The following is a 57,671-nucleotide window of genomic DNA, read 5'->3' as shown; positions in this document are numbered from 1 at the left end:
ACTCGAACGATTTCTTTGGCTCCAGCCTCCTCCAGCATTTCTCTGAGCTGGGCCTCGGAGTAGGACTGGCCACGCTCGGTGTTGAGCAACATGTTCAGTGAGAAGATCGCCGGGAACATGGGCGCATCCAAAGTGTCGTCCAGGATAAACTCATGGATGAAAACGAGGCCGTTGGCTTTTAGGGAGGATACCGCCTTTCTGACGACCTGCCGGCACTCGTCCATTCCCATGCCGTGCAAAATATGCGACATCCAGACCACGTCGTAAGTCCCCGGAATCGAGTCGGTGGTAAAGTCTCCCCCCACAAATTTGATTCGATGGGCGAGGTCGAATCGCTCAATGGTCTCTTCCGCGAAAGGACGGGTCGAGGGCAGGTCGTACACCGTACCTTCGAGGTTGGGATTCTTCGAGCAGAAATGAATGGCATAGGTTCCGGGGCCCCCGCCCAGATCCAACAAACTGCGCCGACCGGAAAGATCGATCTGGGACGCGACCCCGGGAGCGATGCTCATGGCGTTATTGAACATCCCCATGAGAAAGCTCTCCCGTTCCTGGTCCTCTCCATGGGAAGTCCTCTCCGCCGGTCCACCGGAGACAACGGAGGTGGAGAGCCGAGCCCATGCGTCCACCAGATGATGGTGATGCATGATCATGTAACCTAAATAACCGGGAGAATCTTTGACCAGACGTTTACGACTCGACGCCGTGTTGCGGTATCGGTCACCGTCCAGCACAAGGAACCCCATGGATGCCAGGGCGTTGAGCAACATGGCCGTGGCTCTGGGATCGGCTTTGATGCGATCGGAGACCTCATCAGCGGTGAGCGGGCGGTCGCCAATGACGCTGAATACGCCCAGGTGCACGCCGGCGTGCAGGGTGCATGATTGCCAATAACTACCGGATATTTGAAGTATCTCGCTTGGGTGGAATGTTTTCTCCATGGCTTCTCCTTTGGGCATGGCGGGGGCAGGCATAAGACGTCATGAATATCTTCCCGTTGATGAAACATAGCACTTTTTGTTCAGGCTTGTCGACCGGGGATGGCAACTTTCCCAGACCGTCGACCGAACGCCTGCGTATCAGGTCGGCCTTCATGACCGGAGCGGAACAGGCCCGATCGTCAGCGGAGGAATAGAGGGGCTGCGGAAGGACCGGCGGATCGTGTTTCTTCGGTTCTCCATTCGAGACGAATAAGCCCCGCCGGAATACCGGACGGGGCTGTATATAGCGACAAAAACCGGAATGGTTCGGAGCTGGACTAGAATCCTTCCCTCTTCTCGCTCCCCGAAGCCATGGGTATGCCCATAGCTTCAGACGTGATCAGGGTGATGCTGCGCATGTCTTCGGGTTCGAGGTTGTGCACGTTGGTCTTTCCGGTACAGCGTGCGATGATGGCCGTTTCCTGGGCCGTTCCTTTGATCCAGTTCTCAACCGCCAATTGGCGTTCTTCGATGGTCCTGCTGCTGTCGAAATCCAGGCGGCCCCCGTTGATGGTTCCGCCCAGGGCGATTCCCATCGCCACGGAGAAAATGCCCGCATTGCAATTGATGGCGAGTGCCTTGGCCACGTCCGTACCGGATCGTAATCCGCCAAAATAGGCCAGGGCAATGTCCTCTTCCCGATTGAGTCTCCGGAGGACGCGGATGGCGTCCCGCATGACGCTCAAGTCCGGAGCCCCCGTAAGCTCCACCCAGGGCTTTTCGATGCCGGCCGTGCCGTCGAGAACCAGGAGGTCATACTGCTGTTCCAAGGCGAAGGGCACGGCTTCCTCGATGATGGGCCCTGCGACGCATAAACCCAGGAGCTGCCCTTCCCGAAGAGGTTTCAGCTTCACAGGTTGGAAACGGCCGCCCAATACGTAGACGATTCCGTTCGCCTCGGCATGGGGTTTATCATCGGCCGAGAGAAGGAGTTGGATCCACATTGGCGGTCGATTCCCCCCGTCCCCGCCGTTACCGGTGTAAAGCGGCTTCCTGCCTATGTATGCGCAGCCCGTCGAACGGAGCCCCGACGCCAGGGCCTGCTGAATGTCTTGCGAGACGTCATCAAACCCGGCGAACAGATACGGCTGCTGTAACTCGAACGAAGCCCCGAGTTTTGTTTGCGTTGCGCACTTCTCGCGGTAAGGATCGATGACCAGTCTTGTGAGGGCCGCGGAAAGGAAGACCAGATCTTCGATGTGCGCGGGGCGGCTCGGTGGAAACGGGTTTTCGCGGGGTTTCAGGCGCTCGAGAGTCAGCCGCCTGAGCGTATCGGTATCACCGGGCTTGAGTCTAGCCATGGCGTGGATGGTTTCCCGAGCCTGCCGCGTGTAGTCGGAGTGACCGGTTTCTGCGTCACATCGCAAGCATCGGGCGGCCTGCCGTTTGGCCGCATCCCAACTGTAGGTGGATTCGTTTTCGAAAGAGGAATCCTGATCCGGTTGGAAGGGACGAAATTCCTGTTCTTCTCTGGGAAGCTTCTCCCACATAGGATCCTGGGCAACGGGAACCATGCGTGTGCGGTAGGGCGTGGTATAGGGCAGGGGATTCTCGCGCCCTTCCAGGAACGCGCGAATGTAATAAGCGGCTTTGTGCCCGTGATGCATGGCGTGCACGACCGCCGAGGGTCCAAAGGCGCAGTCTCCGCCTGCGAAGACTTTCGGATCGGAAGTTCGCATCGTGTCGAAATCCGCTCTCACCAGACCGCGGCTCATCATTCCGAGACCTTGGAGTTCATCGTTAATGCTTTGGAGTCCAATAGCCAGAAGTACCGCTCCGGCTTCGACCGTCATGGTGACGCTGTCATCGTAAGTAGGGTTGAAGCGACCTTCTCTGTCGAAAACAGAAGTGCAGCGCTTGAGTTCGACACCGGTCACCTTGTTGTCGCGGACCAGGATCTGTTTAACTCCCCAGGAGGGGTTGATCGCGATTCCCTCCGCCTCCGCCTGTTCGATTTCATGTTTCCAGGCCGGCATTTCTTTCCGGGACTCGAGACAATAGAGCTTAAGGTCTCTGGCGCCCGCCCTCAAAGCGGTTCGAGCCACGTCCATGGCGACGTTTCCTCCGCCAATGACCACCGCTTTCTGAGGCAGAGAGATATCGACGCCGGCGCTGTAATCGTTCAGGAAATCGATGCCGTACAGGCCTTGAACGCCCTCTTTCTCTCCGGGCACGCCAAGACGCCTGTCGCTCCAGAGTCCGATGCATAGGAGAACGGCGTCATGGCGCTTCTTGAGTTCTTCCATACTGACTTCCGTTCCCAATCCGGTATTCAAATGCACCTTGATGCCCGGACAGTGGCCGAGAACGCGCTGTATATCGCTCTCCACTTCTTTGCGCGGCAAACGGAATTCAGGGATGGTGTATAGCATGCCGCCCAATCGGTCGGATTTCTCGTATACGTGTACCTCAAATCCGAGTTCAGCCAGATCCTGTGCCGCCGTCAGGCCGGTTGGACCGCCGCCGACGATGCCAATGGTTTGAGACCGCGTGACCTGGACCTCCGGAAGGCGATAATCCTTGCCGACCTTGTCCATGACGAATCGCTTTAGACTTCGGATGGCAACCGGGGCGTCACTCTCGCCTCTCCGACACTCAGTTTCGCACGGCTTCGCACAAATCCGTCCACAGACAGAACTGAACGGATTGGTGGCTGTAATAGCCTCAATCGCCTCCCCAAATCTCTCCTCCCAGATCAGGCCGACGTAGGAAGGAACATCCGTCCCCACCGGACAGGTCTTTTGACACGGAGCCGGAATCCAGATGAGGTCCTGATACTCGTCAATAAGTTCTTTGGGTTCTGTTTGTTGATGAATCGCTTCGGTCATGGCTTGGAAGCTCCTTATTGTACGGTTTTCGTGCGAAACCGATCGCGGTAGCTTGGTTCATAGGGGAGACGCGTAAGAGTCGCCGCCTCCGGAGTCACGGCTACGAGGTCGTCTCGGGATAGTTGGCGGATATCGCTGTATCCCATCGCGTCGACAATGGCGGCCATCTGCCAGCGAAAGCTTTCCAGATAGCGATGCATCATCAACGCTCTTTTCTCGGTCTCGTAGCGTTTCACGTGATCCGGCGCTTGAGTTGCGGCGCCGACTACGCAGTTTCCGACGCTGCACTGCATACAGGCGATGCAGCCTCCGGAAATCAGCATGGAGGTGCCCAGGCCCACGGCTGTGGCGCCCAGTGCGATGGCTTTAGCTGCGTCCACTCCGTCTTTGATTCCTCCCATGAGTACGACGGGCAGTTTGCCCCTTGCTTCGATCTCTTCCAGACCGTCCAGGGCCTCCTGAAGGGCGGCTATGGTCGGAATGCCGACGTATTCCAGGACTTCGTTTCCTGCAGCACCCGTGCCGCCCTGCAAGCCGTCCAGCTCGATAAAGTCCAACCCGTCTTTCAGAGCGATCTTGATGTCGTCACGGATGCGTCCCGCGCCGAGCTTGATGCTTACCGGAACTCTCCAGCCCACGGCTTCGCGGAATTCCTGCACTTTCATGATCAGGTCGTCACCACCCAGGATATCAGGGTGTCGGGAAGGAGAACGCAGGTCCATTCCGGCCGGAATTCCACGAACGGCTGCGATCTCTTTGGTCAGCTTTTCGGCCATGAGCTGTCCGCCCAATCCGGGTTTAGCTCCTTGGGAGATGTATATTTCCAGGCCGTCGGAACGTTTCATGTCGTGAACGTTCCACCCGAGTCGGCCCGGAAGACATTGGGCGATCAGCTGCCGGGCTTCCGCGCGCTCCGCGGAAAGCATGCCTCCTTCGCCCGAGTTCTCCGAAATACCGGAGAGGCGAGAAGCAATTCCCAACGCCGTTTTCATCTGGGGACTGAGCGCCCCAAAACTCATCGGAGCGATCATGACCGGCATGCTGAGATCCAGCGGTTTCCCTCCGTGTTTTTCTCCGATAAAGGTGCGAAGGTTCACCCTGGAGGCCACGTCCGGGTCCGAAGTCAAACCGGCGAGGTCTTTCTTGAATACGATGTCCTGGTAATGAGGCACGTGACGGGCGGCGCCGTACCCGCGAATCCGGTAACGTCCGATGATCGATTTGACCTGGATGTCTTCCTGGACCTTGGGATTCCAGTAATCCGCATGGCCGCCTGAAAAGGAGAAGAAAGGCATGTTTCGGATGCGGGGTTCCGGAGTCTTGAACTTCAATAACTTGCCGGCGCAAATGACTTTCTTGAAGGCGCCTTTGAACGACAGATCGTGTCCGTCGAGGAACTCCATCACACTGTCTATGTCCTGAGACGAAGGGTCTACGAGCATGGCGTCGTTGCCCAGCGAATGGACGTCGCCGCCTACGTAGATTTCACCTCCCATCATGTCCTCGCCGACACGTTCGCCTGAATCACCCAAAATAATCAGGCGCCCGCCGTACATCATATATCCCGCCATGAAATTTGAATTACCGGCGCAGCAGAGCGTTCCTTTTTTCATGACCTGGCCGGCGCGCGAACCGATGTTGCCCTTGACTATGATGTCCCCGCCGCGAAGGCCCTCTCCGGCGATGGCGCCGGCATTGCCTCCGACAACAATGGTTCCCTGGAACATGTTGTCGCCTACGCCCCAACTCACGTTCTTTTCGATTTCAATATGGGGCCCGTCGCTGAGTCCGCCGCAATAGTAGCCCGCGGAGCCACGGATCTTGACTTTAATGGGATTTATGAGGCCGACTCCGATGTAGTGACGGGCGTCCGGATTGACGATCTCCACGTTTTGATGCGTGGAACCGTACCCCCTCAGTATCTCGTTGGCCTTGCGGATGGACATAGTGGATAAATCTATTGTGACCATAGATTAAACGTCCCTTCTGTATTTACAAACTCTTGCCAAAGTCGCTGAAGATGCCCTTTGGACATAGGACCTGCCGTTAGCCGTTAGGAGCGCGACCAGAGCCCGTACGTGAACGGAGCCGGCTCAGAGGTGTCGAGGGCCCGCCCGGGATACAAACGGTTGAGACCCACTTCTTCGGAAGAAAGGGCGATGAGATCGTCGTTCTCGTATTTGACCATGGGTTTCGCCGCCAGTTTGTCTTTAGCGTAGCCGATGGAGTCCCTTGTGGCCACCAGGTAAGAGAACGTTCCGTCGAGGTCATCGAGGGAGGTCCGAAGCGCGTCTTCCAGCGTGGCGCCCTGACTCATCTGATAGGCCAGATAGACGGCGATCAATTCGGTATCGTTCTCCGTCTGGAAGGCCATGCCCCGTTTTTCGAGTCTTCGGCGCATGATCCAATAGTTCGTCAACTGGCCGTTATGAACGGTCGCTACATCGGCGAACCCACAAGCCCAAAACGGATGCGAAGTGTTCGGATGAACTCCGGACTCCGTGGCCAGCCTTAAGTGAGCGAGGCCGTGATCACCGTCGAAGCTCGCTATGTCGTAGCGGGGAGCGACATCGAAAGGCTTGCCCACGTCTTTGATGATGTCAAGACGGGCGCCGACCGAGACAAGCTCGGCCGCCTGGCCGACAGCGTAGGAAAAGGACTGGATGTCCCCATCGAATTTCACTCTTGCAGAGAAGGTGCATCCCACCGCAGCGGATTCCACGATCTTTGCGTTCTGTTCGATGAGAGCCGCGTCGATCCGCTCGATATCCTTCCGGCCGGCCTCGCCCGTCGAAATGAAAAATCGTAGCCGGAGCTCACCTTCCTTTGGTTCCTTGTACAGGGCCCAGCCACAAGAGTCCGGCCCGCGGTGAAGGGTGGCGTCCAACATTTCCGTTAACGCCTCGCCGGTACTCATGCCTAATTCGGGATGTTTATCCCGCTTGAATAAAATTCCTGCAATTGCGCACATGGAAACCTCCTGGGATATGCAACCTCCCGGGGTACGGCAGAGTCATTTATTGAGTAGAGTTTAAGGTTAACCTCTGTAACGGGCAAGATATCCCGCATTGTCCGTTCTTTCGGCAGGGTTATCCATAAAATTGCCCAAATTAAGCATTACTGTCAAGAGTAAAAAAGAAAAAAGTTTTCCTGCCAGGAAAAAAACAGCGTTCAAAAAAGGCGCGGCCTTTTCGGCCATTCACGGATCGGCAGAGTTGTCGTTGCCAAAGGGACGGTGGAATAGGGTGGCTTCATTCACTCCGGATTAGCAGCCGCAGCCGCCTCTTCCGGCTAAACGATCACGGTTCCGGACGATCACTCTTCATCATAGCGAGCATAAACTATAATACAAAGAAACCGTATGGGCAACTCCTCGAGTTCCTCGGGTCCATGAGTCGTTTCCCCGTCGAAAAAGAGCGAGTCCCCGGGCCCAAGCGGGTATGTTTTGTTTCCGTGTCTGTAGACCACCCTTCCATCGAGCATGTAGATGAACTCCATGCCGGTGTGCTGAAAGAGCGGAAACACTTCCGACTGTTCCGTCAGAGTGACAATGTACGGTTCGAAGGCAAAACTCTTGCCCACGCTGTGGCCCAGAAGTTGATACTGGTGTCCCGCCCGGGTGCCCCGCCTTTCGATGATCAGTCCTTCGCCGGAGCGAACAAAGCTGGCGTCTCTTCCTTCCTCATATCTGCGGAAAAAAGCCGTGACGGGGATGTGAAGGGCCGTAGACAGAGCCTGGAGCGTGGCTAATGATGGGGAGGCGATTCCGTTTTCGATTTTGGAAAGCATGCCCGTGGAGAGTCCGGCGAGTTTGGCGAGTTCCGCGACGGTCAGATCGATCTTCTTTCGGAAGGTCCGGACTTCACGGCCAATGGCAATTTCGAGCTTGCTATCATGGGAAGGGCCGTTGCTGTTGTCGTTTCGGTCTTGCATTGGAGTCTTTTTCACTTTCACAAATGGGTTTCCGCCATGACGAGTCGCTTTGGGATGCGGCTTGATATTCACTTACCGATTGACGATAGGGTCTTAGCAAAGATTGTTGTGCCGCGTCAATGGATTTGGACGCAGGAAGAACGGCGCCCCGGAAGCCGAAAACGGAGCAAACAGGCCGGGATCGGATTCCTTGCCAGAATTCCATAAATATGCACTTCCGATAACCATGTTTTGCCCTGTAATATCATCATTGCCTTGCTTTTCATCGAACGGCCTTTAGAATCGAGACGCGTATGGTTCCATCATTGGATTCGGGAAGGAATTCGGAGCGGTCGTCCGAGTGCTGCAATACCCCTCGACGTCTTTCCGGGAAACGGAACCTTTCAAAACGCGCAGGGCTGGGACCCGGCTTTATTCCGTTGACTCCCGCGGTTGCGTTCCGGCTCTGCTTTTCCCTTGCATCTTCCCTAGGCTTAATATATCAGGATCAACTATTAAGCGATCGGGATCCTGAATCAAGGTCGTTCACGAATCGCTCTCAACTCGAATCGAATCCTTTTTCATCCGGGGTGCGGTTCGGAAAGAAGCTCCGGAGAATTTCAATTTTTCCTACCGGAGTCTGAGTGGAAGTTTCGAAGAGATAAGGCTGGAAGACGATTTCATACATCTTATCGGAGGTCGGAAAATGAAGGTTACAGTAATTGGGGCGGGCCACGGCGGACTTGCCACGGCCGGGCACATCAGCTTGAAAGGACATGCCGTCCGGTTATTCAGTTTCTTTAAACGAGAGCTTGATCCCGTGTTGCAGAATGGGGGTATCAAATTAGAAGGTGATGTTGAAGGCTTTGCGCGAATTGAATTGACGACATCTCATATTGATGAGGCCGTTGAAGACGCCGATTTGATCATGGTGATCATGCCTGCGCTGGCGCAAAGGAATGTCGCTTCCCTGCTCACGGGGTGCCTTCGAGACGGGCAGATGGTTCTTTTGAGTCCCGCCAGGACGGGTGGAGCGCTTGAAGTATACCAGACGTTCAAGAGGTACCATCTCAAGAAGCAGGTGGTGCTGGGCGAATGCCAGACATTTCTGTACGCCACCGAGTCGCGGGGACCGGCGCACGTGGAAATCATGAAAATAAAGAACCGGGTTCGGGCGGCCGCGCTGCCGGCGACGGACAATGGGCTTCTTCTCGAAACCATGGGCCGGATCTATCCGGAGTATAGCGGCGCATCGAACGTACTGGAAACCAGTATCAACAATACGGGGGCGGTGGTGCACCCGGCGCCCATGTTACTGAACTCCGGCCTGTTGGAGCGTGCGGCTAAGGGGGAAGATCTACGTTATTACAAAGACATCATCACGCAGTTCGTCTGCGACAATGTAATGATGAAGATCGACAGGGAGAAAAGCGAGGTTGCCCGCGCGTTCGATGTTCCGGTCCTGGATATCCTTGATTGGTACAAAGAGTGTTACGCAGTGGAGGGAGAAACCCTCTACCAGGTATTGCAGGACAACCCGTATTATATGGGTTTCTCGGCCCCCAAGCACGTCTTGGGATATCACCACGTGCTGGATGAGGTTCCGAACAGCCTTGTCCCGCTGGTGGAACTTGGCGACCTGGTGGGCGTGGACATGCCCATGTGCACGGCCATCATCGATCTGGCCAGCGCGGCTTTAGGGTGTGACTTTTGGGCCGAGGGCCGGACGTTGAGACGGCTGGGCATTGAGGAAATGACGTCGGAAGGTCTCTTGCATTTTGTTAACGAAGGGAAACGCTACTGGGAAGATTGACGGATTCGATTACTTAGACTGATGGGATCCGATGGGCGGTATGGGCTGAACGAAAGGTCTCATCCGCAAGCCCGGACTGCGCTTTGGGAGGGGGTCATTCGTTCGGCCCGCTGACTCCGGGACCGTGCACTTTGTAGTACTCGTACCGATAGCGGGCCCATTTGTATGCGTCCAATATGGACATGGCATACACGAACCAGCCCCCCGCGTATCTGCCCAGAAAAGAATGCTCCGGCGTGGTGAGGTGAAAACAGATCCACACCAGAACCAGCATGAAGAGCAGCATGGTGAGGCCGCGTTTCGGCATATTGTTGAGTACCTGCCCCACTCCGGGCAATAGGATGGCCACGAGGAGGACGAGATGCGGGTTCATCGGGGGTTTGGCCTGCGCGGCCCCCTTACCGGGCCAGAGTTTCATGGTGTTCAGACCCCACGTTCGGACGTTTCGATGTTAGGTCCCTGTGAATGGCAATGGCGCGCTCCAGCAAATTGCTGACCAGCTCGGGCGTTAATTCGAGGTTTTCAAACCTGCATTGGCGCAGCACCATATAGTAGGCGCGCACACCTGCGTCGGCCTGATATACGATCCGGACACCCCGCGGAGTGACCAACAGTTCCTTGGTCCTGGGATCCTCGAACATGTCCATGTGGGGAGACAGGAGCTCCATTGGCGGCATATGTTCGGGATCATTGGTTCTTAGCGTCGCATTCTGTGGCCACCCATCGGGGATCTTAATATCCACTTCAAGCCTGGACGAGGGGGAGTAGAATTCCGTGTTTCTGGGACGTACGAGGAAGTCCACGATCCCGTCGAAGGGGACGTCGCGCCATACGGTTGCGAGGAGCCAAAGGGATGGAATCGTTCGAAACGCGGCATGATCCGCAATAGGCTCGAGCTTGATATCGTAGCCCTTGTATCGCCCGGTCAGAATGGGAAAATACACGTGGTCCTGGGTAACCTTATAGTTCTCCAACAGCGAAAGACAGCCGTTGAACATGGCTCCTCGTTCCGCCTTTACTCTGGCTTGATTCTTTCGGTGAATCACCAGAAGGATGACGGCAGCCAAGGCAACGAAAACGACGAGATCGTATCTCATCCGGAATCCTTCAGACCAACAGCCCTGAGTTCCTTCCGCGAGTCAGAGGATCAGACGGGGCCGCCCTTCCTGTCGGAAGTGCAAACAGTCCCACCCAGAAACTCGACAGCGAAGCGATCCCCCGGATCCGGAAGATCGCTTCGCTCGTCAGGCATAAAAGAATCAGAGTAAAAGGTGGTTCAATATCTACGTGAGCACGACTATCGCACAATCGTAACGGGGCAGTGGGCCTTTTGGACCACTTCCGCCGCCACCGAGCCCAGCAGAATTCGCGCCACACCGGTTCTTCCCATGGACCCCATCACGATATGGCCGAAATTCTCTTTTTCGGCATAATCGATAATGGCCGCGGCAATGTTTCGTCGCGCATACGTCCGCACGCATGACACCTCTGTCAAACCCGCTTCTTGAGCTTCCTTCAGCGCGGAAGACAATTCCATAAAGTCCTGAACGTTGGCCGCGTCGATCAGCGCCGAACCCCTGTAACGAATCTCGGACGCCGATTCTTCGGGGATCCTGGAAACCAACAGGAACGTTAACGGAATTTCCAGCATCTTAGCGAACTTGATGGCGAAATCGACGGCTTTTTCGGCGGCATGAGATCCGTCCGTAGGACAGAGAATCTTATTTATCAGAGTACGCATACGATGTCACCTCCCTATCTTTAGTACCCCTTGGGTCTCGGCCAGGACATCTGGAACTGGTCTCCACGCTTCACGTATTTGTATCGGTGAAAGTGGAACCAAAGGGAAGCCACGATGTAGAAGGTCATCATGGCCAGCAATTGGGTGCCGTATCCGAGAAATGTTGCGAAATAGGTAAGACAGCACAGCAGGAACAAGGTTATTGCCGGAAAGGGATGGAACGGATGGACGTATCCGCGCCGGATCGAGCCCAAGGGCCAAAGCTTCCTGAACCGCATCATGTTGATGGGCATGAAGGTGTATCCCAGCAGACCGGACAGGATGGAAAAAGTGATTACCTGATCCAACAGCCCTGTGAATGCAAACGAAATGGCCACGGGAACCAGGAACAGGATGGACCTGTAGGGTGTTCTGTAACGAGGATGCACCGCGCCGAACCATACGGGAAGGTACCGGTCTCGTCCCATGGAAAACCACGCGCGCGCCGCGTCGTTGATCGTTCCGTTCGCTGAAGCAACGGCCGAGAACAGGGTGCCCACGAACATGCATAGCGTAACAAACGGATTTCCCAAAGCTCTGGCCGCGTCGTATTGCGGAATGTAGCTTACGCCGAGATATTCCCAGGGCACCAACGAGGCAGTCAGGTACCAGGTTATGGTCGCGGCGATGAGAAGGGTCATCATGCCCGTCATGGTGCCCAAAGGCAGCGAACGCGCCACGGAGCGGACTTCTTCCGCCGCCTGACAGGTGCCCTCTATGCCCAAATAGTACCAGATGGCGAATTGGAAAGCGGAGATTACTCCGAGCCATCCATAGGGCAGGTCGGTGAGCAGACCCTCGGGTTGAATAAATTCGCCCGGAGCCCACCCTTTGGCGCCGATGAATAATACATAGATGGAAACGAATGCAACGGCCGTAATAATGAAGTTTACGGTCAGGGTCATGAAAACACCCCGGTAGTTGAGCCATGCTAAGATGGCGATAGTGAACACAACAAAGGGCCTGGGATCCAGATCCGGGTGCCCGAAGTCCTTGGCGGCTTCCACCAGAAGGTCCCCGACTACGAGAGCGTCGGCGGCCTCGAGCATGGTATAGGCGAAAACCAGATACAGTCCCACGTTGAAAGCCATCAGAGGTCCGATGATGTGTTTTGCCTGAGAATATTGTCCACCTGCGGCGGCCACGGTGGAGGTCACTTCCGAGTCGATCATGGCCACGCAGGTATATAGCAGCCCGATGAACCAGCAGGCGATGATGGAGCCCAGAGCGCCACCCTTGCCGATGCTGAAGTTGTATCCCATGAATTCACCAACCAACACGATGCCCACACCCAAGGCCCAAACATGGGCGGGACCTAATACCTTGAGCAGCGAAATGCGCTCTCTTGCACCCTGGCTTGCGGCTTTATTCTGATTGCTCATTTCTTCCCCTCGTTATCTAATGCTGGAGCCGGATTCCCTGGCTTTTCGTTCTCGCTCGGCGGCGTACATTTTCTCTTGTTCAGCGATCTCGTCATGCCCTTCCCGTGAACTCAAGAGAAACTCCTCATCGTATTCCGAGTTTACCTTAAAGAAGTCCACGACCATCCAAAGCAGCAAAATGCCGGAAACGATCCAGCAGCCGTATCCCAAAATGTCGAATATATCCATAGCGCTACTCCTTCATAATGCAATCGCTAATGCCTGACCATGTCTGACTCGTTCCTTTAGTCGAACTTTTCATGTATGACGTCCCGATATTCTTTGTCCGACAAACGGAGCATGAGCACGAAGTAGCCAATGATAACGACCGCTGTGATGATCAGAGCGACGGGATTGATGGTGTAATCGAACCGGGCCGTGATGTACTCGGCAGCGTTTTCGGCCGTCATGCCTAATTTTTCCCATTGTTTCTGCATGACGGGGTTTTGCCCCAAGGTTTCCCACGTGATGTTTTCAGGCGCTTGCGTAACGGTCTTTCCTGCGGTGAGTCCCAGCACGATGGGTAAAAGAAGAACAGCGTAAATGATAATGAGAAGAAACAGTGAGTCGAACACTTGCCCCTGGCCGCTCTGTTTCGGGGGCTCGTAGTACTTTTTTACCATATCCGAAACCTCCTCTTGACGCCCTTGGCGTTTCGCCGTTACTTAGACGATTTAGTCGCTCGATACGCATCCAAATGGCGAAGATCCACTGTGTAGATGAACTCCTTATCGTGCTTGTAGTGGCGCACCATGGCCGTGATGGACGCCGTGTTGTAGATGCAGACCAGCAGGCCCCCGATGGTCAGCGCGACCATGACGTCCCCGCTCGCGTAAGGCGAGACCGCTATGATCATGAAATACACGAACGCGTACGTCACCCACATCCAGATGACGAAGCCCCATCCAAAGGCGACGTCCAACCCGAACATCTTGTCGATGCGTTTCTTGAACTCTTCAGACTGGTAGTACGATGGGTCTGTCGAGTTTGCCATAACCCTCCCTCCTTCAGTTGCTTGTTAAGAAAAAACGGCAGGTGAACAAAAAAACAACCTTCCCATCATCCCGCGATGAAAAGGGTATTTTGAGCATGGATCATTGAGCCTTCTTAGCGAAAACAGCCATGGGCCGTATATGAGCTTGACATTTGTTAGTGGCACTTTAATATTGGGAAAGAGAATCTGTCAAGGACAAAAGCGTTGCGTCGCGGGAAAACTTTTTGAATACAGATAAAGTATGGGAAATCCCCAAGATAGGCTCGAATCGCGGCTTTGGGGAATTTTGGGAACTTGGTGCGACGGCCTTCCAGGATAGTGTCCCGGTGTTCGAGAGGCGGGCCGGGGCTGTTGACTCGTGACGCGAATTCTTCTAACGTATGTAAAGCGATTTGCCACAGGTACAGTATTACTAATGTTTAGGGTAGTCGGGCTGTATGTACTTAAGTTCACATACGAACAATAATATGAAACAAATTTTACTTGCATGAAACTATCTCGAAACGTATAGAGGAGTGTCTGATGTCGGAACCGTTGAGGGTCGGTTCGGGCGTGAGCCAGCTGGACCGTCTGCTAGGAGGGTTGTTCATCGGGGACAATGTGATCTGGTATGACGACGCCGGCATCCTGGCCTCCGTATTCTGTCTCAACTTCGTCCAAATCTCTCAAAGTCTGAACAAGTCCATCATATACGTGAGCTTCGACCGTTCCCCCAGAAATCTTCTCCAGAAGCTGGGCCCCTTGGCCGAGTACCAGAATCTCACGGTTCTGGACTGTTTCACCAAAGGCAAGGGCGCGGGATCTCCGGTTTTCATGGATTTCTACAATACGCCCGGCGCCCAGTGGCCGTGTAACATTGTCAGAGTGGACGAACCGGCTGACCTCAATGCGTTCATGGAGGTCTTGTACGGTCTCCAAGCTCAAATGAAGGGAGACGTGCGCCTGGTGTTTGAGAGCATTACCGGCATGCAGGAACTCTGGGGGGGAGAAGAGCGTTTCTTGGGCTTTTATTCCCATTCCTGCCCTCGATTGTACGAGTTGCAGACCATTGCCTACTGGATTGCGGAAAAGAATGCTCATTCCTCCCGACTCCGGGCTCAAGTCAATCAGATCGCGCAAGTGGCCATCGAGTTGTCCGTTGAGAGAGGCACGACCTATCTAAGCATCCTCAAGGCGGAGGCCAGGGATTTGGATAATCTGCACAAACGGCTGCGGTACTGGTCCAAGGATCTGACAGTCACTTTCGAGCAGGAAAAGATGGACAGCGGTCTCATAGACATGGGACTCAGGCTCAAAGACTTGCGCAGGAAGCGAGGACTCTCCCAAACCGAACTTGCCAAGCTGGTTGGCGTGACTCCCAGTACGATCTCTCAAGTGGAAAGCAACTTTATCTATCCTTCCGTGCCCACTCTGCTTAAAATCGCTGAAGTGTTGTATGTTGAAGTCAGCTCCCTGTTTCAGCCCAAAGTGGAACCGAGGAACAGGACGGTTTTTCCCGAGACGCAAGCCGCCGAAGTCAAAATACCCAATTTCCCGGAGGAAAGTATTTTTGCCAAGATACTGACACCGTTGGATTTCGAGGCGAAGGCCGTCCCCTATGTGATCGAGATCCCCGCAGGGAAATCGATCCCTTCGCATTTCTTCATCCACAAGGGAGACGAGTTGGGCTATCTGCTCGCAGGTAAGCTACGGCTGAAGATGCAAAAAGCCATGTACACGGTCCGAACGGGGGACGTAGTATACTTGTCCGCGGAGATGCCCATCGAATGGGAGAATCCGGGGCCGGGAGCGGCCAAACTGCTCTGGATCAAAGTCAATTAGAGGGAAGAGGTCATGACCCCTTTTCTTTTCGGCGGGTGGGGGCCGGAGGACCCAAGTCCCCCGGCCGTGAGAAAGACTGCGATGCTTACAGGAAGGTGAGGTAGCGTTTCAGCTCCCACGTAGTGACGTGACGCATGAATTCGCCCCACTCGCCTTTTTTCAGACGGATATACTCGCCGGCGATGGGGCCGAGGGCGGATTTCACCACTTCGTCTTGCTCCAATTCCTCGATCGCTTCCAACAAGTTCTGCGGCAAGAGGATCATTCCGCGTTTCCGCCGTTGCTCGTAGGACAGGTTCCAAACGTTTTCCGCACAAATAGGATCGCCGGGATCGATCTGATTCCTGATGCCGTCGAGTCCGGCGGCGACTTGCACGGCGCACAACAGATAGGGGTTCACCATGGCCGAAGGAGAGCGGTCTTCAAAACGCTTATTGTCGGGAGAACGGAACAGTTGGGTCCGGTTGTTGTCTCCGTAAGAAGCAAAAGACGGCGTCCATGTATATCCTGAAGTGGACGAGTAGACGAATTCTCCGCTCTGGATGCGGCGATAGCAATTGATCAGAGGGGAAGATATGGCTGTTATGGCCCTGACGTGTTTCAGCAGTCCGCCGACGAAATAGGTAGCCAGTTTCGATATTCCGAGTCCTTTTGAATCCTGCTCGCCGTCTCCCAAAGGAAAGAGGTTCTTACCCGTTGTGGCGTCGGCGACGTGAAAATGCAGATGGGCTGCGGAACCGGTCTTGTTTCCAAAGGGTTTGGCCATGAACGTGCAGATGGCCCCGAATTTATTGGCGATCTGTCCAGCCATCATGCGGAAAAGGGTCAAACGGTCGGCAGCGTGAAGGGCGTCCGTCCACCCGAAATTGATTTCGAATTGTCCATTGGCGTCTTCATGGTCGCTCTGATAGATCTCGAATCCCATCTGGTTGCCATAGCGGATGATTTCCTGAAGGTAATCCATGGCCTGGCAAATGCCTCTGAAATCATAGCACGGCTTGGACAATGTATCGATTCCGAGCGGATCCCAAGGCTTGATGGTTCCGTCCTCGTTGCGCTGCACCAGGAAATGCTCCGGTTCGAACCCTCCGTTGTACGCGTATCCCTCTTTAGCGAACTCATTCAGCATTCGTTTCAGATTGGTTCGAGGGCAATACGGCCAGGATTTGCCGTCTACGAAAAGGTCGCAGTTGACCACGGCCACATTGGGCTTCCACGGCAACTGGCGGAATGTTTCGACGTCAGCGCGGGCCATGAGGTCGTGACTCTCGGGGCCTTGACCTACACCCCACACGGCGCCGCCGGCGAATCCCGCGCCACTGTCCACGATGTCATCGAAACATTCGACCGGCACCTGCTTAACCTTCGGTCCTCCATGGATGTCGACGAATTGAGCCAGAATAAACTCGATTCCTTCTTTTTTAAGCCTCCCTCGAGCCAGTTCTCTCTTCTCGTGTTCCGTCATTGCTTTGTCCTCCTTTTCCATTTCTGATGCCACCATCATTTGCCTCCTGAAATTACAACTTCGGGAGCCGAGCACTCCTCGTTTTCCTGCCTGAACAGTGGTGTCCGGCGATGTCCTGAAAAGCGATTTCGCGCGCGCCCGAATCGCTTACAGCTTACGTTGAGATTACACTTGCCCGGATTACAGAGGGTTGCCCATAACGTGTCCCGATCTTCCGGGATCCTTGGAGCCCGAGGAGCGGAACCAGCCCCTACAAGGCGCGCGGGGGATGTGCTTAATTCCCAGCGCCGCCGCCGGAAGGGGGACGATAGGCGAGTTTTGGCTCAATGCCGGCTCGATGCTAACGTTTCCGAATGAACCCAGCTAAAAGAAAGTTAATGTTAACAGATGTTTACCCTGTGAACCGATTGGATCTCCGGTGAGTCGAATCGTGGCTGTTAAGGAGCACTTAACCACCAGCAATCATTCATACCATTATCCGGCCTCATTTTCCACTAGGAATTAGAGATTTTTTTCTTAGGGGTAAAAAAAATTTATTGACAATAAATTTAGCCTTATGTTATAGACACCCGCGCTTTAATGTACTAAGATTGATATCATTTAAGGCCGTTATCTATGGTTCATTTCGATTCGGTCCCTTAGTGCGTTTGGAAGAGCCGGCTGAATGCGGACAACCTGAAATGGTCTTTCATGCAACCTCTTTTGGAATTCCCGCATCTTGTCGATCTGATCTGTGTTTGACATGTACTGAACAGTGGTTGCGAGGAAGTCTGCCCTTCCTGGGCAATTGAGGACTTCGGATTCAGGCCGGATTCCATTTATCACGTATACGACTTGGAAAATACCTAAGAATTTTAGGCTCATGAAAGGAGTGCGAACGTCATGTTCAAGCGAGGGAAATTGGGGGGATTGGACGGAGGTCAGTATCGTCCGCTAACCGATTCGGATGTTCGGAAGGTGCATCAGGCTATTATACGAATCATGTCCGAAATCGGAATTAAGGTAGCCAACAGAAAGGGCTTCGAGCTTTTTAAGTCCAAAGGAATGAAGACTGACGAAGAGAAGAAACTCGTTTTCATCAGTCAGGGATTATTGGAAGACTGCATCGACGCCGCTCCTTCGGAGTTGATTCTCCACGCTCGCGGAAATCCGGATAACAATATCGTTGTGGGGGGAAAACGAGTTCATTTTGGAAGCGGGGGAACGGCTCTCAACATTCTGGACCTGGAAACCGGCGAGAAGCGCCATTCCACGTTGGAAGACGTGCAGAACGTTTCCAAGCTGCTGGACTATCTCGACAATGCGCACTTTCAGGTCATACCCGTATATCCCAATGATCTGCCCATAGAAAAGGTGGACATCAACCGCTTCTTCGCGGCGATTAACAATACCAATAAGCATTGTCAGGGTGGGGTTTATACGATCAAGGGGACCAAAGAAGTGGTGGACATGTGCTCCATGATCGCGGGCAGCCGTGAAAAACTGCAGAAGGAGCCGTTCATTTCGTTTATCACTTGCGTCATCAGTCCGTTGGAGATCGACCAGACCTACGGCGACTTACTGATGACCTGCGCCGAATCGGGGCTTCCCCTGTCCATTCCGGCGGAACCGCTCACCGGAGCCACAGGACCTATCACCATTGCCGGAAACGTGGCCAATCTTTGCGCCGAGACGCTGGCGGGCCTTTGTCTGGCCCAATTGGTCAACTGCGGTACTCCCGTGCTGATGGCTTGCACCTCAACCTCCACGGATCTCAGAACGATGAGTTACGCGTCCGGTTCCGTGGAGGAGGGACTGATCAATGCCTGCGCCGCCCAGATGGCCCAGTTTTACGGGCTTCCCTATTACGGAACCGCCGGGCAGTCGGACTCCAAGATAGTGGATGCTCAGGCCGGATTCGAGGGCGCCATTACGAACTTGCTGGTGGGCATGGCCGGAGGAAACTTCATTCACGACGCGCTGGGGCTTCTGGAATTCTGCTTGACGGCCTCTTACGAAAAGTATGTTATGGATAACGAGATACTCGGCGAAGTCGTGCGCGTCCTGAAGGGAGTCGAAGTAAACGACGAGACGCTGGCGGTGGACGTTACCGCATCCGTCGGTCCCGGTGGAAACTTCATCCAGGAAGACCACACATTCGAACACATGCGGAACGAGCATTTCGTGCCGACTGTGGCGGACCGGCAGCCTCGGGTGAACTGGGAGAAGGCCGGCCGAAAGGACACCTATACCCGCTGCAAAGAGATTGTACGGGACGTGCTCCAGAACCACAAACCGATTCCCGTTAACGAAGAGATCGTAAAGGCCATAAGGGCCAAGTATCCGAACTTCGTGCAGTAACACGCGGAAACACACAGGCCTTTACGGATGGAGTGAAAGGTCTAAGAAGGAGACGAACCGTCTCCGCATTTATTGACTTAGGAGGAGACTCATGGCGGACCTGACAAAGGTTGTCGATGCGGTTTATAAAGGCAGACTTAAAGAGATACAGGGACTGGTTCAGGAGGCGTTGGACACCGGAGCGGAACCTAATACGATTCTTGATGAAGCGCTGGTCAAGGGAATGGATGTGGTCACCCAGAAATGGAAAGAAGGCCAGGTATTCGTTCCCGAGGTCCTACGCTCCGCCAAGACCATGCAATCGGGCATGGACATACTGAAGCCGTTTCTGGTGAAAGGCTCGGGAGAAGCTAAAGGCGTCTTCGCCATCGGAACGGTCAAAGGCGACTTGCACGATATCGGAAAGAATCTGGTAGCCATGTTGCTGGAAAGTGTCGGTTATAAGGTGATCAACCTGGGCATCGACCTGGATCCGAGCGTGTTCGTCGAACAGGTGGAGAAAGGTGTTAAGTACCTCGGGATCTCGGCGCTTCTGACCACCACGATCCCTCAGATGAAGGTGATCATTGATTCGTTGGAAGAGGCCGGACTCAGGAGCAAATGCAAGGTTTGGGTTGGCGGAGCCCCGGTGACCCAGGAATATGCCGAAGAGATTGGAGCGGATTTCTACGCCGTGGACGCGGCGCACTGCATCGATCAACTGAACAGCCTGCGATAAGGCCGGCTTGTCTGACCGAAATGACCTGCCCCTCGCTTTAATGGGGCGGGGACCGACACCCCAAGACTGCCGCATCCCATCATGTGGGCCAAAATCTCCTCATCCGGGGGAAGTTTTCCGCCGGATGAGGACTTTATTTTATAAAGGGTTGAATCATGATCGTCATTGGAGAACGGATTAATACGAGTCGAAAGGCCATCAACGAGGCCTTGGGAAGACGCGATCGGGTGTTTTTCCAGGAGGAAGCCCGCAAGCAGGAAGCGGCGGGGGCCACCTTCATCGACGTGAACTGTGGATCGAGACTGAAATCGGAATTCGAGGATTTCATGTGGCTGGTGGAAGCGGTTCAGGAAGTGGTGTCCATTTCCTTGTGTTTGGACAGTCCGGACCCAAAGGTGCTTGCCGAAGGGCTGAAGAGAGTAAACAAGCGCCCCTTGATCAATTCCATCACCCTCGAAAAGGAAAGATACGCCGCTCTGGCGCCCATCATCGAGGGAGATGCCGCGGATGTGATCGGCTTGTGCATGGACGATACGGGGATTCCGAACACTTCGGAAAAGACCGTGGAGAATGCCCTGCGCCTAGTGGAGAAACTCGAGGGATTGGGCCTGAAGCGTTCCAGCATTTATTTGGATCCCCTTGTTCAGCCCGTCAGCGTGGATACGGAAAACGGCAAGGCCGCGTTGAAATCGATTTCGACCATCATGCAGTCGCTTCCCGGCGTGCATACTACGTGCGGGCTCAGCAATGTATCCTATGGGTTGCCCGAGCGCTTTCTGGTGAACCGAACCTTTTTGGTTTGCGCCGTGGCCCATGGACTGGACTCCGCTATAATTGATCCTCTCGACAAGAAGATCATGACCAGTGTCATTACCGCCGAGATGATCATGGGGAAAGACGAATACTGCGGCGAATTCATCGATGCCATGCGCGAAGGAAAGCTGGTAAGTTAGGCGTGATGGCTGCTTATGACAGAGAACAGAAGCAATTCCGACCGAGTGGTCGGACTCGGCATTGACGTCGGGGGAACGTTTAGCGACTCGGTCCTGTTGGACCTCAATGCCGGACGTGTGTTGTCCAAAGCCAAGAGCCCTACCACCCATGATGACCTGGTCAAAGGCATCGAGAGGTCGGTAGGGCTCTTGGACGAGAGCCTCTTCCCTGAAATAAGGCTCGTCTCCCTATCCACCACCCTCGCCACCAACGCGCTGGTTGAAGGAAGGAAAAGCCGGATTGCCGCCATCCTTCCGGGGTACAAACCGTCCCAGTGCCCTCAGGAATTCATTCGGGACATTCATTTGGTGAGAGGAGGGCACACGGCTGAGGGGGTAGAGCTGGCGTTTCTGGATCTCGAAAGCGTCCAACGCATTGTCGAAGATACGCGGGAGAAGGTCGAGGCGTACGCGATCAGTTCGTATTTCAGCACTCGCAATCCATCCCACGAATTACAGATCAAAGAACTTGTCGAAAGATTGGCTCCGGGAAAACCGGTCGCGTGCGGGCACGATCTGTCGCTGAAACTCAACGCCGGGCATCGAGCTACAACTACGATCCTGAACGCTCACCTGATCCCCCTTATCCGGGACCTGCTCCAGTCCGTAAAGAAAGTGCTCGTCAATTATTCTATCCAAGCACCCCTGATGGTGGTCAAAGGAGACGGCAGCCTGTTTCGTGAGGAAGTCTGCCTCGAAAGACCCGTGGAAACCATACTCTCCGGACCTGCTGCGAGCGTCGTGGGGGCCGGTTTCCTGTTAAAGGGCTCGGCCGAGGAAGCGGTCGTTCTGGACATCGGGGGCACCACCACCGATATCGCCGTCCTGAAGGGAGGGCTTCCGAGACTCAATGACAAGGGCGTGGCCGTGGGACCCTGGCAAACCCACGTGGCCGCCGTGGATGTCCGTACAGTCGGATTGGGCGGTGACAGCCACATCCGGACCGACCACGCCGGTGAAATTCAGATCGGCCCCCAGAGGGTGGAACCCTTGTGCGTCCTCGGGATGCGTTTCCCCCGGTTACAACGCCAGCTCGAGTCCGTCCTGGCAACGCCGGCAAGGGATCCCCGATTCACTCCGACCGCCTTCTGGTTCAGGACCGACAAACCGGAGCCGAGCCGTCTCGCGGACAAAGAGCGAAAGCTGCTGCGCGTTCTCTCCGGCGGCCCGTTGAACATCTTTGAATTCGCCAAGTCCCTGGACGCCTATCCGGTCACTTTCGTAGACGATCTCACCCGCCTGGAGCACGAACGACTGGTGCAAACAGCCGGGTTTACGCCCACGGACATGTTCCACATACGAGGTACATATACCTTCGGCAACCGGGAATGCTCGGAGACGGCCGGCCGGTTTCTGGCCGGGCAGGCGGGGGCTGATCTGAACGATTTTTTGCTCCAGGTAAACGAGATTTTCAATCGCAAAGCAGCCCTTGAAATGGTGGACAGCCTTTCTGCTCAGCCGGTTGGCTACGGCCGGCAAGAACAGACTTGCCCGGCCTGCCGCCAGATGTGGCGAAATTGCTTTTGGGAAAGAGATACCGAGGTCCGGCGGACAAACCTGGGTCCGTTCAGCATTCGCCTGTCTCTGGATTTACCGCTGGTGGGCATCGGCGCACCCGCTCACCTGCTGGTTCCAAGGCTTGCCCGCGCGGTCCACACCGAATCCATTGTGCCCGAAAATGCCGAAGTGGCCAATGCCTTGGGCGCTATTGTGGGAACGATCCTGGTAAACGGTCAGGTTCTGGTGAGACCGCTGTCACCAAAAGGATTCGCCTGTTTTACTTCCGCGGGGAAAGTCGTGCATCCCACTCTCGAGGAATCTCTGACGTACGCGCGGAAATTTCTGACCGAGCATCTCAGCGGAGAGGTCCGCCGCTTCGGAGGTAATGGAGCGGAATTGAATCTCCGGGAAGAAAGAAAACAGGCCAACCTGTCTTCAGGACAAGAGATCCTCGTGGAAGTGATTCTATACGGGCAGGCTGTCGCAAAACCGAGATTTCAAACTACGCATGGAAAACCTAGTTGATTCACGTTACCTTTCAGCCTAGCAATAAGACAGCCGAGGCGAACCCCGGCGAACGGATCATGGACGTCGCCGTGAGAGCGGGCGTCAAGATTGCTTCCGATTGTGGCGGCCGGGGCAAATGCGGGCGATGCCGGGTTGAGTTCGAAGCGGCTGCTGCCGAAGGAGCGGTCTCCGATGTGCTCGGCGCAGAAACGGCGTTGCTGCCGGAGAACCGGGACGGTTACGTGTATCGCCTGGCCTGTCTGACGCGAGTTCTCGATGATTGCATCGTAATCGTGCCGCCGGAGAGTCGTGTTTCCGAGGCCGCGCCGCGAAAACCCTTTACCAGGTACAAGATCCCCATCCGGCCCGCCGTGTCCAGGCGCACCGTGACACTCGAATCCGTGAATCGGAAGGGGCCCTTTCTTTCGTTTGCAGCGCGAATCCGGAATGCCCTTCGCGAGGGTGAAGCGAATCCCATCGCCGGGCCGAGTTTCCCCGTATTGTCGGAGGCGTCGGCCTCTCTGAAAGGAAAGGCGTGTCCCGAGATCACCGCCACGCTCTTCAAGGATACGTCAATCCTACAGATACGGCCGGGAGTACGGGAGGAGCTCTTCGGAGTGGCCCTGGATCTGGGAACGACTTCGCTGGTGGCTTTTCTCTGCGACCTGAAAAGGGATCGGATCGTGGGCGTGGCTTCCGGACTGAACCCGCAAGTCAGCTATGGAGAAGACGTTATTTCACGCATCGCGCAAGTGCAGAAGGACCCGTCAAAGCTGGAGATCATGCAAAAGGCGCTGGTGGATGCGGTGAATGGACTCATCCGGCGCACGGCGGAAGAAGCGGGCGTTTCCAGTGACGATGTACTCGACGTTGTGGCTGTCGCGAATCCGACCATGCAGCATCTGTTTTTGGGCCTGAATCCGGTTTCTCTGGGCGAAGCGCCCTACCTGACGGTGTGCTCCGAGGCCGGAGAGGTGGAAGCGCGCCACTTGAACCTTCAGGTCTTTCCGTATGCGCGTGTGCACGTACTGCCGTTATTGTCGGGTTTTGTCGGAAGCGATACGATTTCGGCTCTCATCACCCGGAAACCGGAAGACCTCCGGGGAAACGTCCTGATGGTGGACGTGGGTACGAATGGCGAACTGGTGCTGTCCAGGGACGGAATTCTCACGGCCACTTCGTGCGCAACAGGGCCTGTGTTCGAGGGCGCTCAGATCAGATGCGGCATGCGGGCCGCGCCAGGGGCCATCGAAAAGTTCCGAATGGACGAAAACGGCGGAGCGATCCAGTTTCGGGTGATTGCGGATCAGGAAACCCAAAAGCCGCCCAGGCCGCGGGGCATATGCGGTTCGGGCGTTATTTCAGCCGTAACGGTGCTCCTTCGCGCGGGTATCGTGCGAAAAGACGGGGCGTTCGATCTCGACTGCGGTCATCCCAGCCTTCGGATCAACGCCGCGACGGGTGTTGCCGAAGCGGTGCTGGTTCCGGCAACGCGGACTCAAACAGGCCGGAACATCGTGATTACACAGAACGACATTCGCGCGGTTCAACTGGGCAAAGCCGCCCTGAGAGCGGGAAGCGAGATTCTGATGAAGGACGGAGGGATCGAGCAATTGGACCGCATCTTACTGGCCGGCACCTTCGGCAATTACCTGGATCCCCAGGAAATCCTCGATATCGGCATGTTTCCTCCGATTGACGTCGACCGGATCGAGCCCATCGGAAACGCGGCCGGTGACGGGGCCCGACTGGCGCTGTTCAGTTTGGACAAACGCCTGGAAGCCGTCGATCTTGCCGATCGAATCCAAGTGGTCGAACTCTCGATGCGACCCGACTTCCAGGAAGTCTTCGTCGATTCCATACAATTCTAATGGTGCGTACTCATGTCATCGCCTGCGGAGTGATGCGGGAAGAGCTTTCCTGCCTGCCGGTCCACGGGGTCACCTTCACTTTTCTCGAGCAGGGGTTGCATCTAACGCCGACAAGGATGCGTGGGCCGATCCAGGAAGCCATCGATTCGATTTCCGGAAAGAACATCCGTCGCATTGTGTTGTGTTACGGGCTGTGCTCCAACGGTGTGGTAGGCGTACGGGCTTTGGAACAACCTTTGATCATGCCCAAGATCCACGATTGCATACCCATGTTGCTCGGTTCCGAGGGAGTATGGCGAAAGGAACAGGATCGAGAACCAGGTACATATTTCCTCAGCACAGGGTTTATCAAGAATGGAGCGGCTCCTTTGGATCGCCTGAAAGCCTATTGTGGGGTAATGGATCGGGAAGATGCGGAGTGGGGGCTCAGGGAGGAGTTCAAACACTACCGTCGACTGGTTTGGATTGAAACCGGCCAGGACCCGACGGGGTCGTTCAAGTCCTACGCCGGGCGGAACGCCGAGTTCTTGGGGCTGGCATTCGAAGAAATCAAAGGGAGTCTGGATCTGTTCAACCGTGTTTTAGCGGGAGGAGGTGAAGGAGACAGCCTCGTAATCCCTCCGGGAGAAGAAGTGAAGGCCCACTTGTTCTATCGATCGCCGTGGTGAGGAACCAAACCCTACGGACAAGGCCGCATAGGCCTGGTTACGCTCGCATCACCCGCGGACCCATGTCGCCCCGGCTTCGTGGATAGGGGGCTGAAGCCAGGGACGACGAGCCAAGGTGATTCATGGGTGGCCCGGAGAAATTCAACATCCGGGAAATCGGGTCAAACGCAATGTCGCCTGCATTCAAACCACTCCGTATCGTATGTTGTCAATGCGGTCGGGCATTTAAGGCGCGTGCGCTTGCTTCTCTTTCTCAAGTCATTTCCAAACCCGGCTCCATCCGCCGATGCTCGTTTCGAATCTCGTAACATCCGATACATCGTTTCGTGAACAATATGGAGTATCCTTTTCCGGGGTTTCCTGGTATACGAATGCGTTATCGATCCAACGGAGCGATCACCCTTCACAATTCCGGCGTACCAATTCCCGATGTTCGAACGGTAAGCGATCATGTTTTCAAAACGTTCCAGAATTCTGACCGCGGTCGGGCGTCTGTTCCGATCCGAGGAGGCGCCGGAGGGTCGATCCGGTCCTACGCTCGAAGCAAACGGCAGTGGAACGTTTGACGGACGGGTTCCACCGCCCGCCTACATCAACGTGGAAACGACACAAGCGTGCAATCTTCGTTGCCGGATGTGCGCTCAGGCCAATGCAGGTCCCAAGCAGGGCCCCCAACACATCGACTACGCGCTTTTTCACGACATATCCGAACAGGTATTTCCATTTGCCGACCTCTTTTCTCCTTCCGTATCGGGGGAACCGCTCATGACGAAACGGTTTCCCGAGATCCTAAGGCAGGCGGATCGCTTTGGTCTCAAGGTCGAAATCAACACCAACGCCATGCTTTTGGATGAGGCCAGGGTGAACATGCTTCTGCCCAGTCTGGGCATGCTGATCGTATCTTTTGACGGAGCCACGAAAGACACCTTCGAGAGCATAAGGATAGGAGCCGACTACGAGACCGTCCTCGGAAACGTCGAGCGGTTCGCGAGGGCGCGAGACAAGATGCCCGGGGAGTGTCGCCCTGTTTTGGGCATGAATTGCGTTCTCATGCGTCGCAATGTGTTCGAGCTTCCGGAAATGGTCAATTTGGCCTGCGATCTCGGGTTTGATTGCCTGACGGTGCATCACATGTTTCCCTTTTCTGCCGATACGCGAAAAGAATCGCTTGTGCACTACATGGAACTGGCCGTGGACTGCATCGAGAAAGCGCTGGATCGCGCCGGAGCCCTCGGGTTCCCGCTGTCCGTAAAGGCGTTGGACCGGGTGACGGCGATCACGGTGGCTCCGGACATGGGCGCTAAGTCGTCCATGATGCATGACCTGGAGAAAGCGCTCCATGGAAGGGGAGTCAACGAATCCCTCATTCCGGAGTTCCCGATGGGTTTGTCCAATAACCCGGACTATGAGGGTATCCGGAAACGTAGGGACGCTGCCTGGGACGGCGCATCTTTTATACGACCTCATGAGGGCGAATCCGAGGCTGCCGAAGGCGCTGCGATTGATGTATGCGAATTTCTCTGGCGCAGGTTATACGTCCGCATGGATGGGACGATCTCCACGTGCTGCGTCCCGGGAGCGCCGCTGCTTGGACCGCTTTCGAAACAGGGCTTCCAGGCCGTGTGGGACGGCCCGGAATACAGGGCGTTGCGGCTGGGATTGGTCCGGAAAAAGCCCCAGCCGTTGTGCGCCGGATGCCAGCATGTAAAACGTCTTTCCGATCCCAAGGAGATCGATCGATGGCTTCACGGCAGGCGAGTTCCGGAAGAAGGCGCTTACTCCATGCTGGATCAGGTTTTTGACCCGGAGCGCAAGGTATCCGAGGAGTCGGAGCCGGTGCAGTATGGGACCTTTCTCCGTGCTCCGGGCGTGGAATGGATGCCCGTCGAGAATGCTGAAGGATATGAAGTCGAGTTTTCCTTGGACAATTTTCGGACGGTGGCCTTTAATACAAGCATCCATGGAGGTCTGATAGCAGACTCCAGATACAATCTCCCGGATTGGGCCTGGAACCTTTCTCCTCTAAATAAAACAGTTCAATGGCGTGCGTTCGGCATTGTTGGACGCAACAGAGTGGAGGCTGGGAGAGGTGCGGTGTCAAGGACCGGCCGTTTGTGATCTATTGATGGCGCGTGTGTTTCGTGTTCCATTGACGGCTTCATAGGAGGCGGTTTCGGTGGCGTGTTGGAAATCCGAAGGGCTTTCAAGAGCCCGGCCGCTCCGCTCAAGGATTCGACATCTCATCGTCGGACTCACACGATTACCACCAGACCTGCCCTGATGGACCAACAGGAAATTGCCGTTGAATGTTAAAGGAAATTGGCTTAATGTTATCTGGTTAAGGATGGCGGTATCCCAGACCGGAGGTTCGGGTATTCCGATGAATTGTCGACGAGTTCCCTACATTTATCCCCTTGTGTGGATCGTTTGCGCCTTCTTGCTTTCGGGATGCGGTAACGGGGGTGAGCCGAATGCGTCCACGGGAGAAGATCATGCGCCCGTTGTAGAGACGATCACGATTGAAGCCGCCGACCTACCCATACGGGTCCGTTACGTGGGATCCACTCGTCCGGAAGCCTCCGTGGTTCTCGAAGCTCGCGTACCGGGTCTGATCAAAAGCTACTTCGCCGAGCTTGGAGAGAGAGTCGCTAAAGATTCGGTTCTTGCCCGCATCGAGGATGTGGACTACGTGCTGGCGGTCAGAGAGGCCGCTGCGAATCTCGAGCTGGCCCAAGCCCAATTTGATTCCATTCGCAAAACCCACGGGCGCATAAAGGAGCTGTTGCCGAAACAGGTCGTTCCACAAGAACGCGCCGACACGGTGGAAGGCGAGATGCTGGCCGCACAGGCTCAAGTGGCCCGGATGGAGTCGGTGTTGGAGATAGCCAAAGAGCGGCTCAGCGAGTCCCGAATTATCTCTCCCATGGACGGCTGGGTGGCTGAGCGGTTTGTCGAGATCGGCGCCAATGTGGATCCCGGCGAGCCGTTGTTCAGAATCGTGGACCTCTCCCTAATCAAGGTAGTGATTTTCGTTACGGAAATCGACTACGGATATCTCAAACCGGGGCAGACGGCGGATATCGCGGCAGACGCCTATCCCGACCGTCGCTTTTCGGGCGCCATCCAGCGTCTGGGGGTCGAGGCGGATGAGCGCACCAACACCTTTAAAGTGGAAATCCGCGTGCCCAATCCGGAGGGAGTGCTCAAGGCCGGCATGAGCGCCGAGGTGAAGTTGGTGCGTAAAATAGTTCCCGGTGCGGTTTTTGTGCCTCAGAGCGCCATACTATACAGGGAAGGAGGCCCTCGTGTGTTTATATTGGACGAGCACGGGATTGCACACGAACGAGCCATCACTCTGGGTGAAGCATCGGGAGACCAAATCCGGGTTCTGTCCGGTTTGAACGATAAGGAAACACTGGTCGTCAAAGGACAGCACTACATACGGGAAGGCTCCAAGCCCAGACTGCAATTGCAGAAACAACCATCGCCCAATAACAGCCCTTCTTGAAGTTCATGATCTATCTCAAATATCTTCAAACGTATTCTCGTCTGTTCCTGTTCCTATCCGTCATTCTGCCGGTGGTTTGCGGAGTTTTGGCTTACCAGTTTCTTCCGAAAGAGGGAAATCCCGAGATCACGGTGCCGGTATCCGTGGTGGTAACCCCTTTCCCCGGAGCATCGCCCGAAGAGGTCGAGAAGCTGGTGACCACCAAAATCGAGGAGGAACTGGACAAGCTGGACGATGTAAAGGAAATCCGATCCTCGAGCAGCGAGAACATCAGCATCGTAGTGATCGAATTCGACGTCGATTCCGACATCGACCGGCGGATCCAGGATGTAAAGGAGGCCGTATTCAACGCCGAATCCGAAATCCCGGAAGAAGCGGAAGACAGCGTAGTCGAGAAGATCGATTTCTCCGACATTCCATTGATGATTGTATCCGTGACCGGGGACCAACATCCTCTGAAGTTGAAAAGGATCACGGAGGATATCGCGGATGAACTGGAAAAGATTCCCGAGGTGCAGGACACCATCATCAGCGGCGGATTGACCAGGGAAGTTCAGATACTGGTCCACCCGGAGAGGTTGGACGAGTATCATCTCACCATACTGGATGTGTACAGCGCCGTGCTGGGCTCGGACGTGAATCTGCCCGCCGGCAACATCACCGTATCTCAGCGGAAATACCTCGTGCGGATCCTCACCGAAGTCGAGCGGGTGGAGCAGTTCCGTCGCGTGCCGGTGGCCACTTGGGAAGGCCGTGTGGTTTTTCTGGACGAGGTGGCGGATATTCAAGACGGTTACGAAGAAGATCGCTCCTTCTCCCGGGTGGACGGAAGGCCCGCGGTATCTATCGCAATCACCAAACGACCCGGCGCCAATATTCTCGAGACTTCGAGCAAGGTGCGACATCGGCTGGAACAGCTCGAGCAGGATCTGGCCGCAGGAATCAAAACGTTTGTCACCGCGGACCAGGCGAAATATGTCAAACAGGATTTCGACCTGATGACGAACAACGCCGTTTCAGGCTTTATCCTGGTCATCATGGTCCTGTACTTCGCCATGGGGTTCCGGAACGCGCTGCTGACGTCGCTGGCCATACCATTGAGTCTGGCTACATCCTTCTTTGTCATGTACTTGATGGGCCTGAGCAACAACTCCATGGTGCGGTTCAGTCTCGTCCTCTGCATCGGCATCCTGGTGGACAATGCCATCGTTGTGGTGGAGAACGTGTACTACCATTCCCAGTTGGGGAAAGACCGGGTTCAGGCCGTAGTGGATGGGGTGTCCGAGATCGCGATGCCGGTCATTTCCTCCACTCTGACCACGGTTGCCGCGTTCGTACCCATGCTGTTGATGACGGGGGTGGTCGGCGCCTGGATGGCTTTTATGCCCAAAACGGTCAGCGTGGCCCTCCTGTCCTCTCTGTTTGTGGCTTTGGTGGCCAATCCCCTCATCCTCATGCGTGTGTTGAAAGGACGGTCCAAGGGGGCGAGCAAAGAAAGGCACACTCCGGAAAAGGATCTGGCCCGGACGAAACGGGTTTATCAACCCGTATTGATTTGGGCGCTCAATCATCGGAAAACCGTGGTGTTGGCGTGTGCGCTCCTGTTCTTCGCATCCCTGGGATTACTGGGCGCAAAAGTCATCGAAGTGGAAATGTTTCCGGATGCCGACTTCGACTACATCTATATAGAGATCGAAACACCACCTGGGACCGACATCGAAGTTACGAACCTGGCGGTGCTCGAGATGGAAAGCGTGATCCGGCGGCTGGCGCCCGAGGCGGTGCGTGTGGTGAGTACGGTGGGCAGCCGAGGTCAGAGCGCGTACGAAGTGTCCGTCCAAACCGGCAACAACAGTAACTATGCGGAAGTGACCATCGAACTCAAGGATGGAAAGGAGTACAAACGCGCCAAACACCGCGACATACAGCGACGCTTGCGGCCTTATATGGCGGCCTTGCCAGGAGCGGAAGTGAAGTTTCGGCCCCTGGAATGGGGACCGCCGAGAGTGGCTCCCGTAGTGGTGAAAATATTCGGTGAGGAATTGCCGACACTGATCGGCATCACGAACCAGGTGGTCGGAACCCTGGAAACGATCAGGGGAGCGGTGGAGATCACGGACGACTTCTCGGACGCGCCTCCCGAACTGCTGGTATCCGTGGACCGGACCAAGGCCGCCGCCAAGGAAGTGTCCTTGAGGGACCTGTCTTTGACCGTACGCGCGGCCATCTCGGGATTGGAAACGAAGAAATTCCGGGACGAGGTGGACGCGAGCAAGGAGTATGACGTCAACGTGCGTTTCCATGAAAGCGCGCGTCAGGATCTGGAGTTGCTGGACCGCCTCCGGGTCCGGGCCGCCAACGGATCCCTCGTTTATTTGTCCTCTCTCACGCAGGCCTCTCCCAGCAAAGGCGTGAACGTTATCCGCCATTCCAATCTCAACCGGGTTGTAAGGGTTACGGCTCAGAACATGGATCGTTCCGCCGTCGAGATTACCAACGAACTACGGGAACGGCTGAACGAACTGAAATTGCCGACGGGTTATACCATCGATTACGCCGGGGACATCGAAGAGACGCAAGAGTCGTTTGCCAGCTTGAAGCTGGCCTACATCGTGGCGTTCCTGCTCATCATGACCATCCTGGTGGCCCAGTTCAACTCGTTTTTCCAGCCCATTGCCATCATGATTTCGCTGCCCTTGAGCGTAGTGGGCGCCGTGGTCGGCTTGTTGGTGACGGGAAACAATTTCTCCATCATGTCGTTTATCGGACTGGTCGGGCTTTCGGGTATCGTGGTCAATGACGCCATCGTTCTGGTGGATTGCATCAACCGTTTTCGCAAACAGGATATGGACATCTATGAAGCGGTGGTCGAGGCGGGAAAGCAACGTCTTAGACCCATTTTGTCCACTACGATCACCACCATGGGAGGACTGGTTACTCTAACGGTCACGGACGAGCTGTGGGAGGGACTCGGTGTGGTGATCATCTTCGGAATCGGATTCGCCACCTTGTTGACCCTGGTTGTGGTGCCGGTGGGATATATGATCCTCGAGCGGTTCGCCGCCGACATGTCCGCAGCCATGTCGAAACCCTGTCCCAAGTCACGTCCTCTGCATCCCGTATATTACCTGTCCGGAAGCCGACACTTGAAAAAAGAACTGTGGATTGTTGCTGCCGTTCAATGCGTGGTTCTATTGGCCGGAGCGGCCTTCTGGGCGTTACCCCTGGTGGAAGCCCAGTTGGGACAGATCATTCAGGCTCCCACGGTGTTCAAGTGGGTGCTCGAGGCCCTGGTTTCGTACGTGGTATTCTTCCTGAAGCTGGGGGGCGTGGCGGTTCTATTACTTACCCCTACCTGGATTTTGCTCCTTCGGCTGTACTATCTGCGCTCTCAGGATTGCCAATTCATCTGGCCCGACTCAAGCGGAATTACCATAGCCGGATCGGCGGACACGCTCTACTTTCCCTGGACTGAAATCCGGGCTTGCCGTTTCCGGGACCGACTCGAAAAGGTCAAAATTCGCGCAGGCAGGCGATTGATTACCTTCGGACCGGTCGTAAGCGAGGAAGGAGATCGAATCGAGCCCTCTCTCGCGGCCTGGATCCGAAAGCCGCGGGCCAAACGGAGCAAACGAAAACAGGATTTCCAGAACCTCAAAAAGGAAATCCTGGAACGGATGGAATATCCGACGGCGAAGGTCTGAGGCCGGGGTCTTTCGGAGAGCTGCACATCCGGGTCGTTTGTCCGAACGCCCTGCTTTACCCGGACCTTCCGCCGCCGGCGGAGGAGTGGCCCCGTAGGGGCGGATTTGTCGTAGATCCTGAGCATGTCGAAGGGAAACCCGCCCCCCACATGGGTGCGTGACTTTAGAGGACGTTAGGCGGGATTGGGTTAGCGAGCGCGACTCGACGATTCGCTAAAACGGCGACCGGAACTCCGCCGTTTCGGCCAGTTCCTCCTCGATCCGCAGCAGGCGATTGTATTTACAGATCCGTTCCGAGCGCGACAGAGAGCCGGTCTTGATCTGACCCACCCCCGTGGCCACCGCGAGATCAGCAATGAACGTGTCTTCCGTCTCTCCCGATCGGTGGGAAACCACGCAGGTGTAGCCCGCCTTGTGCGCCAGGTCGATGGCGGCCAGGGTCTCTGTGATCGTCCCGATCTGGTTTACTTTGATCAGAACGGAGTTGGCCACCCCTAAGTCCAGACCCCGCCGGATACGGGACGTGTTGGTCACAAAGAGATCGTCGCCCACGAGTTGGACACGGTCGCCCAGCGCGTCCGTGAGATCCTTCCATCCGTCCCAGTCGTTTTCGTCCAGGCCGTCTTCAATGCTGACAATGGGGAATCGTCTTACCCAGTCCATGTAGAACTCGATCATTTCCCGGGCGCTTTTCCTGGAGCCGTCGGATTTCTTGAAGTGGTACCGGCCGTCCTCGAAAAAACTGGACGCCGCAGGGTCGAGGGCCAGAGCAACGTCCTTGCCGGGATCGTACCCGGCGGCGCGGATGGCTTCGAGAATCACTTCCACGGCTTCCTCGTTGGACTTGAGGTTGGGAGCGAAACCGCCCTCATCTCCCACCGCGGTGGCGTAGCCGTTTTTCTTGAGCACCTTTTTCAGGGAGTGAAATACTTCGGCGCCCATGCGCAGCGCCTCCCGAAAGGTAGGACCTCCCAGAGGCATGATCATGAATTCCTGCAGATCCACGCTGTTGTCCGCGTGTTCTCCTCCGTTCAGTATATTCATCATGGGCATGGGAAGACGGCGGGCGGCGGGTCCTCCAAGGTAGCGATACAGCGGCAATTCGAGATAGGCCGCCGCCGCCTTTGCCACGGCCATCGACACGCCCAGTATGGCGTTGGTGCCCAACGTACCTTTGTTCTTACTGCCGTCTAGCTCGATCATGGCCAAGTCGATAGCGACCTGATCCAGTACGTCCATTCCCGTCAGTTGGGGTGCAATCTGCTCCCGCACGTTTTGAACGGCTCGGAGTACGCCTTTTCCTCCAAACCTGTTCTTGTCGCCGTCCCTCAGCTCCACCGCTTCGTGCTCTCCCGTGGAGGCTCCGGAAGGTACGGCCGCCCGCCCCAGAATTTCGCAGGCGAGGATGACGTCCACCTCCACAGTGGGATTTCCTCGGGAATCGAGAATCTCTCTTGCATCAACGCGGACGATCGAGCGCATATGGTTTCCTCCCAATCTCTAATGATCCGGCCGGCTTACTGTTTTTCCAAACGCCGCACCGATTGGATGACCACCGGTTTGGCGGGCACATCACGATGGGGTCCGACGGACGTGGTTTGCACATGTTCGATTTTGCGAACGACATCCATTCCATCGATGACCTTACCGAATACGGCGTAGCCATATCCCTTCGGGGTCTCGTTTTGGTGGTTGAGAAAATCGTTATCCTTGACATTGATGAAGAATTGCGCGGTTGCGCTGTCTACGACGGAAGTCCTGGCCATGGCGATCATCCCCGTGTCGTTGCGGAGACCGTTCGAAGCTTCGTTTTTGATGGGGGGCAGCGTCTCCTTCTGCTGCATATTCTCGCTAAATCCTCCCCCCTGAATCATGAAGTTAGGGATCACCCTGTGAAAGATAGTGCCGTCGAAAAACTTGTCATCCACGTATTTGAGAAAGTTCTCCACGGTTACGGGAGCCTTGCCGGCATCGAGTTCAATCTTGATCACGCCTTCGGATGTTTCCATCACTACGATCGGATTCTTTTCTGAAGTCATACTTTTTTCTCCTGAAAATGCGGGTTGCAGTCCCACGCATAGCCCGATAACCAAAGCAGCAACGAGCAACAACTTGTCACGCATGTTCTTCCTCCTTTTGCACTAAGTGACCGTCCGGGAAATGAGAAACCCGTTACAGCCTTACTTCGGCTCTATTCAGCGCCGGAAAGGCGCCCCGGCCCGGTTTCCTCACGCCATCCGGTTCGGACGGATAAACCGCTCTGCGAGCGCGCTATAAGGGACCGTGATATCCAAGTAGCTTGCATAACACATCCGCACGGCGGCTTCAACGAGAGACTACACGGAATGGAGAGCCGTGTCGAAACCTTCACGAAGGATTCCGATCAGTTTTTCCTTCGCTTCGGAAAATCCGGGTGCGTGCGCTCCCAGTTCCTCGCCCAGGGAAGTGACCTTCAGACCCTCGATGCCGCAGGGACGGATCAGCGAGAAGTAGCGAAGGTCGGGCGATACATTGAGACTCAGACCGTGGAAACTCACATATTTCTTTATGGCGACCCCGATAAACTCGATTTTGCGATTTTCCACGAACACCCCACGGCCCACAGGACTGCGGACACCTTTCAATCCGTACAGCGCCAGGAATCGGATGCCGATGTCTTCCAACACATGCACCAGCTTCGAAACCGAGATCCCGTTCCTCTTCAGGTCCAGAATGGGATAGACCACGAGCTGGCCCGGTCCGTGATACGTGACGTCTCCTCCCCGTTCCGTAGGCACCACCGGAACGCCCAATCGCTCCAATTCCTCCTTGGCCAACAAATTCCTTGAATCTGCCGTTCTACCCAAGGTCAAAACGTGATGGTGTTCCGTAACGAGTATGTAATCGGGAGCGGTTCGATTCAGGCTTTTCTCGTAGTGGATTCGTCTCTGAGTCTCCAGGACGGGCTCATAGTGAGTTCTACCGAGGTCTTTTATTATCAAGGGTGGGCCGGTCATGGGTTTCCACGCTATGCATTTCAATCAGAGAACCGAATGGAACGAGTCCAATACGCTGCCAACCCGGCCGGACGACAGGAATCGTCTCTTAAGCCTTTCCGGGGCTTGGTCGATGGATTCAGTTCGCTATCAGGGTCCGGCGGTTATGTGAAGACTTCCTGATCATGGGCGAAGAACCCTAGGCCGCGCTGGGATCGACCGTCTTGAAAGACGTGCAGCAGGCGGCCGGCCGTGCATGAGGGAATATGGATCACATGGACCACATCTTTGTATTTGGCATGGGAGGGCGCCAAATCGACGAACTGGTTGGGGGCCTCGAGAAAGAAGTCCTCCTTGAACCCGACCCCTTCGTCATCGGGGTAGATGGCCATGGGTATGATTCGGGCTTCCACCAGATCGTTGAAAAAATGGGTCCCGTAGGAAGCTTCCGGGGCCGATCCGGGCTCCCCGAAACAGACCTCTCCCAGGATCAACGATCTGTTGATGTCTTCATATCCGACCTTGACGCCCAGATTGATATCGTTGCTGCCCCATCTGCCCGGGCCCCAAAGGGCGTACCGTTTCGATTTCGACTCCATGGTTCTGTTGATATCGCCCACCGCCCTTCCGACGTCGAGTTTTTCCTGGGGAGTCCGGAGCTGATCGTACGCTTTCGGGTCCACATAAACCACGTATTCGATGTTTTTTACAACACTGTTGGATGTGCCCCGATTGTTTGAGAAAAGGATCTGTTCGGGATCGATGTCTTCGGGAAGATCTACGTCCCCCAACTCTTCCATTGCGGGATGAGAACGGCACTGAAGCAGGTACAGCTTGTCCCCGTCCCAGGCGAACTCGACTTCCACCGGCTGTTGGTAGGCCTCCTGCAACTTACCCAGGATCTTCTTCATTAGAGGTACAAAGGGCGTCTTGGCGAGCAAATTGTCGAACGTGATACAGGTGTTGTCAGGTTCTATGGATTTGCCTTTGAACATGGGGGGGGAAAGGTGCGAGTCTTCCGAGATGGAGACCGCGTAGTACAGATCGGGGTGGCTGATCGCTTGGAACAGCTCGATATACGATACGGTTTCCAGGACGCCTTTCTCGAGGTTCAGCACGTCCACCATTTTTTGTGAATACTTCTGAATTTGGGCCGCCGTAATTTCCGGTCGAAGCCGAGGATGGCTCAGAGGCACCATTCGGGCGTAGTCGCCCCCGATCCGATCCACGGCTCGGGTCCCCAGTCCGAAGACCATGCGGACCAGACCGTCATGCTCGTTGATGCGGGGGCTCCACTTGTACCTGTTGATGGAAAACGCCGCTCCCGCGGCCAGGGGGAAAAAATAGTTCCCGAACCGCCGTCCCGCTACCTCTTGAACGAGCGCGCTCATTCGTTCATCGAAGTCCAACAGGTTTCTTTCCCTTCTGTACGCTATGGCGCTGGGATTCAGCAAACTCAGCAGAACTTGCTTGAGCCCCCGAACAAAGCCTTTCAGTCGGTCCTCCAAAGCTCCCTGATTGGTTATGAACACGGATTGGTATTTACCGGAGAAAGCGTTGCCTGGGCTGTCTTCCAGACGGCTGGAGGAGCGAAGGATCAGCGGGATTTCCCCCACGGTCTCGAGAAATACCCGGAACTGATCCATCACGCTCGGCGGAAAAGAGGCCTCCTCGAACTTCGCCTCCTGTTCGTGGTAGGTCTTTTCAAGGGTCTCTTGGGGCTTGTACTTAACGCTGTAGCAGTCATGAAGGTCATTGTACTCAATAAAATCGGACAGAATGCCCGAATTGAAATAGTAAGACTTGGGAAGAATCACATGCTTTTCGATGTCCGGATCCCCGGCTTCAAATCTGGGAAGGATGACCCTGTAGGCCAAAAGCATTCCCGCCGCCTTGCCCCCCACTTTACCGGAGAGGCTCTCGTTCCACACGGAATGCTCGACCACGTCATAGATATCGCGGGTCGTAAGATGCTTCTTGGCAATGCCGACGAAGGGAAGTTGGCCGGAGATAAACCGGCTGATGAGCGCCACTCTCACCACTTCGGCCTCGTTGGGCGGAATGAACAGATGCCCTTCAGGTATCACACAAAATTCTTTGAGCGCCTGATGGATGGCGGCCGAAGTGGCGTCCTCCGTATTCAATATAGTGTTGAGATGGCGGAACCGGTCGCGTTTTCGGGCGAGGTTGATGTAGTCCTCGATTTCGGTGTCATTGAAGTGGGAGGCGAAGTAGAGATCGATCAGCGCATTGGTGTATTCCCGGAGCAATTCCGGACTCGCTTCTTCTTGATGCGATTGTTGAATCTTTTGCCTGGACTCGAGTTGAATGGTCTCCTCATTAATTATACCTCTTTCCGTCAGAGACGTCAGGAATATCTCCCTCATCTCGTCCAATAGATGGGGATACTGCGCCATTTTCTGAAACATTCTGTAGGCTCGAACCTGATCCATATCCGTCTCCGACGATGCTTCCCAAACAAGAGCGTGGGGTGGAACGATGCAAGAAATTCTTCCTGGAAAACCCCGTTTCGGATTATTCGAGAACTCTTTCGCCGTTTCCGGGCACCTGCACGCCGCGGTGTCGGCGTGCGTTCCTAAACCCAGCCCCTGAGCTTGCAAGCCTCCGCAACACGTTGAACAGCAACGAGGTACGCCGCATTGCGCATGTGTGTGTGTTGCCGCAAGCTCATGTTGTAGACACCTTTGAACGCCTTGGTCATGTGCTGGTCCAAGCGCAGGTGAACTTCCTCGGTTTCCCAGTAGAAGTTGGTGATATTCTGCACCTGCTCGAAATACGATACGGTTACGCCGCCGGCGTTGGCCAGAAAGTCCGGGAGAACGAAGACCCCGTTCGCACTCAGAATATCATCGGCTTCCGGTGTTGTGGGTCCATTGGCCAATTCACATAGAATCCGACATTTGATTTTGGGCGCGTTGTCCCTGCGGATGGCGTTTTCCAACGCGGATGGAAACAAGACCGTGACGGGCAGTTGAAGAAGCTCCTCGTTCGTGATTTCTTCCGCCTCGGGGAATCCCTTGAGCACGCCATGTTTCCGTTTGTAGTCCACCAGGTCGCGAGTATTGAGTCCGGAAGCGTTGTATATGCCTCCTTTGGAATCGGAAGCTGCGATGAGCTTAAGGCCCAACAGTTCCTCGCCCAGAAGCGCGGCGTGCTGTCCCGCATTGCCGAACCCTTGAATTGCCATGGTTTGTCCGTGCAGATCGATACCAAGCGCCGCGGCGGCTTCGCGCGTGACATAGACTCCACCCCGCGCCGTGGCGTCCATGCGGCCTCGCGATCCCCCAAGAGGAAGTGGTTTTCCGGTAATGACGCCGGGATGCTTGTGCCCCACTAGAGCCTCGTATTCGTCCATCATCCAAGCCATGATCTGTGGAGTCGTGTACACGTCCGGAGCCGGAACGTCCTTAGTGGACCCCAGCGCGTGCACAAGGGCGCGCACATACGCTCTGGCCAGCCGTTCTTTCTCTGTTTCGGAAAGCTCTTTGGGATTGCAGATCACCCCTCCTTTCCCACCACCGAGAGGTATGTCGACTACCGCTGTTTTCCATGTCATCCAGGCAGCCAGCGCCCGGACCGTGTCTATGGTCTCCTCGGGATGCCAGCGGATACCGCCTTTGGCCGGTCCTCGGGCCGTATTATATTGCACGCGGAACCCGCGAAAAATTCGGGTCGATCCGTCGTCCATTCGCACCGGCAACGAGCATTGTATTTCATACATAGGTCTGCGAAGAAGTTCGTGAACCGCAGGTTCCAGGCCCAGTGTTTCCGCGGCCTCATCGAGCTGTTGCTGCGCGATACTGAAGGGATTCAGCTTCTCTTCCGTCATGGCTAAGGCTCCTTTACTGCAGCCGTTCGTCGGCTGGTCCGTTTCCGTGTCGTGACGTTTTTCAAGTGTCGACTGCGATTCAATCCAACATGGGCGCTTTTGGGATCCCGCTATTTGAGCAGAGAATTCTTGGTCTTGGATATGTCGGTTTGTTCTTCCATAAGCTTTTTTATGTCGTTGAATTCACCCTTGTCGCCGAGAAAAATGCCGCCGATCACCAGATTGTCCATAATAACGACCTTCTTGTAGAAGTTTTCCCCGGAAACAACGATACTTTCGTATTCGTTCTCCGCATCGATATTTCCCATCGAGGCGAGATCGATGCCAACGACTTTCAGTATATTGGCCATGGTCGTTCCGGAGTAGACGGCCTCGCCGCCCCCCATATTGATACCCGCGATCTTACCTTGCTCCATGGCCGCAGGCCATATGCCGTACAGCATACCGTTGAATTGGGTTACGTCTCCGGCCGCAAAGACGCCTTCGCGGCTGGTTCTCATCCGTTCGTCTACGATGATTCCCTTGTCCACCTCGAGGCCCAACGGTTTTGCCAGTTCCAGGTTGGGTCGGACACCGGCGGAAACGATGACCATTTCCGCCTCGATGGTTTCGCCGCTTTCGAGCCGCACTCCCGACACCTCGTCTTTTCCCAAAATCTCTTTGGTGACCGCGCCCAGCCAAAAGGACAGTCCCATTCCTTCCATGATCTTCTGCAGATGGCCGGCTCCTGCCACGTCGAGTTGCCTGGGAAGCAGTCTGGGAAAGAATTCGATCACCTTGCACCGAAGCCCCATTTTTCGCAGGGCATTGGCCGTCTCGAGGCCCAGAAGCCCGCCCCCGATGAGAACCGCCTGCTTCTTGTTTTGCGCGTGAGCTCTGATGTCACGGCTGTCCTGAACGGACCTCAGCGCGAAAACGCCTTTTTTCTCCGCTCCCTCGATCGGCGGAAGGAAGGAATGACTTCCAGTGGCCACGAGGAGCACATCGTAAGGAATCTCTTCCCGGCTTTTTGTCGTTACGACTTTCTTGTCGGGGTCGGCACTCACGACGGGCGCATTGAGACGGCAATCTATGGAAAGGTTGCGGTAGTGCCGGTCGTCTTTGACGATCAAACCCTTCTCGTCCAAATGACCCGCTATATGATCGTTCAGTCTGGTGCGCCAATAAAACGGGAGATCCTCATCGGTCAACATGGTGATGCCGCCCGCTTGATCCTGCTTTCGAAGGTGTTCCGCCGCCGTTACGCCGGCGACTCCCTGACCGATAATCACATAGTTTTTCATTACGAACCTTCCTTTCCTTGAACCGCGACGGATTAAGGATTCGATCTTACATGCGCCAGACAAAAATGTCTTCCGCAATCTCCTTGTCCATGGCCAGCTCGGTGTTCTCGAATCGAATGAGTAACGCCGGATAGGTCTGGTGAACCTCGATGACCGAACCCGGATTTACGCCGAACGAGGAAAGACGATGAAGCCGGCTGTGGCTCTTGGGCTTGATGTAAGCGATCTTCCCTTTATCTCCGCTCTTCAGTTTGAGGAGATTCACGACGGTCTGGCTCACCACGTTCTTGGATTGCCGGCAGCATTCTCCCGGGGGGATGAGCAGACCGTGCGGGCAATGAGTGGGGTGGCCCAGCAAGATACAGATGCTTTCCTCAACTTCGGGTATGAGGTAGTGTTCCATCTCGCAACCCAGTTTCTCCGCCTCCTCCGTATTTACGTTTAAGGCGTACTTCACCAACACTTCGGCCAGACGATGTCGGCGAACGATCCTGCGGGCCTCCTGACGTCCTTTTTTGGTAAGGAGAATGCTCTCTTCATCGAACGCTATGAGTCCATCCGTTTCCAGCTCACGCAAGATCTCGTCCGTCAGCTCCGCGTGGCAGATGTGCTGCGCTCGAGAGCGGGCGTTGTGCCCCTCTTCCTGGACGGTCCAGGCCGCTTCCAGCGCCTCTTCCCATTCTCTTTTCATAATCCTATGTTACCTGAATTGAATGTTCAAAGTTACAAAGAAATAGTGCAGCACGACCCCGGCAAGAATCGCGTATGTAGATACGAACAAAATCAAAAACGTCGCCGTTTTTACTCCGCGTTCCTTGTAGGTCACCACCAGTGCGTTAACGCACGGCAGCAGGAATGTACAGATTAACAACAGGAGCACTGCCTGAACGTCGTTGAAGACCCCCTGGTCGAACAAGTCCTTCAAGAGCGCCGCTCCGGCTTCCCTGCGTATAATCGTGGATATAACCACTCGAATGCTTTCAGCCGGCAATCCGAGCCAGGACTCCAGTACGGGTTTGCCCAGGTATTCGAGCAGTCTCAGGAATCCCAGCTCGTTCAAAACAAACAGCACAAAAGTGGCCAATAAGAAAATGGGAATCGCCTCCGAAGTAAAATGAACGATTCGCTGGATGGTCTTGGTCAGAATGCTCTTGAACCTGGGAACACGTAACGGCGGGATTTCCATAAAAAAAAGGGATCGGTATCCAGGCAGAAGTTTTTCAGCCACAAAACCCACCAGGAACATCTGGGCCGCAAGAATGCCGAAAACGACTGCGTAGGCCTTCCAGCCCAGCTCCCCAAGGATCACGAGCATCACGCTCAGGAGGGGGGCGCAAGGCATCCCCATCAAGAGCAGCAGGGTGGCGATGATCCGTTCCTTTTTCGACTCCAGGATCCGTGTGGTCAGAATGGCCATGGTAACGCAGGAAAAGCCCATGATGATCGGGAATACGCCTTTGCCCGTAAGCCCGATACGCCGAAATACCCGTTCCAACAAAATGGACAGGCGGGCCAGGTATCCCGAGTCCTCCAAAGCGGCGAACGCCAGGAAAAACGTGAACAACACCGGCACCACCACTCCGAGTGCGAGGGTCAATCCTACGCTGACCAGACCGAATTCGCCCGTGATGGCGCGTTCGAAGATGGGGAACGGCACTTTGAGACATAGGCTGCGTACGGCCGGGATGACGATTCGTCCGAAAAGATCTCCTTCAACAAGCCCAACAAGGAATTGAGCCCCGAATTCACCCACGATGAGATACATGAGGGCGAGCACCAGCGCCGCGATAGGGACGCCGGTCGCCACGTTGCGGGACCACACGCCCAACTTGTCCGCGAAGGGCATCCGGTAAGGCGGAGAGAGACTCTGTACCTGATCGGCGATTCGCTGTGCGGATCTCGTATAGATCTCGCTAAGCATGATCTCGGGGGAACGATGAATCCGATTTCGGGCCTCCTGAACCAGACGTCTCACGCTTCCGGACGCGTCCTCGTCGAGACGGCTGTCGAGGAGCTTCAACACACCGGGGTCCTCCGCCAGGACCTGCAATCCCGCCGCCCTCGTGTCGAGCACGCTGCCTTTGACAAGATTCCCGAATGCGGACAGGTAGGTTTCGATCTCCTGCGGAAGGCGTACATGATGAACGGGCGTTCTCGCTTCGGGAAGTACCCGTTTGAGTGTTCTTAAACCAATGCCTTCCACGGCCACTGATGTATTTACGGGCACACCCAGGATTTTCGACAGGCGATCCACGTCGATGGAGATGCCCCTCTGCCTGGCCTCGTCCATCATGTTCAGATCCAGCACTACCGGGATGTCGTATTCGGTGATTTGTAGAAATAGAGAAAGGGATCGAACCAGATTCTTGGCGTCTCCCACTACAACCAGAATCCGGGGAGCCGACGTGAGAACGGTTTCCCAGGCTAAAGACTCGTCTTCGCTCAACGTGAACACGCTGTGGATGCCGGGAGTGTCCAGAAGAGTGTAGTCCGTGCCGGTAATTCTGGAGGAAGACGCCCATACCGGCGTTCCGGGATAATTGAAGCTGTGGTGTGCGCCCCGGCACAGCCGTTCAAAAATCGAGGTCTTCCCTACATTGAGATTACCTAGCAGAACAACGGCGTTTTCGGTGTGTTGAATGGAGTAGCTTCCTTCTTTCTGTGCCACATCCGATCTCAGTGAAGCAGTGAGAGGCGATAGATAGTATTACCGTCTTTACGTGGAGGCGTGGATCAGACAAGAACGGCAACTATAGGAGGCCAACAACCTTGTACTCGATAACCGACAAGGGTATTCTCCAGGTCAAAATGGATATACGTACGTTGCCGATGTCCCCGGGTTTCAAAGGCAGGGGTGGGTCTACTATGGTGTAAACCCGATTGACTTCTTTACCATCCAGTCCCTTGGCCACAATGAATACTAGAACGTTTTCCACTGCCTGCTGAGTGGTGTTTTGAATGCCCGCCTCCAGAATGAGATATCCTCTCGATCCCTCATTCGTATGAGCATTCACAAGTTTGAAACCGGTGGGTTCGGACGGACGCACCTTCACGTCCAATGCAAATGCTCCCACACCGGATAGACTCAAGACCAAGGCCACGACGGCCACCGCCGGGAAGATTCTCTTTAAGTACATCATACATGATTCCTACTGGACAGATGGAAAACAGATGCGTTTGCCGATCTACGACAAGCCTTCTTCAATCACACCGAACCCCTTTCCCCCGATGGCGAAATACCCTGCTCATTCAGCGGGTCCACGCGTGTCCCACAGAACGATGCGTCCGAAGGATATCCTGGGGAGGATCCGGCTCCTTAATGTCTTCTTTCGATAGCAACGGCCCATACATCGGCGTTCTGTCAGATTGCAGCCCGGCTCCGGTTTCTTGCCGATTCCCAATCCCGGTCCAACGCCCTCATGAACGGGTTCCGTGGCCCCGGAGTTTTTGAAGCGTCTTCATCAAAACGCTCCAACGCCGATTTCGGTCTCGTAGCACTCCTTCCTTTCTATTCCCATTTCCGACCTTTTTCAAGAGGTATCCTTTCCAGAATGACAAACCAGACCACCCTCCGGCCGCCTCCAATGCAGCCAAGAACACCCTGCGGACGCGTTCAGGGGAAACACGCCGCGAAGGCCTTGAGCAATGCCGGCGATCCCTTGATCTTCATTTTACCGGTCAGTAACGCGGCCAGCAGGTTTTTCTCTTTCGCCAGAAATCGTACCCAGGTCGCGCTGTCAGCTTTCAAGTGCAAATTCGCTACGCCCTGAAGGCCATCGAGCACCTCGAGCTTCTGGTCGTGTATGACGATCGTTGCCTCCAGGGACTCGGCTCCGCTAAAAGTGAGGTGGTACCTGGCGTCCAAGCCTTTGGCCGGAATTCGTTGGAAAACCAGGGGAAGGCTGAACAGAAAATTCGATACGGACTTTGGGCGCAGCCCGCTTCCCACGCGTCTGATGGTCTTGTGAGGAAAACGCTTTGCCGCAAAGTGTTCGGCGTCGGATCCGGGGACCACATAAACCATTTCGGTCCTTTTCTGCAGCGGGTTCACGACGGTGGTAAGGTAGGTTTTACGATCTTCCAGGAACGGTCCGATCTGCTTTTCTCCAGCCGGGCAGACGGCCATGCAATATGAGGATTTGTTGCAGATGCCATAGCTGAGGCTCTGCCACATGGACACGGTTTCGGGATCCGTCACGTGCTTGCGGTATTCCCGAGCGCTGTTACTGGTCACGATATGTTCCACCCAGTCCGAAAAGCCGCCCATGCGGTCTCTGTAGTTATGGGTCATACAGTTGGAAAAGCTGAAATGACCGTCTTCACCGATGGCTCCCACCGGGCAGACGGACGCACAGAGTTTGCAGCCCAGACAGGGATCGAAATCAATAGGATGGTCGTACGACTCGGCCTCCCGATCCAGCAGGAGGGTGCCGATCACCACGAAGTTCCCGAACTGCGGATGAAGGAGGAGACGGTTGAGCCCCAGCCGACCCAATCCCGCTTCCACAGCTACGGGCTTATGGGACACCGGCCACATTTTGCCGGGCCAGTGTTCGAGGTCCATGGGAAAGCCGCCGGAAGGCGTGAGGACACGAACGCCTTCGGCTCTCAATCGCTCACTCATACGGTGTGACACCGCATTGACCGCCTCGAACCCGTTCAGGAACTCGAGATCCGAAACGGATCGGTAAACGCAGCGAATGTTGTCGGGATTCAGTCGGCAAAGAATGCTGACGAGGGTTTTGACGTGAGGGAACACCTTCAAAAGATCGTCTTTATGCTCCGCCAAACCGGGTCTTTGGATATCGACCAGGCCCACGTCATGGGCGCCGGATTCGATAGCCAGATCTTTGAGCCACCGGGTATGGAGCGGAGGGGATGGATATTGGAATTCGGAAGGCGCCTTGCTGCGGATGATTTGCACGGTTGGGTGGTTCTCCAGGTTCATGGTTTGCCTCTTCTTTCTTTGGCCGGATCGTGGCCGGAGCGAGTCGGTTGCGTTGGGTATCCAAGAGAGCGCGAGCGTGCGCTTTGGTTTACATACAGACCAGTTGGTATGTTAACCCGCAAAAAAACGAATCTGCCGTCACGCCCGCAGGGTCTCCAAATAACGAACCAGGTTGTCCGCGCAGGATAGCAGAAGCTCCGAACTCCGGGCCGCCTTGGCCAGGCCCCGGCATCCGGACAAGGCCGCCACGATGAACGTGGCCGTGCTCAGCGGATCTACCGCCCGGTTCACCGTACCGTTGGACTGGCCCAGACGCAGCGCATCCGCCACTCCTTTCCGCCAGAGATCGTAAATTTCCACCACCCGGGTGCGAAATTCTTCGTCAATGGGGGACATTTCCAGGGCGAGGTTGTTCAGAGGGCATCCCAGTTCAATGTCTTCTTCCTGCAAGCGGCCTCCAAGGTCACGCATCACTTCCCGGAACCGGGTGATGGGATCCGTGCATCCTTCCAGCGGGCGCAGCCATGTTTCGGCGACATGTTCCTTAACCCACTCCAGCGCCGCGAACCCCACGGCCCGCTTGTTGGCGAAGTGGTGGTACAAGGCTCCTCGCGTCAGGCCCGTTTCGGCCAGGATGTCCGACAGGCTCGCAGCCTTGTATCCCTTCCGGTGGATTTCCTGTAATGCGGATTCCAGAATGCGGCTTCGTGTGCGCTCGGGATCTCGTGTTTGTTTCATACCATTCAGTATGTACTTTTACCGGAGGACTGTCAAGACCCCCATTTCCGAATCGCCGACACGCCGCCTGCGTTCAAACAGCCGTGCGCCGATCCCGCCGGGGACCCGGCTCCGGTCAGGCCTGAAGAATGAAGTCGGAGATGTAAGGATTGGTGTCGCATTCGTGGGCCAACGTGGAACTGGGACGGTCTCCATAATCGTGGCCCGGCCATACCACCGTCTCAGGAGGAAGCGGGAGCAGTTTGTCTTTGATGGACATCAGCAAACTGCCGAAATCGCCTCCACGAAGGTCCGTCCTGCCGACAGCGCCCACAAACAACGTGTCGCCGGTGAACAGATGTCCTCCAACGTAAAGGCAGATCCCGCCTCGGGTGTGGCCGGGGGTGTGTAGGACCCCCACGTTCAGGGAACCTATCTGAATCCGGTCGCCGTCTCGCAGCTTCACATCGACGTTAGACGCCATGGAGGCGTCCCGTTCGTGGATCGCGATCTTTGCACCCGTCGCTTTGCGGAGATCCGCGTTCCCGCAGGTATGATCCGGATGTCCGTGTGTGTTTACGATGTATTCGAGGGTCAAATTATGGACTTTGAGACGTTCCAACAGAAGATCCGTGTCTCCGGCGGGATCGATGTACATCGCTTTCCTCTGCCGCTCGCAACCCAGTAGGTAACAGAACACGTCCATCGCTCCTACCGGAATCTGCTCGATAATCATGTCCACTCCATCCGTCTTTCGTCTATGCCGTCCACGATGTGCGTCGGATTCAGTCGAAACCGGCGTGGATCGAAGGCATTACTTCAGGCATTCATAGGACCGATCCCATGCCTGAGCCTTGACCCACGTGTATTTCTCCCAAAACAATTTGTCGCTCAAGTAGTATTTTTTTCGCTTGTGACGATTCAGAAACTTGTTCAGTTGCGCGGGACCGCCGTTATACATGGCGTAGAGAGCGCGCGCCATGGTGTCCGGATCCAGATTCTCCTTGGTTCGGCCCTCTCCTATCAGGTATTCGAGAAAATAGTGCTCCAGAATTTGACACCCGGCCTGGGCGTTGTACCAGATGTTCCATCGCAGATTGTGGCGGCTGAAGATGCCTCTCCAGACGCGCTCGTTTACTTGCATAATGCCTACGGACGTGTTGTTGTACGACATGAGATACAGTATCTTCCCATCCTTGACAATGAACTGCCTCCAGCAGCTTTCCTGCCACGCTGTCGCAGGCACGATCTTTTTGAACAGAGAATGGTGCTTGCTGTTCAGCCGACCTTTTTCCAGGGTCTTCTCGGTCGCTTTCCGCATGAGGGCGCGTAAGCGCTTGAGAAACGGAGCCAGGTTGTCCTCGGGAACAAGCCAGCGTCTCAGCTCTTGAAGGTCGACTTTGGAATCGCCCTCGGCCGCCCACGCAACGCCGCCAAGCCAATTAAAGGGCCGGCGGCTATCGCGATCTTCCTCCGGCAACATCTCCAAATCCTCGTCGCCCTCCTCCTCTTCCGGAACTACAGGCGCCTTCTCGTCCGAGATAGGGTCGAATCCCAGCAGGTCCCTGAGTCCGACGTCCACGCCGTAATAGTATTCAAGGCTCGGTGACCATCCTTCGGCGCTGATGAGTCTCGCCAGTCTCCTCAATCCGCGGCGGCTGATTTCGATGTCGAGTGCAGGGCCCAGTCTGTCCAGAGCGGCCAAGGCATCCGCCGCCGAAAAAAAGCTCAAATACCCCAAGAGGTGAGTGGCGTCTCCCCGGTTCAGATACTTCCTGAGAATCGGAGACAGCCTCCGCCAAACGGACACGAACTGTTCCCGGACGAGGTCTCGATGAGGATTTCCGCCGCCCAGTTCGTCGACGAATCGATACCTGGTTTCCAGAAGGATGTCCAGAAGCGCCTGTTTGTCGTCTTCCGTTAAGGCATGACCGCCCAGTGACCGGATTTCGTATGCCAGGAAGGCATCCCAGGTCTCCCAGGCCTGAACGAACCGTTTCAGTTCTTCAGCGTTCAGGGGCGCCTCCGCGGCCTTGGGTCCTGCCGGAGGCATCGGTCCCACATCCATAACGATTTCCGCCGAGACCGCCTCGGGAGAAACGGTAAAATCGCCGGGGCGAAGACTTTCCAGCCACCGGTTCAATCGTCCTCTGGAGGCGGGTTGCACCATCATCGGAAGAAAGCTTTTCAATTCTGCCACCGGAGGGGCCAGATCTATAGTGGTCCTGTCGAGGTATGCGTGAACATGCTTTTTTATCAGCTCCCAGAGCAAACGGCTGATCTCCGTCCGCTCCCCATTCGGATTATACACACGAGAGTCCACCGTTTGGAAACGAAGCAGCCAATTGGCCGGGTCGAGCCAAACCCGCTCGATCAACTCGATGTTACCTTCCCACGCTTCCGGGCCGCGACATTCGGAGAAAACCGCTAGCCCCGCTCGGGCGCGTATCTTGGCCGCAATGCGGAGATAACGCCCTTCGGGGCCGAGCTGAGGTTCCGCGAGCTCGATGTAATTACACCCTTTGCCGTCGTCCAAAACCATAGCGCGTTCGTTGGGGAGCGTGAACATCTGATGCACGAGAATCGTGCGCATGGCGTTGTATTCAACCGTAATCGGCAGGACCACCGTGTCGGCCCCGGCCGGATGGCCGGACAAAAGCCACGCTAGGACAAGAAAGCATACCAAACGGAGACCGGTTCGACGCATGAGACTGCCTCACAGGCCTTGAGTGTTATCCCGGAAACTTAACGAAATCCTTCGCCATCGGTAAAATTGATAATATCAGGGCATTGGGCGCGTCGAGGCATCGACGTTGAAGATACAACCGGCGAATGGCAGACAGAGAAACCCCTTCGGCGAAAGCTTGGTGAAGGTTCCGGGTCATTGAAATCCCGCTTCCGAAATCACCTATAGCATGAACCGACGCTCTTGGAAAGGGCTCCAGGGATCGCCATGTCGACTGTCGTCAAGCGACGGGCTTCCGGGATTCAATGATCCGGTTGCGGGTCGGTCCAAGCCGATTCATCAAAAAGAGTGCATCGATTCCGCTGTCCGGTCGATCAACCATCCTTCCCCGCACCCGGCGCATCCCCCAGCTCTTCGCCTCACCGCCATGTGATCCGGGCCTCGTTTCGCTGCGGAAGCCGGTGATATTTGAACTTGGGAAACCCGATCATCATGGCGCCCATGCTCGAGTGTCCTTCCGGCAGGGCCAGCGCTTCCTGCATAGGCGGCCATAACATGGCGGCGGCATTCAGAAAACCGGCCCAGCATGCTCCAAGTCCGAACGAGGGAACGGCCAGCTCGAGATAGGTCAGGGCAATGGTGCAGGCTACCGGAGCGGCCCGGTTCTGCTTTTCGGCATGCGCCACAATCACATGCGGCGCGCTACGGCAAATCGGGTCGAATCCTTCCTCCCAACGCCCCACCACCCGATCCATGTGGAGCATTTTGGCGAAAGCCGGTTGTTCCTTTATCACGAACCGCATCCAATCGATACAGAGCCCCGCGAGGCGTTGGACTTCCCGGCTGTCATAGATGACCAGCCAGCGCACGGGTTGTGCGTTGTGGCCTGACGGAGCGAACCTGGCCACGTCGATCAGTCTCTGAATCACGCTGCGGTCCACGGGCTCATTTTTGTATATGCGGATGGATCGCCGGTAGCGCAGGAAATGCTCGGCCTGCTCCTCGTCGAGAAGCCATTCCTTTCTAACCGGTGGACATGCTTCGACGGGCATGGTCGTCAGGGAAAGCGCGCCATGGGGACACACCGCCACGCAATGCCCGCAGTTAATACACAGTTCCTCGGCATCGCTGCTGGGGCTTGGGGTCGATTCCGCGTCCTTGAGTTCGATGATGCGCATGGGGCACTCGGCGACGCATATTCCATCCCTTTTGCATTTCGCTTCGTCGACGCTGAACAGGCTCATAGGCTCTCCTTATACTCATTCGATGGTGGCTCCAAGACTTCCATGCTTTCGAGCAGACAGTCGAATCGGTAAAACATTGCCGGATTTTCGGAGACGTGTTCTACCCTATCATCTTGCTCAGGGAAAGAAAAAAGGGACGCCGGATTGGATCCGGCGCCCCTATATTTGTGTGCCAGGCATGGCGTGAATCTTATGAGGTGCAAGTCCTCTACGGGCCGTGGTGATCGGAAGCGTTAGCCAATGGCAAGGGCGTCGTCGCGAGGCGGGGTCTGAAGGAAGCCGGAGGCAAAGCCCGGACTCGACGAACAGAAACCGGATAGTAAGGCCGGCGCAGCGGGGTAACCCGGCATTGGACGGGGAGGCCCGATAATCACCCGGACGCGTGCGCAGGTAAATCCGGCGAGGGCCGGAGGAAAGAGTCACGCCTTACCCTGGGAGGTCTCCGCATCTGCCGGGTCGATTCCCGGCTACCGGTACAGCGATGTGCCGGGACGGGCGCGGAGAAGTCAGCAGAGGCCATAGTAGGCCGCGCCTTTGGCGGCTGAAGGGCCGAATCCGTTATAGCAAGGAGCAGTCACGCGAGTTTCGATGGGAGCGAGGAGGCAGCAAACAGGGCCGCAGCGGCAGCTCGAACTTTTTGCAGAGCCGCTGTCCCGAGGCCCCGGCGCAACCGGCGAAGGCGGAACCGGACCTGGCGCGCACGGGGAGCAGCGAGTTCCCACGGCATTGAGCGAAGGACGAGCCTTGGCGCAGAACCTTATGGAGAGGATTTGCCGCCCGGCAAACCTCAACAAGGCCTACCAGCGCGTCAAAGCCAACAAAGGGTCGCCGGGCGTGGACGGGTTGTGCGTCCATGAGCTGGGGGACTGGCTAAGGACGAACAAGGACGAGCTGATCGCCTCGCTCATGGACGGCAGTTACAAGCCGCAACCCATAAAGCGGGTTGACATCCCCAAACCTGGCGGGGGAATGCGGCAATTGGGCATTCCGACTACGGTGGACCGGGTGATCCAGCAGGCGATCCTGCAAGTGTTGACACCAATCCTTGATCCCACCTTTTCCGAATCCAGTTACGGATTCCGTCCTGGAAGGGGAGCACATGACGCCCTGACGCAGGCAAGCCGGTATGTGGAACAGGGCCGCACCATAGTCGTGGATTGCGATCTGGAGAAGTTCTTCGACCGTGTCAACCACGACATCCTGATGTCGAGGCTCGCCCGCCGCATCGGCGACAAACGTCTGCTAAGGATTATCCGGCGGTTTTTGACTGCGGGAATAATGACAAATGGGGTATGTGTGACCCGGTACGAAGGGACGCCGCAGGGGGGGCCATTATCGCCGATATTGGCGAATCTCCTGCTCGATGACCTGGACAAGGAACTTGAGAGGAGGGGACACTGCTTCTGCCGCTATGCTGACGACTGCAACATCTACGTCCAAAGCCCGGCGGCGGGAGAGCGGGTTATGGAATCCATCACACGGTTCTTGGAGACGCGACTTAAGCTGCGGGTGAACCGGATAAAAAGTGCGGTGGCCCACGTGTCGGAACGCAAGTTTCTCGGCTACCGACTCCATGCAGAAGGGCGGCTTGTGATTGCCCCCCAAAGCATGAAGCGGGCCAAGGCACGGATACGCGAACTGACGCGGAGAAACCGGTCCATGCCGTTTGATGAGTGCATCAGGAAGCTTAACGAGTTCCTGACCGGCTGGGTGACCTACTTCCAACTGGCAATCCACCGGAAGCAGTTTAGGAACCTGGATGCGTGGATAAGGCGCAAACTGCGTTGCTTCAGATTGAAACAATGCAAACGAGCCTTCGCCATTGCAAAATTCCTGATGGAGCGCGGAGTGCCGGAGTGGAGCTCCTGGATAATGGCGCTGTCCGGCAAAGGTTGGTGGCGCAAGTCTCTGACGCCACAGGCGTGCCACGCCATGACCAACGACTGGTTCGACAAGCAGGGGCTCGTCAACCTGAACACAAGGTATCTGAAGCTTACATCTAACGGAAACCGCCGTGGTACCGAGCAGGTATGCCCGGTGGTGTGAGAGGGGGGAACCGCAAGGAACCCCCCTACTCGATTTATGAACGAACCCCGGCTCAGGATCCGTCATAGGTTATTTCCATGGCTTTGTAGGCGCACACGGGGATACACGACCCGCAGAGGACGCATTTATCTTTATCCAAGGACACCTGCCAGGTGACTCGATCCACGTCCAGGGCATGGGTGGGGCAGGCCGGAATACAGGCCGTGCAACTGGTGCAGCGTTCCTCGATGCGGCGAATATCCTCGGCCATGGGTTCCACTTCGATGCCGAGGGTCTGGACATAGGCCAAGGCCGTGTCCAGGTCCGCCTGGTCCCCGGTGATACTCAAGGCGAGACGGCCTTTCTTTCCGGGATGGATCGATGCACGCAGAATGTTCACCATGAGCCCGTAATCTTTCACCAGGCGATAGGTCACGGGTTCTTCCACCGCCTCCGGAGGAAACCGCAGCGTTACTTTTCGAGTAATCATAGGGCCTCACCTCCCTTCACGCCCGGCAGCGACGCTACTTTCGAGGTCAGTTCGAAGTTACCTTTCCGAATCCAATCCTTGAGTATCCCGGCGATTTCCCGTGCTTTTAAAATAGAGGAGAACGCTCCGGTGGGAACCTGTTTGCCCATGAGTTCGATACGCCCGCTTTTGAGCTGGGCGTAGGTGACTTCAGCCAGCGGACCTCCTCCTTCTCCGTAAGGGTAGTCACGGCTGTAATCCACCACCGGCGCCCACAGTTCCGCATCCGTGACGGAAACGTGCTTCATCACTTCCTCGTCCAGAATCGGTATGGGAATTCCGATGCCTACCGACAGGGTTACCCCATACCCGACGAAGCTGAGCGCCCGCAGCCAGGCGGGACTCATCTTTTTGAGGTCTCCCATGACCGCCAGGGTTCCTGACGGCTTCTTCGGCGCGCCTGTCTCCGTGCGGGGCACATTGGGATTGTGCTGGGTGCCGGGCCACACCACATAGCCTTTGCCGCCGCCAAGGAAGATGCGAGTCCCGATGCCGATGGTCCGGTAGAGCGGATCGTTCAGCAGGGGGGAAAGCTGTCCCGCGCTGCAGTAGTTGGCGTTTCCGAGATTCGGCCTCAGCACGCCCATGTACGTATAGATGGTCTTGTCGGACAGATTTACGGCCACGTTGTAATTCTGATAACAGTTGCGCGGGTTGAAGAGAACCGCTTCGTTCATGTCTTCGAATCCGATCTCCTCGTCGCGTTCCAGGGCCGGATAGCAGTCCGTTCCGTAGGCGCTTGCGGTAAGGGTGACTTTCTTGCCGGAAACCAGGGCCTCGATCACGTGCGCCCCGCCGAACGGAAATTCACCGGGATGCCGGGCATTGCGAGGTGCTTGATCCGGTAGGGCGGTGGCGCCGAGGTAAATATCCGCGGCCGCAAATCCGGCGTAGGCGGGAACTCTGTCCAGATACGCGGTTCCCCCGCCCATCTTTATCTTGATCTTGGGCTGCTTGATATTAAAATAGGCGCCGCTGGAGCACATGGGACTGAACGTACCCGTGGTGACCACGTCCACTTCCCTGGCGGCTGCGGAGACGCCTTTCTCCCGTACCACGTCAATGATTTCTTCGGCCGTGTACACGACGACACGGCCCTCGCGAATTTTTTGATTGATTTCTTCTATGCTACGAATCATTCGATTCCTCCCTGAAACGTAAGGTAAAGTTCTCCGTTACGGACCGATGCCTGACACTGCCCCCTAGGGGGCCGAGCATGATCCATAAAGGAGCCACCACCTCCTTACTTTCCAGGAAGGACACGGGGGACGGATCTCTGTATAGGATGGCGTTCTTCATGCTTCTCATGTGAAATCGGCCCTTGGGGACCGAGCGATCTCCGAACATTTGATCTATGGCTTCCTAAACAATGAGTCGGCAGTTTACCCGAAGTGAGCACGGGAAGCAAGTACTAATGTCGTACTATTGTCGAGAGCCTTCGTGCCCGCTCGGAGCCTCAGGTTCAGGGAGATCGCGTGAGTGGAGCACGGACCCAGACGCGAGGGAAACGATGCAAGTTCGCCTTCCCTGTTCTTGCAATCAAATCGGCAGATTTGGTACTATTTCATCTTTCCACAACTAAAGCGGGAGCGTGTTATGCCAAACGTAGAATCGCCGGGACGACGTGTGATGCTGGGCAACGAGGCCATGGCGCGTGGCTTGCTCGAGGCCGGATGCCAGGTGCTCTGTTCCTATCCCGGTACGCCCAGTTCGGAAATATTGCCCGCGTTCGTTCAGCTGAAACGCGAACATGACATAGACGCCTACGCAGAGTGGTCGGTAAACGAAAAGGTGGCTTTCGACAATGCGTACGCAGCGGCGCTGACCGGCAAACGGGCCGCCTGCTGCATGAAGCAGGTGGGACTGAACGTGGCTTGCGACTCCCTCATGAGCGCGGCTTACCTGGGTTGTGTGGGCGGGTTTGTGGTCATTTCCTGCGACGACCCGGGACCCCACTCGTCTCAGACGGAGCAGGACACCCGATTGATGTCGTTATTCGCCAAGGCGCCGGCGTTCGATCCTTCCACGCCGGAAGAGGCCATTCGCATGATTGCCCGTGCATTCGAGCTGTCCGAAGCAAAGCGGTTGCCCGTGATCGTCCGTCCGGCCATTCGCGTGTGCCACGCAAAACAAGACATCGTCCAGACTCGCCTGGCGTCGCAACCCAGAAAGGCAGATTTCCAAAAGGACCCGAGACGTTGGGCCGCGACTCCCAAGTTCCGGTATGTCCTGCATGAAGAGCTTAACCGGAAGCTGGCTCAGATCGTAAGTGAACCGAAGTGGGCCGACGGTTTTAACGTACAGCCCATTCCCGATGGAGAGCACCGACGGGCGGGCATTATCGCGGGCGGCGTCCCCTTTGTCGCGGTTCGGGACATTCTGGATGATGCGGGCGTCGGATCCGTTCCCGTGATGAAGGTGGGCATGCCGAATCCTTATCCCCGCGCCTTGCTAAGCGATTTCTGCGAGCGTTGCGACAAGGTTCTGGTCGTGGAAGAAACAGGCGCCTTTTTGGAACTTATCCTGGAAAGCAAGCCGGGTGTGTGCGGCAGGAACACGGGACACATTCCTCAAGAAGGCGAATTGGTCCCTGAATTGTTGTACGGCATTCTTTCGAGGTTTCTGGACGAGGCCCTGGGCCAACCTCTGCCTCGGGCCATGGACCCGTCCCTTGAAAAATTGCTCGAAGAGGTCAAGCCCGCGCCCCGGCGACCCACCTTGTGTCCGGGATGTCCCCATAGGGCGGCGTTCTTTGCCATACGCAGGCGATTTCCCAAGGCGGTCTTCACCTCCGATATCGGGTGCTACACCTTGGGGCTCAATCTTGGCGCCGTGGACACGGTTCTGGACATGGGGGCCGGAGTGACCATGGCGAGCGGATTCTATCAGGCGTACCATCAGGATGGAAACGATCGTCCGATAGTGGCTACCATCGGGGATTCAACGTTTTACCACTCAGGTACGGCCGGACTGATGAACGCCGTATACAACCGGGCGCGGATGCTGCTGGTCATCCTGGACAACAAGATCACCGCCATGACCGGCATGCAGCCCACACCGGGCCTGGGGATCCGGGCCGACGGCGGCGTGGGAGGACGCATCCCGCTGGAACGAGTGGTTCGCGGTTGCGGTGTGGACACGGTGCTTACCCACGATCCTTACGATGTACCAGGGTTTTCGGCCGCCCTGGCGCAAGCGGAAGAAGCTGTCGAGCGGGAAGGGGTCGCCGTGCTGATTTCAGAGCATCCCTGCATTATCGCGTATCGGGATCAGCTCGAGTCCAAACGGATGAACATCACGGATGCGTGTGATGGCTGTCTCCTGTGTGTGAAGCGGTTCGAATGTCCGGCCTTCGAGCCCATACCCGGCGAGAAGAAAGTTCGGATCCGGGAAACGCTGTGCGTGGGCTGCGGCGTATGCGTCCACATCTGTCCCACGGGAGCCATTGAAGCGGCTTGAACGGGGGACCGGACCGCAATCGAATATTCAAGGTCGGCGTCAGGCGAAATCTTGAAAGAACTTCGGGCGCTTACTTGCGTCCGGGAAGGGCACGAGGCGAATATCATGAATCGGAATTACGTGCTGGCAGGGGTGGGCGGTCAAGGCATCCTGTTCATCACCCGCATACTGCACGACGCGGTCTTGAAGGAAGGCCATCATGTGCTGGTCAGTGAGACTCATGGCATGGCCCAGCGAGGAGGGTCCGTGGTCAGCCACGTGCGTGTGGGATCCATGCAGTCGCCGCTGGTTCGGGCGGGCACGGCCGACGGACTCCTTGTGTTCGAGGCCGACGAATTGCCGAATACCGTGTCTTTCCTGAAACCCGGCGGAGCAGCGGTGGTGAACGGACCGGATTCGGCGCGCATGCCTTTTCAATTGTCCGAATACCTGAAACAGCTTCCCGCCGAGCTGCATGTGCTGGATGCAAGCCGTATCGCTCTGGAAACCGGCGCGCCATTGACGGCCAACATGATCCTGCTGGGATTTTCCATCGAACGGCTTGCCTTTCCGTTTTCCTACGAGGCCGTCGAGGATACGGTAAGGAATCTGAGCAGGGAACCGTACAGGGAGCAGAATCTGAAAGCGCTTGCTTCGGGTTATGAAGCCGGGTCTTTGGGAGAGAAGCGGTAAGGCGACCACTCTACGTTGTTGGGTTTCGCGATGCTCAACCCGACCTACCGGATGCGGCGTCAACGATTCTTACACGATGTTGAGAAAACGGTAGGTCGGGTTGGCGAGCAAAGCGAGCGTAACCCAACATATACACTATTCTGCCTGCGTGGTGTCGCCCACCTGGAACCCCGATCCGCTGAGCGCCTCTCCCTCGGCATAACCGTCGTCCACAGTGGTCAATTTGATGACGCCGACCTTCCTGAGGCGCACCTTCAACACCTTTCCCGTCTGTGGGTCTGTGATCGTTTTGCCGGCTCTGTACAGTGTGACTTCCTGTCCTTGCTGCAAGCCGCCGTTGCGTCCTTTGTTCAATACCACACAATTGCCGTCTACGTCGGCCACCAAGGCCGGACCCGCCGCGATTTTAGGACCGGAAGAACCGGCGGCGGCGAGGGGAGCCGAATTGATCTTGACGGCGA

Annotated in this window: 44 protein-coding genes (2 of these 44 cut by a window edge); 14 read left to right on the top strand and 30 right to left on the bottom strand. The window is 55.9% G+C overall.

Annotated features, from left to right (window positions below; genetic code table 11):
• The 5 genes from HY788_04625 to HY788_04605 all read right to left on the bottom strand — a co-directional run.
• Positions 1 to 941 carry the 5' portion of a methyltransferase gene (locus HY788_04625; protein MBI4773459.1) on the bottom strand. Its footprint begins 49 nt before the window's first position, so only the first 941 of its 990 coding nucleotides appear in the window; it begins with the start codon at positions 939 to 941; its stop codon lies off the left edge, out of view.
• A gap of 317 nt (positions 942 to 1,258) precedes the next feature.
• Positions 1,259 to 3,808 carry an FAD-dependent oxidoreductase gene (locus HY788_04620; GenBank protein ID MBI4773458.1) on the bottom strand — a complete coding sequence of 850 codons (2,550 nt, stop codon included), beginning with the start codon at positions 3,806 to 3,808 and terminating at the stop codon, positions 1,259 to 1,261.
• Between the two features lie 14 nt (positions 3,809 to 3,822).
• Positions 3,823 to 5,778: an alpha-hydroxy-acid oxidizing protein gene (locus HY788_04615; protein MBI4773457.1), complete on the bottom strand. Its 1,956-nt coding sequence runs from the start codon at positions 5,776 to 5,778 to the stop codon at positions 3,823 to 3,825.
• 83 nt (positions 5,779 to 5,861) lie between these two features.
• Entirely contained in the window at positions 5,862 to 6,779 is a 918-nt protein-coding gene (locus HY788_04610; GenBank protein ID MBI4773456.1) for an amidophosphoribosyltransferase, read from the bottom strand.
• Between the two features lie 344 nt (positions 6,780 to 7,123).
• A complete protein-coding gene (locus HY788_04605; GenBank protein MBI4773455.1) occupies positions 7,124 to 7,741 on the bottom strand; it encodes a helix-turn-helix domain-containing protein in 618 nt (205 codons plus the stop codon).
• Positions 7,742 to 8,426: 685 nt separating this feature from the next.
• On the opposite strand from HY788_04605, the gene HY788_04600 reads away from it, so the two are divergent.
• Entirely contained in the window at positions 8,427 to 9,533 is a 1,107-nt protein-coding gene (locus tag HY788_04600) for an NAD/NADP octopine/nopaline dehydrogenase family protein (GenBank protein ID MBI4773454.1), read from the top strand.
• 94 nt (positions 9,534 to 9,627) lie between these two features.
• Here HY788_04600 and HY788_04595 read toward each other — a convergent pair whose 3' ends face one another.
• The 7 genes from HY788_04595 to HY788_04565 form a co-directional block, all read right to left on the bottom strand.
• Entirely contained in the window at positions 9,628 to 9,951 is a 324-nt protein-coding gene (locus HY788_04595) for a hypothetical protein (GenBank protein ID MBI4773453.1), read from the bottom strand.
• On the bottom strand, positions 9,932 to 10,630 hold the full coding sequence (locus tag HY788_04590) for a hypothetical protein (GenBank protein MBI4773452.1): 699 nt from the start codon (positions 10,628 to 10,630) through the stop codon (positions 9,932 to 9,934). The genes HY788_04595 and HY788_04590 overlap by 20 nt, the downstream gene beginning before the upstream one ends.
• A 200-nt stretch (positions 10,631 to 10,830) precedes the next feature.
• Positions 10,831 to 11,262 (bottom strand): universal stress protein, encoded by a 432-nt coding sequence (locus HY788_04585; GenBank protein ID MBI4773451.1) that lies wholly within the window; start codon positions 11,260 to 11,262, stop codon positions 10,831 to 10,833.
• 32 nt (positions 11,263 to 11,294) lie between these two features.
• Positions 11,295 to 12,695, bottom strand: a complete 1,401-nt coding sequence (locus HY788_04580; GenBank protein MBI4773450.1) for an APC family permease — start codon at positions 12,693 to 12,695, stop codon at positions 11,295 to 11,297.
• A gap of 12 nt (positions 12,696 to 12,707) precedes the next feature.
• Positions 12,708 to 12,923, bottom strand: a complete 216-nt coding sequence (locus HY788_04575) for a hypothetical protein (GenBank protein MBI4773449.1) — start codon at positions 12,921 to 12,923, stop codon at positions 12,708 to 12,710.
• 56 nt (positions 12,924 to 12,979) lie between these two features.
• A complete protein-coding gene (locus HY788_04570) occupies positions 12,980 to 13,357 on the bottom strand; it encodes a hypothetical protein (protein ID MBI4773448.1) in 378 nt (125 codons plus the stop codon).
• Between the two features lie 38 nt (positions 13,358 to 13,395).
• Positions 13,396 to 13,728, bottom strand: coding sequence for a hypothetical protein (locus tag HY788_04565; protein ID MBI4773447.1), 333 nt, complete (start codon positions 13,726 to 13,728; stop codon positions 13,396 to 13,398).
• A gap of 522 nt (positions 13,729 to 14,250) precedes the next feature.
• On the opposite strand from HY788_04565, the gene HY788_04560 reads away from it, so the two are divergent.
• Positions 14,251 to 15,549, top strand: a complete 1,299-nt coding sequence (locus tag HY788_04560; GenBank protein MBI4773446.1) for a helix-turn-helix domain-containing protein — start codon at positions 14,251 to 14,253, stop codon at positions 15,547 to 15,549.
• Between the two features lie 85 nt (positions 15,550 to 15,634).
• Here the strand turns inward: HY788_04560 and glnT are convergent, their stop codons facing one another.
• The gene (gene glnT, locus HY788_04555; GenBank protein ID MBI4773445.1) at positions 15,635 to 17,014 is read right to left on the bottom strand and encodes a type III glutamate--ammonia ligase; all 1,380 of its coding nucleotides are present in this window, start codon (positions 17,012 to 17,014) and stop codon (positions 15,635 to 15,637) included.
• 882 nt (positions 17,015 to 17,896) lie between these two features.
• Here glnT and HY788_04550 point away from each other — a divergent pair.
• The 9 genes from HY788_04550 (at position 17,897) to HY788_04510 (ending at position 32,822) form a co-directional block, all read left to right on the top strand.
• Positions 17,897 to 19,354, top strand: coding sequence for a trimethylamine methyltransferase family protein (locus HY788_04550; protein ID MBI4773444.1), 1,458 nt, complete (start codon positions 17,897 to 17,899; stop codon positions 19,352 to 19,354).
• 91 nt (positions 19,355 to 19,445) lie between these two features.
• Complete coding sequence (locus HY788_04545) at positions 19,446 to 20,072, top strand: corrinoid protein (protein MBI4773443.1); 627 nt, start codon at positions 19,446 to 19,448, stop codon at positions 20,070 to 20,072.
• Positions 20,073 to 20,227: 155 nt separating this feature from the next.
• A complete protein-coding gene (locus HY788_04540) occupies positions 20,228 to 21,025 on the top strand; it encodes a dihydropteroate synthase (protein ID MBI4773442.1) in 798 nt (265 codons plus the stop codon).
• A 15-nt stretch (positions 21,026 to 21,040) separates the two neighbouring features.
• Positions 21,041 to 23,089, top strand: coding sequence for a hydantoinase/oxoprolinase family protein (locus HY788_04535; GenBank protein ID MBI4773441.1), 2,049 nt, complete (start codon positions 21,041 to 21,043; stop codon positions 23,087 to 23,089).
• The gene (locus HY788_04530; GenBank protein ID MBI4773440.1) at positions 23,086 to 24,942 is read left to right on the top strand and encodes a DUF4445 domain-containing protein; all 1,857 of its coding nucleotides are present in this window, start codon (positions 23,086 to 23,088) and stop codon (positions 24,940 to 24,942) included. The genes HY788_04535 and HY788_04530 overlap by 4 nt, the downstream gene beginning before the upstream one ends.
• A complete protein-coding gene (locus tag HY788_04525) occupies positions 24,942 to 25,610 on the top strand; it encodes a DUF1638 domain-containing protein (GenBank protein MBI4773439.1) in 669 nt (222 codons plus the stop codon). The genes HY788_04530 and HY788_04525 overlap by 1 nt, the downstream gene beginning before the upstream one ends.
• Before the next feature lie 450 nt (positions 25,611 to 26,060).
• Complete coding sequence (locus HY788_04520; protein ID MBI4773438.1) at positions 26,061 to 27,728, top strand: SPASM domain-containing protein; 1,668 nt, start codon at positions 26,061 to 26,063, stop codon at positions 27,726 to 27,728.
• 262 nt (positions 27,729 to 27,990) lie between these two features.
• Positions 27,991 to 29,118, top strand: coding sequence for an efflux RND transporter periplasmic adaptor subunit (locus HY788_04515; GenBank protein ID MBI4773437.1), 1,128 nt, complete (start codon positions 27,991 to 27,993; stop codon positions 29,116 to 29,118).
• A gap of 5 nt (positions 29,119 to 29,123) precedes the next feature.
• Positions 29,124 to 32,822 (top strand): efflux RND transporter permease subunit, encoded by a 3,699-nt coding sequence (locus HY788_04510; GenBank protein ID MBI4773436.1) that lies wholly within the window; start codon positions 29,124 to 29,126, stop codon positions 32,820 to 32,822.
• Positions 32,823 to 33,035: 213 nt separating this feature from the next.
• On the opposite strand, the gene eno is transcribed toward HY788_04510, so the two are convergent.
• The 14 genes from eno to HY788_04440 all read right to left on the bottom strand — a co-directional run bounded on the left by eno (position 33,036) and on the right by HY788_04440 (position 50,525).
• The gene (eno, locus tag HY788_04505) at positions 33,036 to 34,304 is read right to left on the bottom strand and encodes a phosphopyruvate hydratase (GenBank protein ID MBI4773435.1); all 1,269 of its coding nucleotides are present in this window, start codon (positions 34,302 to 34,304) and stop codon (positions 33,036 to 33,038) included.
• Positions 34,305 to 34,339: 35 nt separating this feature from the next.
• On the bottom strand, positions 34,340 to 34,861 hold the full coding sequence (locus HY788_04500) for a peptidyl-prolyl cis-trans isomerase (GenBank protein MBI4773434.1): 522 nt from the start codon (positions 34,859 to 34,861) through the stop codon (positions 34,340 to 34,342).
• Between the two features lie 297 nt (positions 34,862 to 35,158).
• Positions 35,159 to 35,818 carry a lipoyl(octanoyl) transferase LipB gene (gene lipB / locus HY788_04495; protein ID MBI4773433.1) on the bottom strand — a complete coding sequence of 220 codons (660 nt, stop codon included), beginning with the start codon at positions 35,816 to 35,818 and terminating at the stop codon, positions 35,159 to 35,161.
• Positions 35,819 to 35,961: 143 nt separating this feature from the next.
• Complete coding sequence (locus HY788_04490; GenBank protein MBI4773432.1) at positions 35,962 to 38,250, bottom strand: hypothetical protein; 2,289 nt, start codon at positions 38,248 to 38,250, stop codon at positions 35,962 to 35,964.
• Positions 38,251 to 38,393: 143 nt separating this feature from the next.
• Positions 38,394 to 39,647: a Glu/Leu/Phe/Val dehydrogenase gene (locus tag HY788_04485; protein ID MBI4773431.1), complete on the bottom strand. Its 1,254-nt coding sequence runs from the start codon at positions 39,645 to 39,647 to the stop codon at positions 38,394 to 38,396.
• Between the two features lie 110 nt (positions 39,648 to 39,757).
• A complete protein-coding gene (locus tag HY788_04480) occupies positions 39,758 to 40,930 on the bottom strand; it encodes an NAD(P)/FAD-dependent oxidoreductase (GenBank protein MBI4773430.1) in 1,173 nt (390 codons plus the stop codon).
• Positions 40,931 to 40,976: 46 nt separating this feature from the next.
• Entirely contained in the window at positions 40,977 to 41,621 is a 645-nt protein-coding gene (locus HY788_04475; protein MBI4773429.1) for a metal-dependent transcriptional regulator, read from the bottom strand.
• A gap of 9 nt (positions 41,622 to 41,630) precedes the next feature.
• Positions 41,631 to 43,598, bottom strand: coding sequence for a ferrous iron transporter B (locus tag HY788_04470; GenBank protein MBI4773428.1), 1,968 nt, complete (start codon positions 43,596 to 43,598; stop codon positions 41,631 to 41,633).
• A gap of 82 nt (positions 43,599 to 43,680) precedes the next feature.
• A complete protein-coding gene (locus HY788_04465; GenBank protein ID MBI4773427.1) occupies positions 43,681 to 44,070 on the bottom strand; it encodes a hypothetical protein in 390 nt (129 codons plus the stop codon).
• 473 nt (positions 44,071 to 44,543) lie between these two features.
• Positions 44,544 to 45,878 carry an SCP2 sterol-binding domain-containing protein gene (locus HY788_04460; GenBank protein MBI4773426.1) on the bottom strand — a complete coding sequence of 445 codons (1,335 nt, stop codon included), beginning with the start codon at positions 45,876 to 45,878 and terminating at the stop codon, positions 44,544 to 44,546.
• Positions 45,879 to 46,016: 138 nt separating this feature from the next.
• Positions 46,017 to 46,616, bottom strand: coding sequence for a TetR/AcrR family transcriptional regulator (locus HY788_04455; protein ID MBI4773425.1), 600 nt, complete (start codon positions 46,614 to 46,616; stop codon positions 46,017 to 46,019).
• 115 nt (positions 46,617 to 46,731) lie between these two features.
• Positions 46,732 to 47,331 (bottom strand): MBL fold metallo-hydrolase, encoded by a 600-nt coding sequence (locus HY788_04450; GenBank protein MBI4773424.1) that lies wholly within the window; start codon positions 47,329 to 47,331, stop codon positions 46,732 to 46,734.
• A 78-nt stretch (positions 47,332 to 47,409) separates the two neighbouring features.
• On the bottom strand, positions 47,410 to 49,302 hold the full coding sequence (locus HY788_04445) for a transglycosylase SLT domain-containing protein (protein ID MBI4773423.1): 1,893 nt from the start codon (positions 49,300 to 49,302) through the stop codon (positions 47,410 to 47,412).
• A gap of 398 nt (positions 49,303 to 49,700) precedes the next feature.
• Entirely contained in the window at positions 49,701 to 50,525 is an 825-nt protein-coding gene (locus HY788_04440) for a nitroreductase family protein (protein MBI4773422.1), read from the bottom strand.
• A gap of 588 nt (positions 50,526 to 51,113) precedes the next feature.
• On the opposite strand from HY788_04440, the gene ltrA reads away from it, so the two are divergent.
• Complete coding sequence (ltrA, locus tag HY788_04435; protein ID MBI4773421.1) at positions 51,114 to 52,571, top strand: group II intron reverse transcriptase/maturase; 1,458 nt, start codon at positions 51,114 to 51,116, stop codon at positions 52,569 to 52,571.
• 52 nt (positions 52,572 to 52,623) lie between these two features.
• Here the strand turns inward: ltrA and HY788_04430 are convergent, their stop codons facing one another.
• Both HY788_04430 and HY788_04425 read right to left on the bottom strand, forming a co-directional pair.
• Entirely contained in the window at positions 52,624 to 53,040 is a 417-nt protein-coding gene (locus tag HY788_04430) for a 4Fe-4S binding protein (protein ID MBI4773420.1), read from the bottom strand.
• Positions 53,037 to 54,218 carry a homocysteine biosynthesis protein gene (locus HY788_04425; GenBank protein MBI4773419.1) on the bottom strand — a complete coding sequence of 394 codons (1,182 nt, stop codon included), beginning with the start codon at positions 54,216 to 54,218 and terminating at the stop codon, positions 53,037 to 53,039. The genes HY788_04430 and HY788_04425 overlap by 4 nt, the downstream gene beginning before the upstream one ends.
• 457 nt (positions 54,219 to 54,675) lie before the next feature.
• Between HY788_04425 and HY788_04420 the strand changes: the two genes are divergently transcribed.
• Both HY788_04420 and HY788_04415 read left to right on the top strand, forming a co-directional pair.
• Complete coding sequence (locus HY788_04420; protein ID MBI4773418.1) at positions 54,676 to 56,538, top strand: 4Fe-4S binding protein; 1,863 nt, start codon at positions 54,676 to 54,678, stop codon at positions 56,536 to 56,538.
• A 105-nt stretch (positions 56,539 to 56,643) separates the two neighbouring features.
• Positions 56,644 to 57,210 carry a 2-oxoacid:acceptor oxidoreductase family protein gene (locus HY788_04415; protein MBI4773417.1) on the top strand — a complete coding sequence of 189 codons (567 nt, stop codon included), beginning with the start codon at positions 56,644 to 56,646 and terminating at the stop codon, positions 57,208 to 57,210.
• Positions 57,211 to 57,345: 135 nt separating this feature from the next.
• Here the strand turns inward: HY788_04415 and HY788_04410 are convergent, their stop codons facing one another.
• Positions 57,346 to 57,671 carry the 3' end of a hypothetical protein gene (locus tag HY788_04410; GenBank protein MBI4773416.1) on the bottom strand. 562 nt of this gene lie beyond the right edge of the window, so only the last 326 of its 888 coding nucleotides appear in the window; its start codon lies beyond the right edge, outside the window; it ends in the stop codon at positions 57,346 to 57,348.

Source organism: Deltaproteobacteria bacterium, assembly GCA_016208165.1.
Classification (GTDB): domain Bacteria; phylum Desulfobacterota; class Desulfarculia; order JACQYL01; family JACQYL01; genus JACQYL01.
Note: the sequence above shows the minus strand (reverse complement) of the source record. Positions and strands in the feature narration are given on the sequence as shown.

What these genes read in the sequence shown, in the direction of transcription:
- HY788_04595 (MBI4773453.1), bottom strand. Translation starts at nt 9,951, where the DNA reads ATGAAACTCTGGCCCGGTAAGGGGGCCGCGCAGGCCAAACCCCCGATG.
- HY788_04420 (MBI4773418.1), top strand. Translation starts at nt 54,676, where the DNA reads ATGCCAAACGTAGAATCGCCGGGACGACGTGTGATGCTGGGCAACGAG.
- HY788_04465 (MBI4773427.1), bottom strand. Translation starts at nt 44,070, where the DNA reads ATGATGTACTTAAAGAGAATCTTCCCGGCGGTGGCCGTCGTGGCCTTG.
- HY788_04455 (MBI4773425.1), bottom strand. Translation starts at nt 46,616, where the DNA reads ATGAAACAAACACGAGATCCCGAGCGCACACGAAGCCGCATTCTGGAA.
- ltrA (MBI4773421.1), top strand. Translation starts at nt 51,114, where the DNA reads ATGGGAGCGAGGAGGCAGCAAACAGGGCCGCAGCGGCAGCTCGAACTT.
- HY788_04500 (MBI4773434.1), bottom strand. Translation starts at nt 34,861, where the DNA reads ATGACTTCAGAAAAGAATCCGATCGTAGTGATGGAAACATCCGAAGGC.
- HY788_04475 (MBI4773429.1), bottom strand. Translation starts at nt 41,621, where the DNA reads ATGAAAAGAGAATGGGAAGAGGCGCTGGAAGCGGCCTGGACCGTCCAG.
- HY788_04510 (MBI4773436.1), top strand. Translation starts at nt 29,124, where the DNA reads ATGATCTATCTCAAATATCTTCAAACGTATTCTCGTCTGTTCCTGTTC.
- HY788_04490 (MBI4773432.1), bottom strand. Translation starts at nt 38,250, where the DNA reads ATGGATCAGGTTCGAGCCTACAGAATGTTTCAGAAAATGGCGCAGTAT.
- HY788_04615 (MBI4773457.1), bottom strand. Translation starts at nt 5,778, where the DNA reads ATGGTCACAATAGATTTATCCACTATGTCCATCCGCAAGGCCAACGAG.
- HY788_04560 (MBI4773446.1), top strand. Translation starts at nt 14,251, where the DNA reads ATGTCGGAACCGTTGAGGGTCGGTTCGGGCGTGAGCCAGCTGGACCGT.
- HY788_04415 (MBI4773417.1), top strand. Translation starts at nt 56,644, where the DNA reads ATGAATCGGAATTACGTGCTGGCAGGGGTGGGCGGTCAAGGCATCCTG.
- HY788_04460 (MBI4773426.1), bottom strand. Translation starts at nt 45,878, where the DNA reads ATGAACCTGGAGAACCACCCAACCGTGCAAATCATCCGCAGCAAGGCG.
- HY788_04445 (MBI4773423.1), bottom strand. Translation starts at nt 49,302, where the DNA reads ATGCGTCGAACCGGTCTCCGTTTGGTATGCTTTCTTGTCCTAGCGTGG.
- HY788_04430 (MBI4773420.1), bottom strand. Translation starts at nt 53,040, where the DNA reads ATGATTACTCGAAAAGTAACGCTGCGGTTTCCTCCGGAGGCGGTGGAA.
- HY788_04545 (MBI4773443.1), top strand. Translation starts at nt 19,446, where the DNA reads ATGGCGGACCTGACAAAGGTTGTCGATGCGGTTTATAAAGGCAGACTT.
- HY788_04590 (MBI4773452.1), bottom strand. Translation starts at nt 10,630, where the DNA reads ATGAGATACGATCTCGTCGTTTTCGTTGCCTTGGCTGCCGTCATCCTT.
- lipB (MBI4773433.1), bottom strand. Translation starts at nt 35,818, where the DNA reads ATGACCGGCCCACCCTTGATAATAAAAGACCTCGGTAGAACTCACTAT.
- HY788_04580 (MBI4773450.1), bottom strand. Translation starts at nt 12,695, where the DNA reads ATGAGCAATCAGAATAAAGCCGCAAGCCAGGGTGCAAGAGAGCGCATT.
- glnT (MBI4773445.1), bottom strand. Translation starts at nt 17,014, where the DNA reads ATGACGGAACACGAGAAGAGAGAACTGGCTCGAGGGAGGCTTAAAAAA.
- HY788_04620 (MBI4773458.1), bottom strand. Translation starts at nt 3,808, where the DNA reads ATGACCGAAGCGATTCATCAACAAACAGAACCCAAAGAACTTATTGAC.
- HY788_04605 (MBI4773455.1), bottom strand. Translation starts at nt 7,741, where the DNA reads ATGCAAGACCGAAACGACAACAGCAACGGCCCTTCCCATGATAGCAAG.
- HY788_04565 (MBI4773447.1), bottom strand. Translation starts at nt 13,728, where the DNA reads ATGGCAAACTCGACAGACCCATCGTACTACCAGTCTGAAGAGTTCAAG.
- HY788_04425 (MBI4773419.1), bottom strand. Translation starts at nt 54,218, where the DNA reads ATGATTCGTAGCATAGAAGAAATCAATCAAAAAATTCGCGAGGGCCGT.
- HY788_04535 (MBI4773441.1), top strand. Translation starts at nt 21,041, where the DNA reads ATGACAGAGAACAGAAGCAATTCCGACCGAGTGGTCGGACTCGGCATT.
- HY788_04485 (MBI4773431.1), bottom strand. Translation starts at nt 39,647, where the DNA reads ATGACGGAAGAGAAGCTGAATCCCTTCAGTATCGCGCAGCAACAGCTC.
- eno (MBI4773435.1), bottom strand. Translation starts at nt 34,304, where the DNA reads ATGCGCTCGATCGTCCGCGTTGATGCAAGAGAGATTCTCGATTCCCGA.
- HY788_04450 (MBI4773424.1), bottom strand. Translation starts at nt 47,331, where the DNA reads ATGATTATCGAGCAGATTCCGGTAGGAGCGATGGACGTGTTCTGTTAC.
- HY788_04600 (MBI4773454.1), top strand. Translation starts at nt 8,427, where the DNA reads ATGAAGGTTACAGTAATTGGGGCGGGCCACGGCGGACTTGCCACGGCC.
- HY788_04610 (MBI4773456.1), bottom strand. Translation starts at nt 6,779, where the DNA reads ATGTGCGCAATTGCAGGAATTTTATTCAAGCGGGATAAACATCCCGAA.
- HY788_04515 (MBI4773437.1), top strand. Translation starts at nt 27,991, where the DNA reads ATGAATTGTCGACGAGTTCCCTACATTTATCCCCTTGTGTGGATCGTT.
- HY788_04440 (MBI4773422.1), bottom strand. Translation starts at nt 50,525, where the DNA reads ATGAGCCTGTTCAGCGTCGACGAAGCGAAATGCAAAAGGGATGGAATA.
- HY788_04550 (MBI4773444.1), top strand. Translation starts at nt 17,897, where the DNA reads ATGTTCAAGCGAGGGAAATTGGGGGGATTGGACGGAGGTCAGTATCGT.
- HY788_04480 (MBI4773430.1), bottom strand. Translation starts at nt 40,930, where the DNA reads ATGAAAAACTATGTGATTATCGGTCAGGGAGTCGCCGGCGTAACGGCG.
- HY788_04570 (MBI4773448.1), bottom strand. Translation starts at nt 13,357, where the DNA reads ATGGTAAAAAAGTACTACGAGCCCCCGAAACAGAGCGGCCAGGGGCAA.
- HY788_04525 (MBI4773439.1), top strand. Translation starts at nt 24,942, where the DNA reads ATGGTGCGTACTCATGTCATCGCCTGCGGAGTGATGCGGGAAGAGCTT.
- HY788_04520 (MBI4773438.1), top strand. Translation starts at nt 26,061, where the DNA reads ATGTTTTCAAAACGTTCCAGAATTCTGACCGCGGTCGGGCGTCTGTTC.
- HY788_04575 (MBI4773449.1), bottom strand. Translation starts at nt 12,923, where the DNA reads ATGGATATATTCGACATTTTGGGATACGGCTGCTGGATCGTTTCCGGC.
- HY788_04540 (MBI4773442.1), top strand. Translation starts at nt 20,228, where the DNA reads ATGATCGTCATTGGAGAACGGATTAATACGAGTCGAAAGGCCATCAAC.